Raw genomic sequence first — 50,173 nt, 5'->3', positions numbered from 1 at the left:
GAGGTGGCCACCAGCGCACCGGCCACGACCACGAAACCGGCAGCCACCGCCACCGGCGTGCGCCAGGCGCGGCGCCCGCCGCCCGCGGCCGCGACGGCAGCCGGAGCCAGCGGCAGTTCGACCGGCGCAGGCAACTCGGCCGGCGCCAGCACCACCGGCTCATCGGCCAGGCGCTCGCGCAGCCGGGCGAGGAAAGCGCAGTCACGGTCAGCCGTCGAAGCGAGGTCTTCGGAGCGCATCACGTCGCCGATCAGCGCGTACGCGTGCCAGCCGGCGCGGGTCTGCGAATCCTCTCGCCACTGCGCGCAGGCGCGCGCACCCGCCTCGGATCCGAGTTCCCCATCGACCAGGGCCGACAGGTTCTCCATCGACGCACTGCCTTCAGACGACTGTGACATGTCCAGCTCCAGCATTCATGTTCAGCAAGTGGCTATCCCGCGCATCACCAGCGGTCGCCTTCCCGGGTGTCCAGCAACGGACGCAGTTTCAGCGCGATCGCCTCGCGCGCGCGGAAAATGCGCGACCTGACGGTCCCGATCGGGCAATTCATCACTTCGGCGATCTCTTCGTAGCTCAGGCCCTCGATTTCGCGCAGCGTGATCGCCTGGCGAAGATCTTCAGACAGCGCATCGATCGAAGCGTTCACTGTCGCCGCAATTTCTTTCGAGGCCAGCAATGCTTCGGGCGTTTCGCCGTCGCTTAGTTCATTTTCGACGCGGGAAGTTTCGTCGTCATCGTCCCGCGACGCCCGTGCGGATTCCGTCACGATCGGGTCGCGCTTCATCTCGACCAGCGCCTTCTTGGCGGCATTGACCGCTATCCGGTACAGCCAGGTGTAGAACGCGCTCTCGCCACGGAACTGCGGGATCGCCCGGTAGGCCCGGATGAAGGTTTCCTGCGCGATGTCCTGCACCAGGTCGGTGTCACGCACCATGCGGCCGATCAGGCGCTCGATGCGGCGCTGGTACTTGACGACCAGCATCTCGAACGCCTTCACGTCGCCCCGCTTGACGCGCTCGACCAGCGGGGCGTCGGCATCCGGCGTGGTCATGCTCATGCGCGGCGGCCCTCGCCCAGGGTCTCAGGCGCGGCCAGGGGGCGCGCGGTGAACAGCGTGCTGCGCAACAGGTGCCAGTCGCGCTCGAGCCCCGAGCGCTGCACCGGCAGCCACCGCGAAGCCGACGCGCCGGTGGCGGCCCGATCCGGAACGAAATGCAGCAGCAGCCAGCGGCCGCCGTCGATCGCCACCTGCAGCGAGCCGGCCGACGGTTCGCCAGCGGCCGGTGTCAGATGCCACTGGGCGCCATCCCAGCGCAGCAGAAAGGCGGAGATTCGAGCGAGGGAATGCAGCGATGCCGTGGCCGCCACGCAGGCCAGCAGCAGAAAGCCGGCCGCTGCCGACATCAACGGCCGTTCGCTGGTCGACCACCAGGCGAACGCACTGCCCCAGACCACCATCCCCGACACGGCGAGGCCGCCGCGCCAGGCGCCGAAGCGGGAGACGGTGAGCTGGAACTCGGCTGGCGCATGCATGCCGGGCGCTGATCGTGCCGGTCAGACGCGCTTGAGGACCAAGGTGCCGTTCGTGCCGCCGAAGCCGAAGTTGTTCTTCACCGCGTACTCCATCTTCAGGTCGCGCGCCGTGTTGGCGCAGTAGTCCAGGTCGCACTCGGGGTCCTGGTTGAAGATGTTGATCGTCGGCGGCACCACCTGGTGGTGCAGCGCCAGCGTCGTGAACACCGTCTCGATGCCGCCGGCGCCACCCAGCAGGTGGCCGGTCATCGACTTGGTCGAGCTGACGACCATCTTCTTCGCATGGTCGCCGTACGCCAGCTTGATGGCATTGCTCTCGTTCACGTCGCCGAGCGGCGTGGAAGTGYCGTGCGCGTTCAGGTACTGGATCTGGTCGGCGTTGAGCCCGGCATTGCGCAGCGCCGCCTTCATCGAGCGCTTGGGCCCGTCGACGTTCGGCGCCGTCATGTGGAAGGCATCCGCACCCATGCCGAAGCCGACCAGCTCCGCATAGATCTTCGCGCCGCGCTTCTTCGCGTGCTCGTATTCCTCGAGCACCACGACGCCGGCGCCTTCGCCGAGCACGAAACCGTCACGGTCCCTGTCCCACGGACGCGAGGCCGTGGCCGGGTCGTCGTTGCGCGTGGACAGCGCACGCGCCGCCGCGAACCCGCCGATGCCCAGCGGCGACACCGTCGATTCGGCGCCACCGGCAACCATCACGTCGGCATCGCCGTACTCGATCAGGCGACCGGCTTCGCCGATGCAGTGCAGGCCCGTGGTGCAGGCCGTCACGATCGCGAGGTTGGGCCCCTGGAAGCCGAACTTGATCGAGACATGGCCCGAGATCATGTTGATGATCGAGGCCGGCACGAAGAACGGCGACACGCGGCGCGGACCGCGGTCGACCAGCTCGGCATGGGTCTCCTCGATCATCGGCAGGCCGCCGATGCCCGAGCCCACGAGGCAGCCGATGCGCTCGGCCTGGTCCTCGCTCAGCGCATCGCCGGAGGGCAGGCCGGCATCCCGCACCGCCTGCATCGACGCGGCCAGGCCGTAGTGGATGAAGGTGTCCATGTGCCGGGCTTCCTTGGCGGGGAAGTAATCCTCCACCTTGAAGCCCTTCACTTCACCTGCGAAATGACAGGCGAAGGGCGACGCATCGAACTTGGTGATGGTCGCGATGCCGGAACGCCCGGCCACGATGTTGGCCCACCCCTCGGCCACCGTGTTGCCCACGGGACTGATGAGGCCGAGCCCGGTGATGACGACGCGGCGACGGCTCATGCGATGCTGCTCAGTTGGGAACGAAGGCTCAGGCCTTCTGGTGCTTGACGGCGTAGTCGATCGCCAGCTGCACGGTGGTGATCTTCTCGGCTTCCTCGTCGGGGATCTCGATGCCGAACTCGTCTTCGAGGGCCATCACCAGTTCAACGGTGTCGAGCGAATCAGCGCCCAGGTCTGCCACGAAAGCCTTCTCGTTGGACACATCGGCTTCCGGAACGCCCAGTTGTTCCGCGATGATTTTCTTCACACGTGCTTCGATATCGCTCATGACTCCTCCAGGAGGGTTTGCTGAAACAGCCCGAGATTCTAAGGCTTGCAGGGTGTCGACTCTAAGTCAGGTCAACACGCTGAAAACCAGGTTCCGGTCGGGCCCTTCCGGTCTGTGGGGTGACACGTTCGACGCAGTTCGGCGTCGTTGGCGTCAATTCATGAACATGCCGCCATTGACGTGCAACTCCGTGCCGGTGATGTAGCCGGCCTGGGCCGACGCCAGGAAGGCCACCGCATGCGCGATGTCGCTTGCCTGGCCGAGCCGGCCCAGCGGGATCTGTGCCATCAGCGCGGCGGTCTGCTGCTCGGAGAGCTCGCTCGTCATGTCGGTCTGGATGAAGCCCGGCGCGACGCAGTTGACGGTGATGCCGCGGCTGCCGAGCTCGCGGGCCAGCGCGCGCGTCATGCCGGCGACGCCGGCCTTCGAGGCCGCGTAGTTGGCCTGGCCGGCATTGCCGCTCGCACCGACGACCGACGTGATGTTGATGATGCGCCCGAAGCGCTGCTTCATCATCGGGCGGATGACGGCGCGGCTGACGCGGAACACCGCCTTCAGGTTGGTGTCGATCACCGCATCCCAGTCGTCGTCCTTCATGCGCATCGACAAGGTGTCGCGCGTGATGCCGGCGTTGTTGACGAGGATCTGCAGGCCGCCGTGTTCCTTGACGATGGCGTCGATCGCCGTCTCGATGCCGGGGCCGTCGTTGACGTTCAGGCACAGGCCGCGGCTGCCGGCGAAGGCCGACAGCGCCTCGCCGATCGCGTCGGCACCGGCCGGCGTGGTCGCGGTGCCGATCACCTTGGCACCCTGCGCCGCCAGCGCCAGCGCGATGGCGCGGCCGATGCCGCGCGAGGCGCCGGTCACCAGCGCCACCTGGCCCGCCAGCGAGGACTCATTCTTGGGATCACTCATGCCAGCAGGCCTTTCGCTTCCAGCAGCGTGGCCGGATCATGGATCGCGGCCGTGACCGCATCGGCATCGATGCGGCGGATCGTGCTGGCCAGCACCTTGCCGGGCCCGCACTCGAAGATGTGGCGGATGCCGCGGGCGCGGATCGCCTGCACCACCTCGACCCAGCGCACCGGCCCGAAGGCCTGGCGCACCAGCGCATCGCGGATGGCGGCCGGGTCGTCCTGCACCGCGACATCGATGTTGTTGACGAGCGGGATGCGCGGCGCGTTCAGCGTGACGCCGGCCAGCTTCGCCTTCAATTGCTCGGCGGCCGGGCGCATCAGGCTCGAATGGAACGGCGCCGACACCGACAGCTGCAACGCGCGCTTGGCGCCCTTGTCCTTCAGCAGGCTGCACGCGAATTCGACACCGGCCTTGGTGCCGGCGATCACGGTCTGCTTCGGGTCGTTGAAATTGGCCGCCTCGACGACCTCGCCGGACGCCGCCGCGGCCTCGGCGCAACCGGCGCGCACGACATCGGCATCGAGCCCGAGGATGGCGGCCATGCCGCCCGCACCGACCGGCACCGCCTGCTGCATGGCCTGCGCCCGAAAGCGCACCAGCGGCAACGCTTCGGACAGGCTGATGACGCCGGCCGCGACCAGCGCCGCGTACTCGCCGAGCGAGTGACCGGCCACGGCCGCGGGCTGCAGCCCGGTTTCGGCGAGCCACGCACGCAGGCAGGCGACGCCGGCGGTCAGCATCACCGGCTGGGTGTTCTCGGTCAGGTCGAGCGCTTCCTTCGGGCCGGTGTGGATCAGCCGACCCACGTCGATGCCGAGCGCGGCCGAGGCTTCGGCCAGCGTGTCGCGCACGGCCGCGTGGCTGCCCCAGGCGTCCAGCATGCCGACGGCTTGCGAGCCCTGGCCGGGAAAGACGAATGCGAACGGAGTCATGTCAGCGCCTTGTAGTCGCGGCAACGCAGATGAAGAGAGGGATCTCGCGGAGGGGCTACCGAGCGCGTGCTCAGTAGTCGAACAGCACCGCGCCCCAGGTGAAACCGCCGCCGACGCCCTCGAGCATCACGGTGTCGCCGCGCTTCACCGTGCCGGCGCGCACCGCGACATCGAGTGCCAGCGGAATCGAGGCGGCGGACGTGTTGCCGTGTTCGTCCACCGTCGCGATCAGCTTGTCCAGCGGCAGCTTCAGCTTCTTGGCCGTGCCCTGCATGATGCGGATGTTGGCCTGGTGCGGGATCAGCCAGTCGATGTCGGCCTCGGTGCGGCCGGCCTTCGCGAGCACCGAGCGCGCGACGTCCTCGAGCACGCCGACGGCGAGCTTGAAGACCGCTGGCCCATCCATCTTCAGCAGCGGGTCGCCGGTGATCTTGCCGCCGGACACCGAGCCGGGCGTGCAGAGGATGTCGACATGGCGGCCATCCGCATGCAGTTCGCTCGCGAGGATGCCGGGCGTGTCGCTCGCCTCCAGCACCACGGCGCCGGCACCGTCGCCGAACAGCACGCAGGTGGTGCGGTCGTTGAAGTCGAGCAGGCGCGAGAAGATCTCGGCCCCGACCACCAGCGCCTTGCTGGCCGCGCCGGTGCGGATCATCGAATCGGCCACCGTCAGCGCATAGACGAAGCCGGAGCACACCGCCTGCACGTCGAAGGCGGGGCAGCCGGCAATGCCGAGCTTGCGCTGCAGGATGGTGGCGGTCGACGGGAAGACCATGTCGGGCGTCGAGGTCGCGACGATGATCAGGTCGATCTGCGATGCGGCGACGCCGGCCGCCTCGAGCGCACGCTGCGCGGCCGGCAGGGCCAGGTCGCTGCACGGCACATCGGCTTCGGCGAAATGGCGGGCGCGGATGCCGGTGCGCGCGACGATCCACTCATCGGAAGTCTCGACTCCCTTGGCGGCCAGTTCGGCGGCCAGGGCTTCGTTGGTCAGGCGCTTCGGCGGCAGGTAGCTGCCGGTGCCGGTGATGCGCGAATAGCGGGTCGCAGAGGGTTGGGTCATGCAGCGAGGGCGGCACCGTCGGACGATGCGCCGCTTGCACTTGCAGGGGTGGGCAAGGCATGCAGCGAATCGCGAATCCGGTCGTGCACCCGATCCAGCAAGTGATTGCGGGCCGCATCATAAGCCCGATTCAAGGCCTGCTCGAACGCATAGGCATCGGACGAGCCGTGCGCCTTGAACACCAGGCCACGCAGACCGAGCAGCGCGCCGCCGCTGTAGCGGCGGTGGTCGACCCGGTGCTTGAAGTGGTTCAGCACCGGCAATGCCACCAGCGCCGCCATCTTCGTGAAGATGTTGCGGGTGAACTCCTGCTTGATGAAGCTCGACAGCATCGACGCGAGGCCTTCGGCGGTCTTCAGCGCGACATTGCCGACGAAGCCATCGCAGACGACGATGTCGGTCGTGCCCTTGAAGATGTCGTTGCCTTCGACGTTGCCGTGGAAGTTGACGTGGCCGCCTTCGGCTGCGGCGCGCAGCAGCTCGCCGGCGCGCTTGATCGTCTCGTTGCCCTTGATGACTTCCTCGCCGATGTTCAGCAGGCCGACGCTCGGGTTCTCCTTGCCGTCGACCGCCGCGACCAGCGCACTGCCCATCACGGCGAACTGCAGCAGGTGTTCGGCGCTGCAGTCCACGTTCGCGCCGAGATCGAGCACGGTCGTGTAGCCATCCTTCTGGTTGGGCATCACCGCGGCGATGGCCGGGCGATCGATGCCCTCGAGCGTCTTCAGCAGGTAGCGCGCGACGGCCATCAACGCGCCGGTGTTGCCGGCGGACACGCAGGCGTGTGCACGCGGCGGCTGGCCGTCGGTACCGGACTTCAGCTGCATCAACGCCACGCGCAGCGAAGAATCCTTCTTGCGGCGCAGCGCCACCTCGACCGCGTCGTCCATCTCGACGACCTCGGTGGCCGCGACCACGTGGCAGCGGTCCCAGCCGGCCGCCGGCGCAAGCGCCTCGGCGCGGCCGACGAGCACCACCTCGGCCAGCGGGTGGGCAGCCAGGAAAGCGCGGCAGGCCGGCAGCGTGACGGAGGGACCGTGATCGCCGCCCATGCAGTCGACGGACAGGCGAATGACATCGGTCGCGGCGGGCGGCGACATCGGGTTCATGGGTGCAGGAGAAGCAGCGAACTCAGGCAGCGAACGCCGGAGCGATCGCCACCCAAAAGACAAACACCCGGCACTGCGACGGTCCGCAGGCCGGGTCGATGCAAGGTCTCGCAGGGTTCACGCATCATGCCTTGGCCGCGGCAATGCGCGGGTCCGGCGGAAGTGCGCGACAACCGACTCAGGCGTCAGCCTTGGTCTTCAGGACCTTGCGCCCGCGGTAGAAACCGTTGGGGCTGATGTGGTGACGCAGGTGCGATTCGCCCGTGGTCGGCTCGATCGCGGTGCCCGGGGTGACCAGGGCATTGTGCGCACGATGCATGCCGCGCTTGGAAGGCGACTTCTTGTTTTGCTGAACGGCCATGAAAATTCTCCTTGAGCCTCCTGACACTCGCAGGAGCCAGGCGGGGTGCGCTGAAATCCCCAGGGCTCCGGGGACGCAATCAACGCTTTGACGAAAAAGCCTGCGATTCTAGCATGGCCTCCCAGGCCCGGATCAATTGGGGAGGTGGCCGCGCTTCAGGGCGGCCAGGGCCGCAAACGGATGAGCTTCCTTCCCGGCCTCTTCCTCTTCCGGCGAGACCGGCACGGCCAGCGGCTGCGGGCACTGCTCGTGACGCGGCACGATGGGCAGCGCCAGCAGCAGTTCGTCTTCCACGAGCGTCAGCAGGTCCAGGTCGCGGCTCAGCGCCAGCACGTCGTGTTCGCTGTCGGCGTCCAGCGCCGCGGCCGCATCTTCACCGGCCACGAACTGCAGCGAACTGTCGATCGACAACGGCACGGTCATCGGCGACAGGCAGCGCTGGCATTGCAGGGGCACCCGGGTCTCGGCTGTCAGATGCAGCCAGGTCTCGGCGCTGCCGGCGCGCCCTTCGCGGCGCTCGCCTTCGGCTGTCCAGGCGACTTCGGCATCACTTTCAGGCAGGGTGCTTTGCTTCAGGCGCAGCAGGTCGTCTTGCGACCAGCGGCCTTCGAGCCGGACGGATTCCTGGGCAAACGCCTCGGCATCCAGGTGGCGGGGATCGGTGACTCGGGACTTCATCCTTCCAGTGTACGGGCGCGCGCGCGATGGGAGTGCGATGGGAGAATGCGCCGCATGACCCCACGCCCCTTGCTGATCCTCGGCTCGACCTCGCGCTACCGGCGAGAACTCCTCGAGCGCCTGCGCCTGCCGTTCGAGGTTCGCTCGCCCGAGGTCGATGAAACACCGCTGGCGGGTGAAGCACCCGCCGCACTGGCACTGCGGCTGGCCCTGGCCAAGGCCCGCGCCGTCGCAACCCACGCACCGGACGCGGTGGTGATCGGCTCCGACCAGGTGGCCGACCTGGCGGGCACGCCGGTCGGCAAGCCCGGAGACCACGCGCGCGCCGTCGCGCAGCTGCGCTCGATGCGCGGCAAGTCCATCGTGTTCCAGACCGCCGTCGCCGTGGTGCACCGGCAGGCCGGCTTCGAAGCCTCGGCGCTGGTGGCGGTGCGGGTGCGCTTTCGCGACCTGTCCGACGACGAGATCGAACGCTACCTGCGCGCCGAGCAGCCGTACGACTGCGCCGGCAGCGCCAAATCGGAAGGCTTGGGGATCACCCTGCTGACCGCGATCGAATCCGATGACCCGACCGCGCTGATCGGCCTGCCGCTGATCCGCACCGCCGAACTGCTGCGCCAGGCCGGCATCGACCCGCTCGCCGCCTGATCGATGACGACCTCCGGCCAACTCTTCCTGGTGCCGAACACGCTGGATTTCGGCGTCTCGGCCGACAGCGACCTGCGCGAGGTGCTGCCCGCCGGCGTCTTGCGCACCGCCGCAGGCCTGGGCCACTGGGTCGCCGAGAACGCGAAGACGACGCGCGCATTCCTGAAGCGGGTCGACGCCATCCAGCCGCTTGCGCGGCCGCTGCAGGAGATCTCGATCGTCGAGCTGCCCCGGCCGCCGAAGGGCCGCGATGCCGGCGCGCCGCCCGACCTCAAACCCCTGCTGGCGCCGGCATCGGCCGGGCACGACATCGGGTTGATCTCCGAAGCCGGGCTGCCGGCGATTGCGGATCCGGGCTCGGAGCTGGTGCGCGCCGCGCATGCGATGTCGATCCGCGTCGTGCCGCTGTCCGGCCCCAGTTCGCTGTTGATGGCGCTGGGCGCCAGCGGCCTGAACGGGCAGAGCTTCGCGTTCGTCGGCTACGTGCCGGTCGATGCGGCGCAGCGCGCGGGCCGCCTGCGCGAACTGGAATCGCTGTCGCGCAAGCTCCGGCAAACCCAGCTGATGATCGAGACGCCGTACCGGAATGCGTCGCTGCTGGCGGCCCTGCTTGCCACGCTGAACCCGGACACCCGCCTGTCGGTGAGTTGCGGGCTGACGCTGGCGGGCGCCTGGACCCGCTGCGACACGGTGGCCCGCTGGCGCAGCCAGCCGGTCGAGCTGCCGAACGACGTGCCGGCCGTGTTCTCGCTGCTGGCGGGCTGAGGGGCCGTCAGCCCTGCCGAGCCATCAAGCCTGCGGCGGCGTGACCTTGGCGCCGAACAGCGCCGCGACCTTCTTCTTCGGCTTGATGTTGGGCGACAGGCGGCTCGTCGACGGAGCGGCTGCGGCCTTGCTTTCCCAGGCCGCCTCGGTGGCGGTGGTGCTCGGCTCGTAGGGCTTGTCGAAGAACGGATCGGCCGGCGGCCGCGGCGGGGCGTAGCTGCGTTGCGGGCGGGACTCGCCGGGTTCGCGTGGCTCGCGGGGTTCGCGCGCCTCGCGGGATTCGGCCGGCGCATCGTCCCAGCTGCGGCGCGGCCGCTCGGTGCGGTCCGACATGCGCGGGCGCGCCTCGTCCAGTTCGAGCGGCTCGAGTTCGATCTTCTTCTTGATCAGCTTCTCGATGTCGGACACCAGCCGGGCGTCGTCGCGGGTGACCAGCGTGACCGCCAGGCCCGAGGCCCCGGCGCGCCCGGTGCGGCCGATGCGGTGGACATAGTCCTCGGCATTGAACGGCACGTCGAAATTGAAGACCGCCGGCAGGTCGGCGATGTCCAGGCCGCGCGCGGCCACGTCGGTGCAGACCAGCACGTCGACCTCGCCGCGCTTGAACGCTTCGAGGGCCTTCAGCCGCTCGTCCTGCGACTTGTCGCCGTGCAGCGCGTTGGTCTTGAGGCCTTCGCGCTCGAGCGAACGCGCGAGGCGGGCGCAACCGAGCTTGGAGTTGACGAACACGATCGCCTGCTTCAGCGCGCGCTCGACCAGGATCTTGCGGATTGCGGCGCGCTTGTCGTCGGACGACACGCTGTAGAAGCGCTGCTCCACGTTCGTCGCCGTCGCGTTCGGCCGGGCCACTTCGACAAGGATCGGATCCTGCAGGTAGCTCTCGGCCAGCTTCTTGATCTCGGTCGAGAAGGTGGCCGAGAACAGCAGCGTCTGGCGCTGCTTCGGCAGGTAGCTCAGGATGCGCTGCAGGTCGGGGAGGAAGCCGATGTCCAGCATGCGGTCGGCCTCGTCGAGCACGACGTACTCGACCTGGTTCAGCACCGCGTTCTTCGCCTCGATGTGGTCGAGCAGGCGGCCGGGGGTGGCGATCAGCACCTCGACGCCAGCCTTCAGCTCGAGCGTCTGCGGCTTCATGTCGATGCCGCCGAAGACGACCGCCGCGCGCAGCTTGGTGTGCTTGGAATAGGTCTTGATGTTCTTCGCGACCTGGTCGGCCAGTTCGCGCGTGGGAGCCAGCACCAGTGCCCGCACCGGGTGGCGAGCCGGCGACATGCTGGCGTTCTCGTGGCGCAGCATCTTGTGCAGCAGCGGCAGCGAGAAGGCGGCCGTCTTGCCGGTGCCGGTCTGCGCGGCACCCATCACGTCACGGCCGGCCAGCACGATCGGGATCGCCTTGGCCTGGATCGGCGTGCACTGGGTGTAGCCGGACTCGGCGACGGCTTTTTGCAGCACGGGCGCCAGGCCAAGGGAAGCGAATTCCACCACGGGCGGGGGGACCGAAGCGTCGGTAGAGCCAGGGGAGGATTCGGTGACGGACGTATCCGTGGGGGAAGAGATCATCCTTGGATTATCCTCCGGGCCGTCCAGACCGCCTGCATCCAAAGGTTTTGGTGCCGGATCAGGGCGATTTCAAGGCCGATCAGAGGTTCCCGACGGCCGACTCCCCGCCGCATCCAACCGTCACCCAGGCTGCTTCGTCCGGGGCAGCCGGGGGGAGCGTTGCTCGTAGACTGTCTGGCCCATCCACGTCCCGCAGCCCCACACGGCTACCCGATGCCTGTTGTCCACCTCTCCAGCGGCAAGACCTTCGAAACGCATGGCGGCGAGTCCCTGCTCGATGCCGCCCTGCGTGCAGGCATCACGCTGCCCTACAGTTGCCGCACCGGACGCTGCGGCAGCTGCAAGGCCGGCCTCGTGTCGGGCGACACCTCGCTGCTGCATGCCGAGCTGGAGTTGGACGATGAAGAGCGCGCTGCCGGAAGCATCCTCACCTGCGTGCGCACCGCCACCAGCGACATCGCATTGGCGGTCGAGGACCTGGGCGATGCCCATCTCGCGGCAGCCCGCACCTGGCCGTGCCGGCTGCAGTCGATCGAGCGCGTGTCGCCCGACGTGGTGCGGGCGACACTGCGCCTGCCTCCTGCCAGCACCTTCACGTTCGCCGCCGGCCAGTACATCGACGTGATCGGCCACGGCGGCGTACGGCGCAGCTACTCGCTCGCCTCGGCCCGGGCCGAGGCCATGCCGCTCGAACTGCACGTCCGCCAGGTCCCCGGTGGCGTGATGAGCGACTACTGGTTCGAGCAGGCCCGCACCAACGACCTGCTGCGCCTGCATGGCCCGCTGGGCACCTTCTTCGTCCGCGAGACCGAGGGGGTGCACCTGGTCTTCCTGGCCACCGGCACAGGCATCGCGCCGGTCAAGGCCATGCTCGAGGAGCTCGCCCGCCGCGCAGACCAACCGCTCTCCGTGACGGTGTACTGGGGAGGCCGCGTCCCGTCCGACCTGTACTGGCAGCCGCCGCCCGCCGGACCGGGGCATCGGTTCGTGCCGGTGCTGTCGCGCGCGGGGATCGACTGGCTCGGAGAACGCGGCCACGTGCAGGAGGCCCTGCTGCGCGACGGATGCCACTGGCAGCGCACCGTGGTCTATGCCTGCGGCTCCGACGCCATGATCCACGCTGCCCGCGCCCGGTTGCTGGACGCCGGCCTGCCAGCTCGGCATTTCCACTCCGATGCCTTCGTCAGCTCGGCGCCGGCCTGAGCCCCTCCAACGCGAAAGGAACACCATGAAAGCCGTCATCCTGGCCGGGGGGCTGGGCACCCGCATCAGCGAGGAAACTGCCATCCGGCCCAAGCCCATGGTCGAGATCGGCGGCAAGCCGATCCTGTGGCACATCATGAAGATGTACTCGCACCACGGCATCCACGATTTCGTGATCTGCTGCGGCTACAAGGGCTACGTGATCAAGGAGTACTTCGCCAACTACTTCCTGCACATGTCGGACGTCACCTTCGACATGAAGCACAACCGCATGGAGGTGCACCACGAGCGCGCCGAACCGTGGACCGTGACGCTGGTCGACACCGGCGACGACTCGATGACCGGTGGGCGGCTGCTGCGCGTCGCGAAGTACGTGCAGGATGAAGAAGCCTTCTGCTTCACCTATGGCGATGGCGTCGGCGACATCGACATCGGCGCATCGATCGCGTTCCACCAGGCTCACGGCAAGGCCGCAACGCTCACCGCGACCTTCCCGCCCGGTCGCTTCGGCGCGCTCGACATCCAGCACCAGCAGGTGAAGAGCTTCAAGGAAAAGCCCAAGGGCGACGGCGGGATGATCAACGGCGGCTTCTTCGTGCTCTCGCCGAAGGTGCTGTCGTACCTGAAGGATGACGCCACGGTCTGGGAGCAGGGTCCGCTGATGCGGCTGGCCGAAGACGAGCAGCTGATGGCCTTCGAGCACGACGGCTTCTGGCAGCCGATGGACACGCTGCGCGACAAGCACCTGCTCGAGGACCTGTGGACCAGCGGCAAGGCGCCGTGGAAGAAGTGGGACTGAGCATGTCGGTGAACGCTGAATTCTGGCGCGGCAAGCGCGTCTTCCTGACTGGCCACACCGGCTTCAAGGGCAGCTGGCTGTCGCTGTGGCTGCAATCGCTGGGCGCCGAGCTGGGAGGCCTGGCCCTGGCCGCCTCCACCGAGCCCAGCCTGTTCCAGGTGGCCCGGGTGGGCGACGCCATGCAGTCGACCCTCGGCGACATCCGCGACCTCGACACCGTGGTGCAGGCCATGCAGGCGTTCCGGCCGGAGATCGTGATCCACATGGCGGCGCAGCCGCTGGTGCGCCTGTCTTACAGCGAACCGGTCGAGACGTATGCCACCAACGTGATGGGCACGGTGCACGTGCTGGAGGCGGTGCGCCGCTGCAGCACGGTGCGCTGCGTCGTCGCCGTGACGACCGACAAGTGCTACGAGAACCGTGAATGGGAATGGGGCTATCGCGAGAACGAGCCGATGGGCGGCCACGATCCGTACAGCAACAGCAAGGGGTGTGCGGAGCTGGTGACCTCGGCCTACCGCCGCTCGTTCCTGCAGAAGGCCGGCGTGGCGCTGGCCTCGGCGCGCGCCGGCAACGTGATCGGCGGTGGCGACTGGGCCAGCGACCGGCTGGTGCCCGACATCCTGCGCGCCTTCGAGCGTGGCGAGCCGGTGGTGATCCGCAATCCGAATTCGACGCGGCCGTGGCAGCACGTGCTGGAGCCCCTGTCAGGCTACCTGACACTGGCCCAGCAGCTGTGGAGCGGCGAACCCGAATTCGCCGACGGGTGGAACTTCGGCCCACGCGACGAGGACGCGCAGCCGGTGATGTGGATCGTCGAGCGCCTGGCGAAGGCTTGGGGCGAAGGCGCCGGCTGGCAGCTCGACCTGGGTGAGCACCCGCACGAGGCCCACTACCTGAAGCTCGACATCTCCAAGGCCCGGCACCGCCTGGGCTGGCAACCGCGCTGGAACCTGGACACCGCGCTCTCGAAGATCACGCAGTGGCACCGCGCCTGGCGCGCCCAGCAGGACATGAAATCGGTCTGCCTGGCGCAGATCACGCAGTACACGAACTCGATCGGCAAGGAAACCGCATGAGCAGCATCCCCATCATCGCGGCCGCACCGGCCGCACCCGGCGCCGAGTTGCGCGCGCAGATCGCTGCACTCGTCCAGCAGTACGCCGACCAGCAGCTGGCACCCAAGCCCTTCGTGCCCGGCCAGTCGGTGGTGCCGGTGTCGGGCAAGGTGATCGGCGCCAGGGAGCTGCAGCTGATGGTCGAGGCCTCGCTCGACGGCTGGCTGACCACGGGCCGCTTCAACACCGCCTTCGAAGAGCGCCTGGCCAGGTACCTGGGCGTGAAGTACCTGATCACCGTCAACTCCGGCTCGTCGGCCAACCTGGTGGCCTTCTCGGCGCTGACCTCGCCGCGCCTGGGCGAGCGCGCGATCCAGCCGGGCGACGAGGTGATCGGCGTGGCCGCGGGCTTCCCGACGACCGTCAACCCGATCCTGCAGTTCGGCGCCGTGCCGGTGTTCGTCGACATCGACCTCGCCACGCACAACATCGACCCGACGCTGATCGAGGCCGCCATCGGCCCGAAGACCAAGGCCATCATGCTGGCCCACTCGCTGGGCAACCCGTTCAACCTCGACGTGGTCACCGCGCTGTGCAGGAAGCACAAGCTCTGGCTGGTGGAAGACTGCTGCGACGCGCTCGGCTCCACCTACGACGGCAAGATGGTCGGCAGCTTCGGCGACATCGGCACGCTGAGCTTCTACCCGGCGCACCACATCACCATGGGCGAAGGCGGCGCGGTGTTCACCAACAACGCCGAGCTGAAGCTGATCGCCGAATCCTTCCGCGACTGGGGCCGCGACTGCTACTGCCCGCCCGGCAAGGACAACACCTGCAACAAGCGCTTCTGCTGGACGAACAAGGAACTCGGGGGCGACCTGCCCGATGGCTACGACCACAAGTACACCTACTCGCACCTCGGCTACAACCTGAAGATCAGCGACATGCAGGCCGCCTGCGCGCTGGCGCAGATGGACCGCGTGGAAGAGTTCGTCGAAGCCCGCAAGCGCAACTTCGACTACCTGAAGGAGCGCCTGAAGTCGTGCGCCGACTTCCTGGAGCTGCCCGAAGCGACGCCGAAGTCCGATCCGTCGTGGTTCGGCTTCCTCGCGCTGCTGAAGCCCGAGTCGGGCGTCAAGCGTGTCGACCTGCTGTCGTACCTCGACCAGAACAAGATCGGCACGCGGCTGCTGTTCGCCGGCAACCTGGCGCGCCAGCCCTACATGATCGGGCGCAACTTCCGCGTCAGCGGCAGCCTGGCCAACACCGACGTGGTCATGAACCAGGCCTTCTGGCTGGGCGTGTACCCGGGCCTCACCACCGAACACCTCGACTTCATCGTCGGCAAGCTCGAAGAATTCTTCGGCCTGAATTTCTGAACCGCACCATGACAGCTCCCGCCAAGATCAGCGATCAGATCGCGCAACTGCTCGAAGAGCTCGACATCCGTCATGCCTTCGGCATCATCGGTGCCGGCAACGTCCACCTGTTCGAGGCGATCACGCGCCGCGGTTTCACCGAGATCGTCTGCGTGCACCACGAGCAGGCCGCCACGATGGCGATGCAGACCTACTACCGGACCAGCGGGCGGCTCGCGGTCGCGCTGCTGACGACGGGCGCCGGCGCCACCAACGGCGTGACCGGCGTGGTGTCGGCCTGGGCCGATTCCATCCCCGGGCTGGTGATCGCCGGCAACGAGCACTCGAAGCACACGCGGCTGGACAACCCGCTGCGCATGTGGGGCGTGCAGGGCTACGACTCGGTCGGCATGATCGAGAAGGTCGCCAAGTACGCGAGCCGCGTGACGCAACCCGCCCAGACCCTGGCCGAATTGCGCAAGGCCGCCGGCATCGCGCTGGCCGGCCGGCCGGGACCGGCCTGGGTCGAGATTCCGATGGACATCCAGTCGACCCGCCTGGCGCCGTCGGAGATGGAAGTCTTCACGCCGGAAACCGGCACGCCGAAGGCGCCCGACGCCGACCAGATCGCGGGCGTGATCGCAGCGCTGAAGCGCGCAGAGCGTCCGCTGCTGTGGCTGGGCAACGGCATCCGCCTGGCGGGTGCGGTGGACGAACTGCCCGCCCTGCTCGACGCGCTGGACATCCCGGCCCTGGTGTCGTGGGCCGGCATCGACATGGTCGACTCGTCGCATCCCCGGGTGATCGGCCGTGCCGGCGTCTACGGGCAGCGCGCCGCCAACTTCGCGCTGCAGAACAGCGACTACATCCTCGCGATCGGCACGCGCCTGGCCGTCCCGCAGGTCGGCTACGACCTGAACGAGCTGGCACGCGCGGCCACCATCGACATGGTCGACATCGACGAGACCGAGGGCGGCAAGCTGGGCTCGCGCCTGAACAGCTTCATCCACGCCGATGCCGGCGCCTTCGTGCGGGCACTGGCTGCCGGGGCGAATGGCGGCGTGGGCAGCAAGGCCGCCTGGCTGGAGCGCTGTGCCGGCTACCTGCGCGACTTCCCCTGGATCGGCCCCGAGCATGCCGACCCGGCAGGCTTCATGAATTCCTACCGGTTCATGGAGCGGTTGAACGGCGTGTTGAAGCCCGACCAGGTGATCGTCACCGACATGGGCACCGCCTTGCTGTGCGGCCACCAGGTGCTGAAGCTGGGCGACGGCCAGCGCCTGATGACCTCGACCGGCCTGGGCGAGATGGGCTACGGCCTGCCGGGAGCCATCGGTGCCTCGTTCGCGCGCGACCGGGGCGAGGTGATGTGCCTGAACTGCGACGGCGGGATGATGATGAACCTGCAGGAACTGCAGACCATGGTCCACCACCAGCTGCCGATCAAGCTGTTCATCTTCAACAATGACGGCTACCTGATGATCAAGCACACGCAGAACTCGCTGTTCAAGAGCGGCTACGTGGGCACCGACGCGAAGTCGGGCGTGTCCTGCCCCGATTTCAGCAAGCTCGCCGCGGCCTTCGACATCCCGGCCTTCCAGATTCGCGGCTGGGAGGAATGCGACGACGTGCTGGCCCAGGTCCAGGCCATCGAGGGCCCGGTGGTCTGCGAGGTGTTCATGCACCCCGAGCAGTTGTTCGTGCCCAAGCTCTCGGTGGCGGCCAGGCCGACCGGCGAGCTGGTGTCGCCGCCGCTGGAAGACCTGTCGCCCCTGCTGCCGCTGGACGTGCTGTCGAAAGCCATGCTGGTCGACGTGCACCCGAAGTCGACCTCGCTGCGCTGAGCTTGCTCGCAACGCCATGAAGCAGATCGCCATCGTCGGCGCCAGCAGCCAGATCGCCAAGGACCTGATCCTGTCCTTGACGTCCGGCAGCGACACGCCGCCGCTGCTCTATGTGCGGGACGTGGAGGCCATGCGCAGCTGGGTGCTGGCCCGAGGACTGGCTGAGACCTGTCCGATCCACCGCTACGAGGACTACGGGCGCGTCCCGCACGACGCCGTCATCAACTTCGTGGGTGTCGGCGACCCGCGCCGCGCCGCGGCGATGGGCGCCGGCATCTTCGAAGTGACGCAGCGCTTCGACGACATGGTGCTGGCCGAGCTTCAGAAGAACCCGCAGCGCCATTACCTCTTCCTGTCCAGCGGCGCCGTCTACGGCAACGCCTATGCAGAGCCGGTGACGGCCGCCACCGAAGCGCGCATCGCCATCAATGCCATCGCACCGCAGGACTACTACGCCACCGCCAAGCTGCATGCCGAGGTGCGGCACCGCTCGCGGCCGGACCTGGCGATCACCGACATCCGCGTCTTCAACTATTTCAGCCGCACCCAGGACATCGAGGCGCGGTTCTTCATCACCGATATCGTTCGTGCCGTGCGCGACGGGCAGGTGCTGCGCACCTCGCCCGAGTACATGGTGCGCGACTTCCTGCACCCGCACGACTTCGCCCAGCTCGTGCGCTGCCTGCTCGATGCACCGCCGCACAATGGCCCGGTCGATGGCTACTCGCGTGGCGCCGTGGACAAGCCGACCCTGCTGAAGGCGATGCAAGAGCACTTCGGCCTGCGCTACGACATCGCCGAGCCGGACAGCGGGGTGGCGGTCAACGCCACCGGCGCCAAGCCTCACTACTACTCGCTGAACCACCAGGCCGGGCGGTTCGGCTACCGGCCCCGGTATTCGTCGCTGGAGGGCGTGCTGGAAGAGACTCGCGCCATCCTGGGCCGCCAGGCGGCCCCAGAAAAATCCCATTGAGAAGCTGTGATGACCTCCAAGAAACTCCGCGTCGCGATCCTCGGCACCGGCAACATCGGCACCGACCTGCTCATCAAGGTGATGCGCTCCGAGAGCCTGCAGTGCGCGCTGTTCGTCGGCCGCAACTTTCGCTCCGACGGGATGCAGAAGGCCAGCAACCTGGGCGTGAACATCTCTGACCGCGGGTTGGACGCCATCGTGCAGCAGGCCGACGACATCGACCTGGTGTTCGATGCCACCTCGGCGATCTCGCACCTCGAGCACTGGTCGGTGCTGGAGAAGCTGGGCAAGAAGGTGATCGACATGACGCCGGCCAAGGTCGGCAAGCTGTGCGTGCCGGCGATCAACTCGGACGAGATCATCGATTCTCGCTCGGCCAACATCAACATGGTGACCTGCGGCGGCCAGGCCTCGGTGCCGATCGCCAACGCGATCGCCGCGGTGCAGAGCGACATCGAGTACATCGAGGTCGCCTCCAGCATCTCGTCGCGCAGCGCCGGCCCCGCCACCCGCGCCAACCTGGACGAATACATCGAGACCACCGAGCAGGCGCTGATCAAGTTCACGGGAGCGCGCCAGGCCAAGGCGATCCTGATCCTGAACCCCGCCCGCCCGCCGATCGACATGCAGACGACGATCTACGCGAAGGTGGCCAACCCGAACCTCGGCGCGATCCGCGACTCGGTGAACGAGATGATGAAGCGAATCATGGCCTACGTGCCCGGCTACCAGCTGATCGTGCCGCCGACCATCGAGGACGGCAAGATCACCACCACCGTGAAGGTGCTGGGCAACGGCGACTACCTGCCGCGCTATGCCGGCAACCTCGACATCATCAACTGCGCGGCCATCGGCATCGCGGAGACCATCGCCCGCCAGGGCAAGGAGTGACGACATGGGCAAGCACGTACTGATCAGCGACCCGACGCTGCGCGACGGCAACCACGCGGTGCGCCACAAGATCTCGCAGGAGAACTTCGCCGCCTATTGCGCCGCCGCGGAACGCGCCGGCGTCCCCATCGTCGAGGTGGGCCACGGCAACGGGCTGGGCGCCTCGTCGATGCTGATCGGCGAATGCGCGCTGACCGATGAGGTGATCCTGCGCACGGCACGCGAGAACCTCGGCAAGTCGAAGCTGTCTGTCCACGCCATCCCCGGTTTCTGCACCATCCAGCGCCACCTGACGATGGCGATCGAGCTCGGCGTCGACGTGTTCCGCATCGCCTCGCATTGCACCGAAGCCGACATCACGCAACGCCACATCGACTACGTGCGCACCCAGGGCAAGGAGGTCTATGGCGTGCTGATGATGAGCCACATGGCCTCCCCGGACGTGCTGGCAGACGAGGCGCGCAAGATGCAGGCCTATGGCGCCGAGGCGCTGGTCATCATGGACTCGGCCGGCACCTACCTGCCCTCCGACGTGACCCGGCGCATCTCGACGCTGGTGGACGCGCTGAGCATCCCCGTGGGCTTCCATGCGCACAACAACCTCGGCATGGGCATTGCCAATTCGGTGGCCGCGGTCGAGGCGGGAGCGTCCATCATCGATGGCAGCGCGCGCGGCTTCGGCGCCGGCGCGGGCAATGCGCAGCTCGAGGTGCTCGTCGCCGTCTTCCAGCAGATGGGCTACGAGACCGGCATCGATCTCTACAAGATGCTCGACGCGGCCGACCTGGCCGAGAAGACGATGATTCCTTCGCTGCCCTACATCTCGTCGACCAGCATCGTCAGCGGCATGTCGGGCGTGTTCTCCGGTTTCGTCAAACAGGTGAACAGCATCGGTGCCGAGCACGGCGTCGACCCGCGCGACATCTTCTTCGAGCTGGGGCGCCGCAACGCGGTGGCGGGGCAGGAAAGCCTGATCCTCGAGGTGGCACTGCAGCTGGCCGAAGCGAAGGCCGCAACGAAGGCGGCCCATGCTTGACGCCATGCAACGCCAATTGCGCGACGATTGCCTGGCTTCGGCGGCGGCGTTGCCGGATCTCGCCGGCCGACTGAGGGGCCACCGCATCGCCGTGGTCGGTGGCACCGGCTTCACCGGCACCTGGCTGGCCGAGATGATCTCGGCACTCAACGACGAGGCGGGCGGCAACACCCGCCTGCACCTGGTCGGCCGGGCGCCTGCGAAGTGGGTTGCACAGAACTCGCACCTGAAGCGCGACGACATCTCCCTGCAGGCCACCGACGTGCGTTCGCCGTTCGAGCTGCCACACGACACGACGCTGGTGCTGTTCGCCGCCGGCATCGCCGATCCGCGGGTCCATGCCAGCGAGCCGCAGCGCGTGTTCCAGACCACGGTCTACGGCCTGGACAACACCCTCGCGGCGGCAAGCCGGCTGGAGGATATCCGGCGCCTCGTGAACCTGAGCTCCGGGCTGGTGGCTGGCAGCGGGCTGCCCGCGCGGGCACTGGCCGAAGGCGACATCGGCCCGCTCGACTTCACCCGCTTCCACAACCTGTACGCGGAAGCCCGGCGAGCCGCCGAAAGCCTGGCCTGCGGCCATGCAGGCCAGCATCGCCTGCCGGTCAGCACGGTGCGTGCCTTCACCTTCCTCGGGCCGTACCAGGCGCTGGATGCGCCGTGGGCCATGAACAATTTCATCCGCGACGCGCTGTCGGGCCGCGAGATCCGCGTCCACGGCGAAGGCACCAGCCGACGCAGCTACCTGTACGGCAGCGACGTCGCGGCCTGGCTGCTCCAGGCCTGCCTGGCGGGCCAGGACGGGGCCGCCTACAACCTGGGCGGCGACCAGCCCCTCAGCCATGCCGACGCCGCAGCCCGGGTCGGTGCCCGCACCACCCCCTCGCCGCAGATCCTGGTGCAAAGCCGCCAGAAGGACGACGGCCGCAGCCACGACTTCTTCCCCGACCTCGGCCACACGACGAAGGCGCTCGGCACCCGGGTGGTCATCGATGTGGAGACGGCGATCGAGCGGACCATGCGATGGCACGCTGAACGGCTGGCGGCCGCGCGGCGCCTGCGAGCGCCGGCGTGAACCGCCACAGCGAACGAACGGACCCACCGGAAAGTTGCAACAAATCGCTGTAGAATTTCGCGTTCAACAGATGAACGACGAAACCACATCAGCCGCCGGCCACCTGGATCTGCTGCGACTGCTGGAGCAGCACCCCGAGTATTCGCAGCGCCAATTGTCCGTCGAGCTCGGGGTCAGCCTGGGCAAGACCCACTACCTGCTCAAGGCGCTGTTGGCCAAAGGCTGGGTGAAGGCGAAGAACTTCCAGCGCAGCGACCGAAAGCTTGGCTACCTCTATGTGCTGACTCCCTCCGGCGTCAAGCGGCGCATCGAACTGACCAAGTCCTTCCTTGATTTCAAGGAACGCGAGTACGAGACGTTGAAGCGCCAGATTCAGCAACTCCGCCAGGAAGTGGCCGCCAATGGCCATGGGATTTCGCCCGACAACTGAAACGAACCGACACCCATGGAACAGAACGCAAAGATCCACGTTGCCGGGCGTCGATGGCCCGGCCCACGCGATGACCGTCGCTGATACGCGTCCTCCCGCTCCTGAACCCCCCCTTCGCAAGCCCCCTCATGCTCAACGACAAGTCCATCCTCATCACAGGCGGCACCGGCTCCTTCGGCAAGGCGTTCGTCAAGACCGTCCTGGAGAAGCATCCCGACATCAAGCGACTGGTCGTCTATTCGCGCGACGAGCTGAAGCAGTTCGAGATGCAGCAGCATTTCTCGAGCAAGAAGTACGAAGGCTTGCGCTACTTCATCGGCGACATCCGTGACGAGAGCCGCCTGCGCCGCGCGCTCGAGGGCATCGACGTCGTCGTGCACGCGGCCGCGCTCAAGCAGGTGGTTGCTGCGGAATACAACCCCTTCGAATGCATCAAGACCAACGTGCTCGGAGCCCAGAACCTGATCGAGGCCTGCCTGGATGCCGGCGTGTCGCGGGTCGTTGCGCTCTCGACCGACAAGGCGGCTGCACCGATCAACCTCTATGGCGCCACCAAGCTCTGCTCGGACAAGCTGTTCGTCGCCGCCAACAACATCCGCGGCAAGCGCGACATCCGCTTCAGCGTCGTGCGCTACGGCAACGTGATGGGCAGCCGCGGTTCGGTGATTCCGTTCTTCCTCGAGAAGCAGCGCACCGGCGTGCTGCCGATCACCGACGACCGCATGACGCGCTTCAACATCTCCCTGCAGGAGGGCGTCGACATGGTGTTGTGGTCGATCGAGAACGCATGGGGCGGCGAGGTGCTCGTGCCGAAGATCCCGTCCTACCGCATCGTCGACGTCGCGACGGCCATCGACCCCGAATGCAAGCAGCAGATCGTCGGGATCCGTCCCGGCGAGAAGATCCACGAGGAGATGATCACGGCGAGCGACAGTTTCAATACCGTCGACCTGGGTGGCTACTATGCGATCCTGCCGAGCGGAGGCCCCTTCTCCATCGAGGAGTACTGCGAGAAGAACGGAGCAAAGCCGGTTCCGCAAGGCTTCGCCTATGACAGCGGGACCAACACCGACTTTCTCACCGTCGATCAGCTGCGCGCGTTGATCCGCAAGCACGTCGGAACGCAGCTTGACTGATTGAAGGGCTGACCATGAAACAGATCCCCTACGGACGGCAGAGCATCAGCGAGGAAGACATCGCCGCTGTCGTGTCGGTCCTGAAGTCCGACTTCCTGACGCAGGGACCTGCGGTGCCTGCTTTCGAAGCGGCACTTTGCGCCTACACGGGAGCAGCCCACGCACTGGCGGTCAACAGCGCGACGTCGGCGCTTCATATCGCCTGCCTGGCCCTCGGCGTCGGCCCGGGGGATACGGTCTGGACCACCCCGAATACGTTTCTTGCCACTGCGAACAGCGCACGCTACTGCGGTGCCTCGGTCGATTTCGTCGACATCGACCCCATCTCGCACAACCTGTGCGCCCAGGCCCTCGCCACCAGGCTGGCCGCCGCCCAGCGCAGCAATACCTTGCCCAAGGTGGTGATCCCCGTTCATTTCGCAGGGCAGCCGGCAGACATGGCAGCGATCCACGAGCTGTCGAAACAGTATGGGTTCGGCATCATCGAAGATGCTTCCCACGCCATCGGTGGCTCGTATCGCGGCGAACCTGTCGGCCGTGGCAGCTACAGCGACGTGACGGTGTTCAGCTTCCACCCGGTCAAGCTGGTCACGACGGCTGAAGGCGGCGCGGCCCTGACGCAGAGGGCCGATCTTGCCGCGAAGATGGCCCTGTTCCGGTCGCACGGCATGACGCGCGACCCGGGCCTGCTGCAGGACCAGTCCCAGGGCCCCTGGTACTACGAGCAACACGCCCTGGGGTTCAACTACCGGTTGACGGACATGCAAGCCGCCCTCGGCGTGTCGCAGATGCGGCGCCTGGACGAGTGGGTGGCCCGCCGGCACGAGATCGCCGACCGCTACGACGCGGCGTTGGCGAACCTTCCGGTGATCACGCCTCGGCGCGTGCCGGGATCCCGGTCCGCACTCCATCTTTATGTGATCAATCTCGTGGAAGGCGCCACGCCGGGCCGCCGCAAGGTGTTCGAATCCATGCGGGCCCAGGGCATCGGCGTCAACGTGCACTACATCCCGGTCCACCTGCAGCCGGACTTCCGGCAGTTCGGCCGTGGGAAGGGTGACTACCCCGTCGCCGAACACTACTACGAGTCGGCGATCTCCCTGCCGATGTACGCCAGCCTCGGCGACGACGATCAGGATCACGTGATCGCATGCCTGCGGAGAGCATTGACGTGAAGCACGCCTCCACGCGGACACCCCGGCTGGCGCTGGGCACGGTGCAGTTCGGCCTCGCCTACGGTGTTGCCGGACGAGCCGAGCCGATCCCGGAAGCCGAGGTGACCACGCTGCTTCGCCGTGCCTGGGATCTCGGAATCGACACCCTCGACACCGCGGCGGCCTACGGATCCATCGAGGGGCGGCTCGCCCGGCTGATGGGAGACCTCGAGTTCCGGGTGATCTCCAAGCTGCCGGCGATGCACGGCGACCTCAGCCCCGCCGATGCGGCGTCCGCAGCGGTCGAGGCGTTTGAAACGTCGCGCCGGCACCTGGGGCCGCGATTGAAGGCCCTGATGTTCCACAACGCAGACGACCTGCAGTCCCCGCAAGGGCGTGCAGCGTGGAACGCGCTGGTTCCGCGTGCTCGAGACGCCGGCATGGTTCTCGGAGCCTCCGGCTACGACCCACAGGCCGTCGCGCGCTTGGCAGCAGATCTGGAGATCGGCATCGCCCAGTTGCCGGGCAACGCGCTCGACCAGCGCCTGGCGGCGGTCGCCTGGCCGGCGGCGGTGGAGTTGCACGTGCGTTCAGCCTTCCTCCAGGGCCTGCTGCTGATGCCTGTCGCCGACGCGCAGAGACGCGTGCCGGCTGCGGCCCCTGCCATCGCCCAATGGCAGGATTGGTGCCGCACCCATGACATGCCGCCCATCCGTGCGGCGCTGTCGGTCATCAAGGGCTGGCCTGTGGTCGGCCGATGCGTCGTCGGCGTGGACAACCTCGAGCAGCTGGAGGAGATCGCCATGCAATGGGAACTCGCCGAGGCGATCCAGGCGCCCGAACTTGCCGTGAATCAGCCACAGGCCGTCGATCCGCGACTGTGGCCCCCGAAGAGGCTCGACTGACATGAAGACCGTCGCCATCATCCAGGCTCGAACGTCAAGTTCGAGATTCCCCGGCAAGGTCCTGCGCCCGTTGTGCGGAATGCCGATGATCGCCTTCATGCTGGCACGCGTGAGCCGCGTCAAGCGCGTCGACCAGGTCGTCRTCGCCACCAGCGACGATGCATCCGACGACGCCCTCGCCGCCTGTGTCCGTGAGCATGGCCACGCTTGCCACCGAGGCAGCCTCGACGACGTCCTCTCGCGCTTCCATGGCGCCGCAGTCGCAGGCGGGGCCGACATCGTGGTGCGCCTCACCGGAGACTGCCCGCTGATGGACCCCGAGCTCGTGGACTCCGTGCTCGAACGACTGGTGGCAGAAGCCGGCTTGTCCTACGCGTCGAATGTGGCTCCGCCCACGTTCCCGGACGGATTGGATGTGGAGGCCTTCACCTTCGACGCCCTGGACGCGGCGCACCGGGAAGCCCGCCTGGGATCCGACCGGGAGCACGTCACGCCCTTCCTTCGAAACCACGGCGACCGATTCCGCTCGGCCAACGTCCGCGGCCTCGGCGACATGTCGCACCTGCGGTGGACGATTGACTACGAAGACGACCTGAAGTTCGTGAGCTCGCTGCTGGCCACGGCTGGCATCGACGACCCCTCTCGTGGCGACCGATTCGATTTCTATCGCGTGCTGGAAGCTCATCCGCGCCTGCTGGCGATCAATCAGCACGGTCGCAATGAAGGGCTCGTGAAGAGCCTGTTGGCTGACAAGATGGGGACGCCATGACCACTCCGATCCAGAAACAGGCATTCCTCGAAGGCGGAGAAGCCGATGCTTGGTTCACCCGCAACAGAGCCAGCCTCGAAGTGGCCTCCCCCTGGCGGATCGAGCTCGCCAAGCGCATCGCAGCACACGTCCGCCCGAACGATCGCGTGCTGGAGATCGGATGCGGGGAGGGCGTGAATCTCGAGGAACTGCGACGCCTCGTCCCGGTACTGGCTCACGGCATCGATCCCTCCATGCAAGCCGTTCGGGCCGGGCTTCAGCGCCTGCCTGACGTCGATCTTCAGTGCGGCACCTCGGATCGGCTGCCATGGCCGGACGCGCACTTCAACATGGTCTGGTTCGGCTTCTGCCTGTACCTTGTCGACCGGTCACTGCTGTTTCGCAGCATCGCCGAAGCCGATCGCGTGCTGGCCGACGGCGGCACGCTGGCGATCCTCGACTTCGACCCCGACGTACCATGCAAGCGCCCCTATCACCACCGACCGGGGTTGTGGTCGTACAAGATGGACTACTCGCGTCTGTTGCTCGCCAACCCCGACTACCGTCTCGTCGAGAAATTCAGCCTGTCGCATGGCGGCGACGGCTGGGTGGCAGACCCGCAAGAACGGCTGGGCCTGTCCATCCTGCGCAAGGACGCCGAACATGCTTATCGCAAGGACTGACCGATGAAAAGCTTCACGAAATCCGAGGCCGCGCTGGCGCGTGCAGAGAAAACCATTCCGCTGGGCAGCCAGACCTTCAGCAAGAGCCGCACGCAGTACCCGCACGGCGTCTCGCCCTACTTCATCACGCATGCGAAGGGCTCCCGCGTCTGGGATGTCGACGGCAACGAATACATCGACTTCGTCAGCAGCCTCGCGTCCATCACGCTCGGCTACCAGGATCCTGATGTCACGAATGCGGTGCGCACCCAGCTCGACTCGGGCGTGATCTTCTCGCTGCCGCATCCGCTGGAAGCCGAGGTCGCCGAACTCATCTGCGAGATGGTTCCCTGCGCCGAGATGGTCCGCTTCGGCAAGAACGGCTCCGATGCCACTTCGGGGGCGATCCGCGTCGCGCGCGCATTCACCGGCCGCGACCATGTCGCCGTGTGCGGCTATCACGGCTGGCAGGATTGGTACATCGGCAGTACGGCCCGCAACCGCGGCGTGCCGGAGGCAACCCGCGCGCTCACGCACACCTTCGCCTACAACGACCTCGAATCCCTGCGCAAGGTGCTGGCGCAGCAGCCCGGTGGCTTTGCAGCGGTGATTCTCGAGCCGATGAACGTCGCCCATCCGCAGCCAGGATTTCTCGAAGGCGTGAAGGCCCTGGCTCACGAACATGGCGCGCTGCTGGTCTTCGACGAAACCATCACCGGCTTCCGCTATGCGAACGGAGGTGCACAGGCATTCTTCGGCGTCACGCCCGACCTCGCCACCTTCGGCAAAGGGCTCGCCAACGGCTACCCCGTGTCGGCTGTGGCCGGCCGGCGCGACGTGATGAAGCTCATGGAAGAAATCTTCTTCTCGTTCACGTTCGGCGGAGAAACGCTGTCGCTGGCGGCCGCCAAGGCCACGCTGCTGAAGCTGAAGCGCGAACCGGTGGCCGAGACGCTGGCCGCACGCGGGAACGCAATCCTCGCCGGCGCGGGCGAGGTGATCAAGACCCATCGGCTGGACGATGTGTTCTCGCTCAGCGGCCACCCGTCCTGGACGTTTCTCAATCTGAAGGAGGCCCGTGGCCACAGCGTCTTCGAGATCAAGACGCTGCTGATGCAGGAGATGCACCAGCGCGGATTCCTGACGGTCGGCACGCACAACGTGAACTACGCGCACAGCGAGGCCGACATCGCGGCGCTGGTCTTGGCCTATGGCGAGGTGCTGCCGATGATCGGCCATGCGCTCGACCAGGGCCGGTTGCGCTCCCTGCTGCGCTGCGAACCGCTGGTGCCGCTGTTCAAGCTGCGCTGACACATGCGGATCTGCATACGCGTCGATGCTTCGCCGCGCCTCGGGCTCGGGCACATCAGACGCTGCCTGTCGCTCGCACACGCGCTGCACGAAGCCGGCGCGGAGCTGGTGTTCGTCAGCCGGCGCCTCGGCGTCGACGTGGCCGCGCAGCTCGAGGCGACGCCGTTCACGCTGCACCTGCTCGGCGATCAGGGCGGGCCCGAGGTCGTTCCGCCGCTGCAGGACGCCGCCGAGACGCTCGCCGCGCTGCGAACGACTGCCGCAGTCGACTGGGTGATCGTCGACCACTATGCGCTCGATGAAGCATGGCACCAGCACGTGGCACACGTGCTCACGACCCGTGTGGCCGTGATCGACGATCTGGCCGACCGGCCGCTCGCCGCGACATTGCTGATCGATCACAACCTGTCGGCAGATCACCGCGGCAAGTATTCCGGCCGCATCGATGTCGGCACGGCCGTGCTCGGTGGCCCGCGCTTCGCGCTGCTCGGACCGCAATACGCACGAGCCGAACGCCAGCCTTTCAACGAGCAGGTGCGCAGCATCGGCATCTTCCTGGGCGGAACCGACCCGGACAACGTCTCGGTTGCCGCGCTGCAGGCCTGCCGCGAGGTGGCTGGCTTCACCGGACCGATCGAAGTCGTCAGCACCCGCGCCAACCCGAATCTGCCGGCGTTGATGCAGGCGTGCGGCCGCTGGCCGCAGACCACGCTGACGCTTGACCTGCCCGATCTGGCCACCTTCTTCGCACACCATGACCTGCAGATCGGTGCCGGCGGCGGTGCGATGTGGGAGCGCTGCTGCATCGGTGCGCCGACGCTCGGCCTGGTCTGCGCCGAGAACCAGCGCATGGTGCTGCCGCAGTTGGCGGACATCGGCGCCGTCGCGCTGGCGCCCGATCTGCAACCTGCCACGCTCGGCCGCGCGGTCGCCGTGCTGGCCGACGATCCGGCGCGGCGCCTGTCGCTCGCGCGCCAGTCGATGACGCTGGTCGACGGCCGCGGCGCGCAGCGCGTCGCGCTGCACATGCTGGCACCGATGCTTGCAGTGCGACCCGCCACCGCCGAAGACGCGTCGCGCCTGTACGCCTGGCGCAGCGACCCGAGCACACGCCGCGCCTCGCACGACAGCCGCGAGATCGCCTACGACAGCCACTGCCGCTGGCTCGACGGCGTACTGGCCGACCCCGACCGCTCGTTGTGGATCGGCTTCGTCGGTCGCATCCCGGTGGGCTCGATCCGCTTCGACCGCACGGGGCCCGGCCGCTTCAAGGTGTCGCTCTACCTCGACCCCGCGCTGCACGGCCTGGGTCTCGGGGCCGGCCTGCTGGGTGCCGGCGAACAGGCGCTCGGGCACCTGGTGCAGGGCCCCTTCGCCATCGATGCCGATGTGCGGGAGCACAACGCGGCGTCGCGTCGCCTTTTCCTCTCTGCGCACTATACGGGCGAGGGAACGGCGTTTTCAAAGCAGTTCCGCGGCAGCGAAATGCCGTACCAGCCCCAACCGAAAGTTCGGTCATGGTCGTAAGCGACGATTTCATTGCTGCTCTCCAAGGTTCCACCGTGGAGCTGTTCCAGCTGCGGCAATCCGACGTGTCCGCCCCGTACCTCAGCTGGCTGTCGAACAGCGACGTGACCCAGTATCTGGAGGTCCGGTTCGCGACACCGCAGGTCGACGAGCTGCTCAGCTACGTCGAGCACTGCCTGGCATCGCCGAACATCCTGCTACTGGGCATTCGCGAACGGGTGAACGGCCAGCACGTGGGCAACATCAAGGTCGCCTGGAGCCCCAATCACCTGGTGGGCGACGTCGGCATCATGCTCGGTGACCCGGCCAACTGGGGACGCGGTTACGGCTCGCAGGCGGTGCGGCTGCTGAGCCGCTTCGCGCTCGATTCGCTGCGCCTGCGCAAGCTGGTGGCCGGCATCTATCGTTCCAACACGGCAAGCATCCACACCTTCCGCAACGCAGGCTTCGAGCAGGAGGCCGTGCTGCGCGGCCACGCGCTGCTCGACCAACGTCCGGAGGACGTCCTGTTGTTCTCGATCTTCAGCTCCTGACGGCCTCGCCGTCTCCAGAGGCTCCTCAAGGCATTCACATGCAAACATCATTCGACATCGCCGGCCGCCCGATCGGATCCGCCAGCCGCCCGTACCTCATCGCCGAGATGTCGGGAAACCACAACCAATCGCTGAGCCGCGCCCTGGAGATCGTCGACGCCGCGGCGCGCGCCGGCGCCGATGCGATCAAGCTGCAGACATACACCGCCGAGACGATGACGCTCAACGTGCAGGCGGCCGGCTTCGTGATCGAAGATCCCAACAGCCTGTGGGCGGGCCGCCAGTTGTTCGACCTGTACAAGGAGGCTCACACGCCCTGGGACTGGCACAAGCCCATCATGGACCGCGCGGCGCAACACGGGCTGCATTGCTTCAGTACGCCGTTCGACGACTCCGCGGTCGACTTCCTCGAATCGCTCGGCGTGCCGGCCTACAAGATCGCCTCGTTCGAGAACACCGATCTGCCGTTGATCCGCAAGGTGGCCTCCACCGGCAAGCCGATGATCATCTCGACCGGCATGGCCACGCTGGGCGAGATCCACGAGGCCGTGCAGACGGCGCGCGACGCCGGCTGCAGCAAGCTTGTGCTGCTGAAGTGCACCAGCACCTACCCTGCCACGCCGGACAACACCCACATCCGCACCATTCCCAACATGCGCGAAGCGTTCGGCTGCGAAGTGGGCCTGTCGGATCACACGATGGGCTGCGGCGTCGCGGTGGCTTCGGTAGCGCTGGGCGCCAGCGTCATCGAAAAGCACTTCACATTGCGCCGTGCGGACGGTGGGGTCGACTCGTCGTTCTCGCTCGAGCCCGACGAATTCGCGCAGCTTCGCATCGAATCCGAGCGGGCCTGGCAGGGCATGGGCGAGGTGCGCTATGGCGGCTCCAAGGCCGAGGAAAAATCGCGAGCGTTTCGTCGTACGCTGTACGTCGCCCAGCCGTTGAAGGCGGGCGACACGCTGACGGCAGAGAACGTGCGCATCGTGCGCCCGGGTTTCGGTTTGCCGCCGAAGTACTACGACATTGTGCTGGGCAAGAAGATCGGCCGCGACGCCGCCCCTGGCACGCCGCTCACATGGGATCTGATTGCATGAGCAGCACCCGCATCTTCGTCTTCTGCCGGCCCTACCTGATCCCCGACTTCCGCGAGAACGTCGCGGCGTTGGGCAACGGGTTCGAGTTCCGCTTCCTGACCGACGGTCAGAGCGAAGGCACGACTGACACGCGGGCCCGCTTCTACGCCCGCCTGAGCCAGGCGCCGCAACCGGCGGGCTTCGATGCCGCCGCCGAACAGGAAGTCATCGACCGCTGCCGCTTCCTGCGCAACCTGGCGCCGGACCAGGCCTTGCGGATGCTGCGTGCGATGGCCTCGGTGCTGAGCGAAGAGCTCGACCAGCATGCGCCGGTCGCCGTGCTGTCGCACATGGTCGACGACTACGTCACGCACCTGCTCGCCGAACTGGCGCGCCGGCGCGGCCTGGTGTACGTCGGCTTCGCGTACTCGTACTTCCCGGGCAAGGTGCAGGTCACCGAGTACGGCTACGGACTGCCGTTCAACTTCCGCGAGCCGGACGACGCCGAGACCACCGAGGTGCAGGGGCAGATCTCCGACCGCACCTTCCGGCAGAACTACCTGCAGAAGGACACCTACACGCGGGTGCGGCACCTGAAGGCCATGCTGCGCTACCGCGTGAAGCAGGTGGTTTTCGCGGCCAGGGCGCGGCTGCAGCGCGACCCGCTGCATATGCACTACGCCTGCCTGCCCTTTGTGGTGGAGCGCCGCCGCTGGAGCGACTTCCCGTCGCCGAACGACTTCCATGGCGACTGGCGTGCTCGGCTGGAAGCGACCCGCCAGGGCGCGGCCAAGCCGGTGCTGTACTTCCCGCTCGGCTACTTTCCCGAGGCCACGATCGATTACTGGATCGGCAACCGGCGAGCGCTGCAGTACGAGCGCACGGTGCTCGACATCTGCCGCACGCTGGCACCGCATTTCACCGTGGTGGTGAAGGAGCACCTGCACATGCTGGGGGCCCGCAGCACGGCCTTCTACCGGCAGATCCGTGACCTGCCGCAGGTCATCAGCGTGCCGCCGCTCGAGTACAGCAATGATGTGCTGGCTGCCGCCGACACGGTGCTGATGGGGGCCGGCAGCATCGGCGTCGAGGCGTACATCCGCGGCAAGGCCATCGTGTCGTTCTGCGACACCAGCTATTGGTTCCCGTACGCCAATGCACTGCACGTAGACCTGGACGACCTGGGCCAGTGGCCGCAGCGCATCGCGCAGAAGATCGCCGGCCACGTCGAACCGACGCCGCAGCAGCGGCTGGAGTTCATCCGCCAATGCCTGCGCAGCACCATGCGCCAGCTGCGCCCCGGCAAGCGCTGGCCGATCTGCAACCCGCAGGACCTGGCGCAGGCGCTGGCCACGGCGGCAGCACGGCGCACGGCGCCAGCGGCCCCCGCCCGTCCGGCCGAGCAAACGGCCATCGCGAGCCGGGAAGCCGCATGAGACTCGACCTGCTGGTGCGGCCGTCGCTGTGGTCCTTTGCGGTGCAGCGGGTGTGCACCTGGGCGCCGCTGCGTCGCGTGCTTGCCTCGGGCGTCGCCGCGCTGCGGCCGGCCTGGCGGCCCACGCAGCCGGCGGGAGCCCCTGATCGCACGGCCCGCCTGCGCGCCGAACTGCAGCGCGACGGCGTCGCGTTCCTACCGGCGTTCCTGTCGCCCGACACGGTCGGACGCATCAAGGCGCACCTCGAAGGCCAGCCGCTGAAGGAGCGCTTCGCGCCGGGCCGCAGCGGCTTCACGGTGGATGACGTGCCTGCCAACGTGCACGTGGCCGAGTACGCGACTGCGCACCTGCTGCGCAGCCCGGACATCGTCGCGATCGCGAACCATCCCGAGCTGCTGGCCGCGGCCGCGGCCTACCTGGGTTGCAAGCCGACCATCTCGAGCCTGAGCGTGTGGTGGTCGCTGCCAGCCGACGGCAGCGCGCAGGAGGCGGAGAACTATCATCGCGACGTCGATGAATGGCGCTTCGTGAAGCTCTTCGTCTACCTGAGCGACGTCGACGAAGACGCAGGGCCGCACTGCTTCGTGCGGGGCTCGCACCGGCACCCGGGGTTCCTGCGGATTCGGCGCATTCCCGACCCAGAGGTCGAGGCGGCGTTCAAGCCCGAGGACCAACTGAAGATCCAGGGCCGCACCGGCGACGCCTTCCTGGAAGACACCTTTGGGCTGCATAAGGGGCAGCCGCCGCGCAAGCGCCGCAGGCTGCTGCTGCAAGTGCAGTACTCGATCAATCCGATTGCGGTGTACCGGTATGCGCCGATCCCACCGTCGACGACGGATCAGCAGATCGACCCGTACGTCAACAGGCTCTACCTTCAATCGCAGTGAAACCGCCGCCGCAACCATCAGGAATGCACAGCAGGGCGCTGTACTCCCGCGCCTATGCGTGGGGGTGGGCACCGGTGCTGGTGCTGCTGGCGCTTCCGATAGCTTCGTTCACGGCGCTCTCTGCCTTGCAGATCGCGGGCGTGCTGGTGCTGATCGCAGCCGGCCATGCCGTCCTGCTTCATGGCGAGCACCGGCGCCGCCTGGCGACGCCGGTGCTCGCGGCCCCACCGCAGGCTTATTGGCGGGCCGTGTGGTGCTTTTCCATCTTGTCAATCGTGGGATGCTGGCTGGTTGCGAGGGAGCAGGCTTCGATCCTCGGCGACAGCTCATTCGAGAATCTCCAGGAACGCTATGTGGCGATGGTGCAGGCATCGCTCGAAGGCAATTCCAGTTCGTCGATCCTGTCGAGCATCGGCAACCTGGTCCGCTCATTCTTCTTCGTCGCCCTGGTGGCTTTCGTCGCCTACACGCGAACCAGCGCTGCGCGCTGGAAGAAGTTGATCGCCGCCGCGCTGATCGGCCTGGCCTTGGCAGAGAACTTCCAGTTGAACGTCAGCCGCCTGCAGTTCATCTTCTACATCATCTGCCTTGCCATTGCTGCACACATCGTCGCGCATCCCTGGCTGAAGAAGAAGTGGCCGATCGTGACCGTGGCCGGCCTGCTGTCGATCTTCATGGTCATCACGACCAACCAGCGATTCACGGCATCTTTCGGCGACGACTCCGTCGCGGCCGACTACATCGCGCGGCTGTTCGGCGTCCAGATACTTCCACTCGGCAGCCATGTAATCGACCAGCTCGGCGTGGCGGTCTTCACCTTGTCGATCTACCTGTCGCAAAGCGTTGCGGAACTGATCCGCCTGATCGCGGACAACCCAAGCCCATACGCTCTGGGCAGGCATTCCCTCTTTCTCGTGATATCGCCCGTTCTGCGACTCATCGGATTTCCGCTGACTCCGGGCGCCGACGCGCCCCTGACCAATCAGGGCTTGTGGTGGGGCTTCATGGGTGACCTCTACATCGACTTCGGGATCCTGTTCCCTGTCGCGTTCCTGCTGGTCATGTGGCTGATGGCCAGGACGGCGATCCGCTTCGGCACCGGCCCCGTGTACGGGTTGACCTTGAGGTGCCTGACTGCCGGCATGCTGTTCGTGGTGCCCTACACCGGCATCTTCAACACCTACGCAGTGAGCTATTTCGGAATTCTTGCCCTGGCGGCATGGGAGCGGAAATGCCGCCGCAAGCCGCGGGTGAGCACCATCATTGGATCCCATGCAGCGCACAGCCCCCGTTAGAGTCGTCGGGCTCGACCTGCTGCGCGGCGCGTGCGCCGTGCTTGTCCTGCTCTACCACGTCACGCTGTGGAAAGGGCTGGGAGAGCACCACACATGGGGCCTCTTCGGCGTCTACATCTTCTTCGTGCTGAGCGGGGCCAGCCTGACCATCGCATACCGCGACAAGTTCGATGAGGGGTATCCGCTCACTGCCTTCATCCTGTTGCGCTTCGCGCGCCTGATGCCGCTCTTCCTGCTGGCCAGCGTCGTCATGCTGGTCCACAAGGTTCACGCCGAAGGACCGACCTCGCAGGCCTGGTGGGAAGGCCTCCTGTCGACGTCGCTGCTGTTCGGTCTGGGCAATCCAGGTGTCAACTCGATGGTCCTGGGGGGATGGTCGCTCGGCATCGAGTTCGTCTTCTATCTCGCCTTCCCGGTGCTGATGGCATTTGCCTTCTCACGCTCCCGATGGATCCTGGGAGCCGTCCTCTTTGCGCTGCAGGTCGCCTTCATCGAATTGACGCTGGCCCGAACGCCGGATTTCCGGTCGGCTTGGGCGTCGTACATCCAGCCGCAGGCCTTCGTCGCGTACTTCTTCGCGGGTTGCCTGATCGGGAGATTCGTGCTGGTGGGGGGCAGCATGCCACCGTGGCTGCGGTTCGCACTCGTCGCGGTCTGTGCACCGGCCATCGTCTCGCTCAGCGGCGAAACGGCAACCGCAACGCTGACGGGACCCAGGGGCGTCGTGCTGGCTCTCATGTCCATCGCGCTTGTCTTCGCTGCATCGCAGTTCCGGCCGACCGGGCCATGGACCCACAAGGTCTGCAACTGGTTCGGCGACATCAGCTACGGCACCTACCTTCTGCACCCGCTGGCGTTCATTGCGGTGTCGAAGCTGCTGCCGAACGCCAGCGCCGCAGTCACCATGGCGATCGTCCTTTTCATTGCGACCTTCTCTGCCTGGGGGTTGGAGCACTACTTCGAACGCCCCCTCAGGAATCGCGCAAGAACATTGATTGAACCAGCCAGAGTCCGTCCCATCTCATGATCACCCTTCTCTCCCCCCTCGCCTCCGCGAGTGAGCGCACGGCGCTGGCTCAGACGTTCTCGGCGGCAACGCCCTTCCAGCACGTCGTGATCGACAACGTGTTCCCGGAGAGCGTGCTCGACTCCGTGATCGAAGACTTCTCCCGCGTGCGTCACAACACGATCTACAACGAAGCGACGACCTTGCGCAAGCACACGTGCGATGAATGGAGCCGCTTTCCGCCAGCCACGTTCGAGATGATCTCGTACCTCAATTGCGGCGACTTCGTATCGTTCCTCAGCGACGTGACCGGCATCAAGGGGCTTGTCAGCGATCCATTCCTGATGGGCGGGGGCTTGCATGAAACGATGCCGGGCGGGTTCCTCAAGATGCACATCGACTTCAACTACCACCGCAGGCTGGAGCTCGACAGGCGAATCAACGTCATCCTGTTCCTGAACCGGGAGTGGCAGCCCGCCTGGGGCGGCGAACTGGTGCTGGCCGATCCGCAGATGAAGACCCAGGTGCCCGTTGCGCCCATCTTCAACCGCATGGTGATCTTCAACACCAACGACTTCTCCTTTCACGGCCAGCCCGATCCCCACGGTTTTCCGGAAGGCAACTCGCGCAAGAGCATTGCGATGTACTACTACTCGAACGGCCGGCCGGCGCACGAGACCACGTCGGCCAAGATCGGTACTACGTACAAGGCGCGCCACACCGGAGACTTGCCGCTGCGCGAGCGGCTCAAGGAAGCCGCTCGCCTGCTGGCGGGTTCGAAGCGCGCGCGGTGATGGTTGTGCTGGCTTGACGGGTCAAATGAAGAAGATCCTGATCTTCGCGTGCCGGCGCGGCCGGACCCGCGACCTGCCGCTGCTGCGCGCCGGCGCGCGCGCCGCGGGTTTCCGCTTCGTGCTGGTGCTGGTGCCGTTCGCCTGGCCGGTCCTGCTGCTGGCCGCCATCGCCCGCTGGATGGGTGTCGAGGTGTCCGTGGTGATCAGCGACCGGTTCGCCGGTGACCCCTGGCTCGCGCGCCTGCTCGGGCCGGATGCCGCGCGCATGCTGTGGAACTACGCGGATGAATTCCCGCGCGCATTGCAGATGGCCCCGCAGAAGCGCGTGTGCTTCTTCGAGGACACGCAGCACCCGGTGCAGTTGTTTCGCTTCGCGCCGCAGCTTCACCTTCGATCGCCAAACCCCCAGGCACGCCGGCAGGTGCTGTTCATCGGCGACGTCACCAACAGCAGCTCGCTGCCCGGTGGAGCTGACTGGTGGGAGGAGCGCTTCGCGGCCCTGCGCGCCAAGCACGGCCACGGCTTCTACCTGACGCAGGACTACCGCGACCTGCTGGCCGCCCACACCGGCTCGGCCGGCGAGCGGCGGCTGGCCCACGTGCTCTGCAAGAACCTGCTGCGGCTGTGGATCGCCCAATCGGTCAGCCTCGCCTTCGGCGACCGGCTGCAGCTGGTCGGCCCGAACTGGGGACGCTTCGGCCTCGCTTCGCAACCGGCGGCGTACTCGCTGCAGGCCCGCCTCGACCTGTACGAATCAGCGGCCGTGAATCTCGATTGCGGTTCGAAATCCGGCGACGCCGCGCTCTACCCGCGTTCCAGCGAAATCATCAGCTATGCCGGCGCGCCGGTGCAGGTGGTGTGCGCCGACAGCGCGCTGGTGTTCGGCGCGCGGATCGACGAGTTCGTCTTCGCGGACGAGCACACGCTGCACACCCTGCTGGAACAGCGCCTGGCCGAGCCCGAGGCACAGCGGCTTGAGCGCGCCGAATGGCTGGCGCAGCACCTGGAGCGCCATCAGCTGACGATGGCTGATTCATTCCGGCATCTGTGGGCTCCTTCGCCATCGCGCCCCGTCCCGGCGCCCGACGCGCCGACGCATCGTCGCTAGCCGTTCCATGCTGCGCATCTTTGCATCCGGCCTCGCCGCCAACGGGGTGTTCGTCGCCTCGGGACTGCTCAAGCAGTACTTCGTCGCCAGCTCGCTGTCGGTGGCCAACTTCGGCCTCTACGGATCGCTCGTTGCGCTGGCCTCGCTGCTGCTGGTGCTGGTGCCGTTTCCCGCGTACCTGAGCGTGATGATCAAAGGCTTCTCGGCGCCGGCCTCTGCTTTCGGCACGCGCAAGCGACTGATCGCTTCCTCGCGGACCGAGTTGCTGGTGTTGTCGATCGTCGCCGGGGCCGTGTGCTTGCTCTTGGCGCTGTATGCCTTGCTGGTCGACACGCCGGATCCCCGCCTGTGGATGCTGTTGCCACTCTTCGTCGTGCAGTACGCGACCGCCTGCCTGGACCTGCTGCTGCGGATGCAGCGGGCGCACAGTCGGCTGGCGGTCTTCATGATGGTCCGCAACCTGCCTTCGGTGCTGATGCTGATGCTGCTGCACCCGGCAGCGCCGCTGCAGGTGGTCGGGATCGATTTCGCGGCCGCGGTGCTCGTCACGGGATTCTTCCTGCACTCCAGGGAACTGCGCATCCGCCACGTCCTGCGGCTGCGCTGGCCGCGCAAGCGCCTGGACACGGAGCAGCTCACGCTCTGGCTCGCCCGCCTCGTCCAGTTCGGCAATTCGTCGCTTCTTCGGCTGCTCGTGCCGCTCGCGTACGGCCTGCACGACACCGGCTTGTTCTTCTTCGCGCTGATCGCCCAGCTCCCCTGCTCACTGTTCCTGTCGGTGACCACGCAACTGTTCGGGCATGCGCTCGCGCGCGTGAAACCGGGCGAGTGGCGCCTGCTGCTCCAGACACAGGCGTGGTTCGCACTGCCGAACATCGGCTATGCGCTGGCCGCGGTGCTGCTGCTGCCCTACTGGGACCTGGCCATTTCGTTCGTGCCGTCGCTCGCGAAGTACGCCGATGCGGCGCCGCTGGTGCTAGCGGTCGTCGTCTACAGTACGGTCCTTGCCAGCGATTGCCAGGAATATCTTCTGAGGGCGCGGGGCCTTTCCCGCATCCTCCTGGCCTTTTCCGGCACTTCGCTGCTCCTGCAAGGGGCCGTCGTAGGACTGGCATCCTGGCTGTCCATGAGCCTGGTGAGCACCTTGTACACCTGCGCCGCAGTACAGGCACTCACGCTGGCAGCCTTCAGCACGTATTCATTCCACCGAGTCATCGGTCGCATTGCATGGGAGTCGGGTTCTTGAAAGTCGTCATCACCGGTGGGTTGGGTTTCATTGGCCAGAAACTGGCGCGGCGGCTCATCGCCGAAGGCCACGGGGTCACGTTGATCGATGCGATCACGCCGCAGATCCACGGCGATCTGCCGCAGGTCGGCGCGCCCGACGGCGCGCTCGTGGTACGCGCCGACGTGCGCGAGCTCGCCCACCGCAGCGACCTGTTCGACGGCAGCGATGCCGTCTACCACCTGGCCGCCGAGACAGGCACCGCGCAGTCGATGTACCAGATCCAGCAGTACGTGAGCGTCAACGACCTCGGCACTGCAGCCGTGCTGGAAGCGATCTCACGCTGCGCCCGGCGGCCGCGCCAGATGGTGCTGGCCTCCAGCCGCAGCGTCTATGGCGAAGGCGCCTACGAAGACGCGTCGCGCCCCGGCGAGCGGGTGCTGCCCGCGGCCCGCACCGCGGCCCAGCTGGCCGGCGGCCAATGGAACCCGACCGCCTCGGGCGGTGGCTTGTTGACCGCAATCGCCACCCCCGAGTCGTCACCGTTCTCGCCCGGCTCGGTGTACGCCGCCACCAAGGCCGCGCAGGAACTGCTGGTGAGCTCGGCCGCGGCCAGCCTGGGCGTGCGCAGCACCATCCTGCGCTTCCAGAACGTCTTCGGCGAAGGTCAGTCGCTGCGCAATCCGTACACCGGCATCATCTCGATCTTCTTCAACCGCGCCCGGCAGAACCTTGAGATCCCCATCTACGAGGACGGCGAGGAATCGCGCGACTTCGTCCACGTGGACGACGTGATCGAGGCGCTGTGTCGCGTGCTGCAGGCCGAGCTGCCGGCCGGCACCACGCTCAACGTGGGCAGCGGCGTGGCCACCTCGGTGAGCACGCTGGCCCGCACGCTGCTCGAGGTGTCCAGGCTCGCAGTGCCGGTGCGCGTGACGGGGCAATACCGGGTGGGCGACATCCGGCATTGCTTCGCCGACCTGTCGCGCGCACGGGCGCTGCTCGGCTTCGAACCACGGCTGTCGCTGAGCGACGGCCTGCAGCGTTTCGTCGACTGGGCGCGCACGCAACCCGTCTACGAAGACCAGTCGGCCCGCGCCACCGACGAACTGAAGAAGATGGGCCTGACGAACGCGTCGCGCTGATCCATGGACCCGATCGACACCTCCCGCCTGTCGGGGTTGCTGCAAAGCGACCTCGAACGCTACTTCTTCTACAACGGGCAAGCCGGCAGGATCCCGCGCAAGCGCGACCTCTGGCGCAATTTCCTGATCCCGCGCTGCGCGCCGGTGGCGATCTACCGGCTGTCGAGCGCGTGCCAGAAGAAAAACTGGAACGGCAGCGCCAAGCTGTTGACCTGGCTCAACTTCTACCTGCACGGCGTCGAGATCAGCTCGCGCTGCGACATCGGTCCCTACTTCTACATGCCGCACGCGAACGGCGCCGTCATCGGCGCCACGTCGATCGGCAGCCATGCCGTGATCTACCACCAGGCCACCCTCGGCGCCAAGACCATCGAGTACGCCGACGACGGTCGCCCGCGCGTGGGAGACCGCGTGCTCATCGGCTCCGGCGCCAAGGTGCTGGGCGGCATCACCATCGAAAACGACTGCCGCATCGGCGCCAACAGCATCGTCATGACCAACCTGCCGCAGGGTTCGCTCGCCGTCAGCCCGCAGGCCCAGATCATCCGTACAGGAGCACTCTGATGTTTTCCATCTCCACGCCATCAGGCGACAAGATCAGCATCCCGGCCTCCGCCGGGGAAGACAATCCGTACTTCCGGCCCGACCAGCTGGCCGAGGCCGCGAGCTACTTCCATGACCAGGGCTACGTCGTCATCCGCGGCGGCGCCCCGGCCGAATTGTGCGACCAAGCCCGCGCGGCCTTCGCGGGCCAGATCAAGAAGTACCCGGATTTCCTCTACCGCCAGACCGGCGGCAACCCCGAGCGGAACCGCTTCAACGACCGCTCGTTCGTGATGAACCCGATCCTGAACGTGCAGGACGTTCCCACCGCGACGCTCGGCGACTTCCGCAAGAAGGCTCTCAAGACCATCTGCAACGACCAGGTCAAGGCCTTCCTGCGCACGCTGTTCGGCGAAGACCCGAAGCTCGTGCAGTCGATGTATTTCGAAGGCAACTCGCAGACCTGGCCGCACCAGGACACCTACTACCTCGACAGCGAGAAGATCGGCACCATGGTGGCCGCCTGGTATGCCGTCGAGGACATCCAGCCCGGTGCCGGCCGCTTCTTCGTCTACCCGAAGAGCCACCTGATCGATCTCGCCAAGAACGGCGGCGACTTCGACGTCGCGTTCAACCATGACCGCTACAAGAAGCTGATCGTCGAGATCATCCGCGACCATCGGCTCGAATGTCGCGCGCCCGCGCTGCAGAAAGGCGACGTGCTGTTCTGGCATGCGCGCACCATCCACGGCAGCCTGGAGACGCTGCAGCCCGATTTCAGCCGCTCGTCGCTGACGGCGCACTTCATCCCGTCCTCGCACCGCTTCCTTCAGTTCCAGTCGCGCATCAAGCCGTTGAAGAACACCGATTTCGAAGGCTGGTCGGTGCACCACCCGAAGTCGCTCGACAGGCTGCGCAACCGCGCCATCCTGTTCTTCGAAACCAGCTTCCCGAAGTCGTTCCAGCGCGCCAAGTGGCTGACGGTCAAGCTGCTGGTCACCAAGTGATCAGGCAGGGAGAGGGGGCATGAAGCGCCTCGACGGCCAGCGCGTCCTCCTGGTCGCGCCGCGCTTCTTCGGCTACGACAAGGACATCGGCGGCGAGATCTCGCGGCGTGGCGCGCAGGTCGACCTGCTGCCCGATCGGCCCTTCGATACACCGCTGATGACGGCACTGACGCGCCTGAGCCCGGCCCGCGTGCTGCCCGCCGCCGACCGGCTGTACGAGCGCCTGCTCGCCGGCTTCGGTGCGCGCCACTACGACACGATCCTGGTCGTCAACGGGCAGACGCTGTCACCAGTGACGCTGCGCCTGCTCCGCAGCCGCTTCCCGACGGCACGCCGCGTGCTGTACATGTGGGATTCAGTCGACAACCGCCGCGGCGTCATCGACAACCTGCGGTTCTACGACGACACCTTCAGCTTCGATCCGGCCAGTGCCCGGCAATACGGCATGCGCCTGCGGCCGCTCTTCTTCTCGAGCGGCTTCGAGCGCCCGCCGGCCGGCGGCTTCGAACACCACATCAGCTTCGTCGGCACGGCGCACACCGACCGTTTCGCCGTCATCGACCGCCTGCGCCAGACCCTGCCGGCCGGCCTGAACGCGTACTGGTACCTCTACCTGCAGGCCCCGTGGGTCTACCATGCCTACCGGCTGTCGAAGCCGGCCATGCGCCGCTCGAAGCGCGACGACTTCCGCTTCGCCCCGCTGGACAAGGCCACGCTGCAGTCGGTGTTCTCGCGCTCGCTGTCGGTGCTCGACATCGAGCACCCGCGCCAGCGCGGGCTGACCATGCGCACCTTCGAGACCATGGGATCGCACAAGAAGCTCATCACCACCAACGCGCAGGTGCGCGACTACGACTTCTACCGCCCCGAGAACATCTGCGTGATCGACCGTGCGGCACCACGCGTGCCTGCCGGCTTCTTCGAGTCGCCGTTCGTGCCGGTGGGCGAAGCCTTGTACCGCCGCTACAGCCTCGCTGGATGGGTCGACGAGGTGCTCGGCGACACGGCGCCAGCCGCCTCGGAGCAGGCCGCATGATCCGCCGCGCCCTCGTCACCGGAGCCAGCGGCTTCATCGGCACCCGCCTCGTCGACCGCCTGCTGCGCGACGGCATTCCGGTCGTCGCGCTGTCGCGGCGCGGCAGCCGCCGCCCGGGCCTGGCCGCGGACATCCGCGTGGCCGACTATGCCGATGCCGGCGCGCTGCAGGCGGCCTTCGCCGGTGCGCAGGTCGTCTTCCACCTCGCGGCGCGTGCGCACCAACTCGGCGAAGACACCGCGGCACCCTGCATCGACGAGCGCTACCGTGCCGCCAACGTCGACAGCGCCGTCGCCGTCGCGCAGGCAGCACGCGCGGCAGGCTTGCAGCGTGTCGTGCTGGTCAGCTCGATCGGCGTCAACGGCAACGCGACCAGCGGCCGACCGTTCAGCGCCGACGACCGGCCGAACCCGATCGAGCCGTACGCGAAGAGCAAGTGGCTGGCCGAGCAATCGGTGGCGCAGGCGCTGGCCGAAGGCCCGACCGACTACGTCATCCTGCGTCCCCCGCTGGTCTATGGTCCGGGCTGCCCGGGCAACTTCCTGAAGCTGATGAACCTGGCCGCGCGCGCTCCGCTGCTGCCGCTGGGCGGGTTGCATGCGCCCCGCACCCTGATCGGCGTCGACAACCTGGTGGACGCCCTGCTCGTGGCGGGCGCACACCCGCAGGCATCGCGGCGCACCTTCCTGGTCGGCGACGCCCGCGACACCGACGTCGGCGAGATCCTGCGGACGCTGGTGCGAGGCTGCGGACGTTCGTCGCGCGCCGTGGTCGACGTCCCGGTGTCCTGGCTCGCTGCGCTCGCCCGCATCGCCGGCAAGGCCGACACCTGGAACAAGCTGGCTGCCAGCCTGCAGGTGGACGGCAGCGAGTTCCAGCGGGCGACCGGCTGGCAGGCCCCGCAAGACCCCGTCGACGGCCTGCTGGAAGCCGCCCGCCACCACCGGACGAACCATCGCGACTCCTCCTCTCCATGAACGCCACKATCCTCCTCTGTTTCGCGCTGGCCGGCGGCCTGGTCGCCTGGGGGCTCACTGCGGCCGTCAGGCGCTATGCGCTGGCGTCGCAGCTGCTTGACCTGCCCAATGAGCGCAGCTCGCACCAGGTGGCCACGCCACGCGGCGGCGGCGTCGCGATCGTGACGTCGTTCCTGGCCCTCACCGTCATCGCCTGGCTGCTCGGCATGATCGACGCGCGCTTCTTCGCGGCGATCGTCGGCGCCGGCACGCTGGTGTCGGTGCTGGGCTTCGTCGACGACCGCTCGCACCTGCCGGCCCGCTGGCGCTTCCTCGGGCATGCCGCGGCAGCCGCCTGGATCCTCGCGTGGATGGGCGGCATCCCGCCGGTGCCGGTGTTCGGTACCCGCATCGACCTCGGCATCGCCGGGCTGGTCGTCGCCGGGGCCTACTTGGTCTGGTCGACCAACCTGTTCAACTTCATGGACGGCATCGACGGCATCGCCAGCATCGAAGCCATCACCGTGATGGTGGCCGCAGGTGTCCTGTGGATGCTGTACGCCCCGGGTTCCGGTGGACCGGTGCCAATCCTGCTCGCAGCCTGCGTCGGCGGCTTCCTGGTCTGGAACTACCCGCCCGCCCGCATCTTCATGGGAGATGCCGGCAGCGGCTTCCTCGGCATCATGGTCGGGCTGCTGTCGCTGTGGTGCGGCCACATCCTGCCGCACCTCTTCTGGAGCTGGTTCATCCTGTACGGCGTGTTCATGGTCGATGCGACGGTGACGCTGGTTCGCCGTGTCAACCGGCGTCAGCCCTTCTACCAGGCGCACCGCAGCCACGCCTACCAGTACGCGTCACGCCGCCTGCGGTCGCACCGCAACGTGTCGCTGGCGATCGGGGCTATCAACTTGGCATGGTTGCTGCCGCTGGCCTGGCTGGTCGCCGAAGGGCGGCTGGACGGCGTAGCCGGCGTGGTCATCGCCTATGCCCCCCTTGCCTGGCTGGCCTTCAAGTTCAAGGCCGGCGACGCCGCGGCGCAGGATGGCGCCGCAACCCCGCACCGGAGCTGAGCCCATGTTGCGATCCGCCCTCGGGCATTACCTGTCCCAGCTGCCGCCACGCGCCAAGCTGGCGCTGATGATCGGCGGCGACGCCTTGTTCCTGCCACTGTGCGTGATGGCATCGGTGGCGTTCCGGCTCGGCTCGCTCGGCAATGCACTGCAGACCTCGCTCGACATCCAAGTCATCCTGGGCCTGCTGACCCTGCCGGTGCTCGGCGTGGCAGGCCTGTACCGAACCGTGGTGCGCTACATCGACGTGCGCGTGGTCGCCGCCGCCAGCGGATCGCTCGCGATCGTCGTGCTGATGGTGTTCCTGCTGGCGCTCGCGCTGAACGTCCACGTGCTGCCGCGTTCGTCGCTGCTGATCTACTGGTTCGTCGCGTTCACGTACGTGATCACCTCGCGCTTCATCGCGCGCCAGCTGCTGCGCCAGGGCCTGAAGCGGGCCGGGCTGCCGCGCCTGCACACCGCGATCTACGGGGCTGGCGACGCCGGAGCGCAGCTCGCGCAGGCCATGCAGTTCAGCACCGAGTACAAGGCAGTGTGCTTTCTGGACGACCGGCCCGATCTGCACCGCAAGACGGTTGCCGGGTTGAAGGTCTACGCGCCGGAAGACCTCGCACGGGCGATCGAGCGGCACGACGTCGCGCAGATCGTGCTGGCCATCCCGTCGGCGACGATGCAGCGCAAGCGCGAGATCATCGAAAGCCTCGAGAAGGCCGGCCTGCCCATCAAGCTGCTGCCCGGCCTGGTCGACATGGTCAACGGCCGCGCCGACGTCTCTGACATCCGCGAGGTCGACGTCGCCGACCTGCTCGGGCGCGATCCGGTGCCGCCGCAGGCGGCGCTGTTCGCCCGCAACATCTCAGGCAAGGTGGTGCTGGTCACCGGGGCCGGCGGCTCGATCGGCGGCGAGCTGTGCCGCCAGATCGCGTCGCAGAACCCGAGCCGCCTGCTGCTGCTGGACCATTCCGAATTTGCGCTCTACTCGATCGACCAGGAACTTCGGCAGCTGCATCCTTCGATCGACATCGTCGCGTGCCTGGGCTCGGTCCTCGACGAAACGCTGTTGTCCCGGCTGCTGCGCGAGCACGGGGTGCAGACGATCTACCACGCGGCCGCCTACAAGCACGTGCCGCTGGTCGAAAGCAACATCCAGCAGGGCCTGCGCAACAACATCGTCGGCGCGCAGGTGCTGTCGCGCGCCGCGCTGTCGTCGCACGTCGAGACCTGCGTGCTGGTCTCGACTGACAAGGCCGTGCGTCCAACCAACGTAATGGGGGCGTCGAAGCGCGCGGCGGAACTGATCTTCCAGGCCGCGGCCCACCGCAGCGGCAGCACGACCTTCTCGATGGTCCGCTTCGGCAACGTGCTGGGCTCGTCCGGCTCGGTGGTGCCGCTGTTCAAGCGACAGATCCGCTCGGGCGGGCCCATCACCATCACCCATCCAGACATCATCCGCTACTTCATGCTGATCCCCGAGGCCGCGCAGCTGGTCATCCAGGCCGGGGCGATGGCGCGCGGCGGCGAGGTGTTCGTGCTCGACATGGGCGAGCCGGTGCGCATCGCCGACCTGGCCCGCTCGATGATCCGGCTGTCGGGCCTGACCGAACGCACCGAGACCCAGCCCGATGGCGACATCGAGGTCCGGTTCGTGGGCCTGCGCCCCGGCGAAAAGCTGTTCGAGGAGCTGCTCATCGGCAACGAGGTCGTCCCGAGCGGGCATCCGCGCATCATGTGCGCCCGCGAGCGCTACATCGATCCGATACTGCTCGACAAGATGATCGAATCGCTGAAGGTAGCCTGCGACAGCAACGACATCGACGGCATGCTGCGCCAGGTCCGCAACCTGGTGCCCGAGTACCGCTCGGCCGACGAAGTCAACCGCGAAGCGGCGGCCTCGCTTCAGGCACGCTGACCGCCGTCGCCATCCGGCGCGGGTTGCAGCGCACTGTGGCCGGGCACGGTGAGCACAGGCAGGCCCGTCTGCTTCGCCAGCGCAATGGCATGCTCGCGCTGCCCCTCGGTGGCACCCGGCATGGCCACGATGACATGGGTGGCGCCCGAGCAGATGTGCGGGCGCGTCACTTCCGACAACGAACCGAGGACGGGGATGCCGGCAATGCGCTGGCCCCGGTTGGCCGGATCGTCATCGAGCAACGCGAGGACGTACCACCCGTCGCGCAGGTGGATGCCGGCGATCAGACGGCGCGCGGCATCCCCCGCCCCCATCACGACGGCGCGGCGCTGCTCGGTGCCGGCGCCGTTCACGCGCGCCCGCGCGTGTTCGCCGATCCCCCGATAGCTCATGCGCACCAAGCTGAGCGCCACCACGGTGAACAGCGGATGCAGCAGCAAGACCGCCCGCGCGACGGCACTCAGTTGCGCCATCAACACGACCACGGCGCTGCCCATGCCCGCCAGCATGCAGGCGGCCAGGATCCGCTTGAAGTCATCGAAGCCGAAGAATCGCCACAGGCCGCGGCGCGCACCTGTCAGGCCCAGGCAGGCCAGGTAGGCCAGCACGACGCCAAAGGAGACATAGTCGTCGTACCAGGGCCGCCCGGGCTGCCAGCGCTCGAAGCCCAGCCGGAACAGATAAGTCGCATGCCAGCACGCCAGGATGACGACCGCGTCGACCGCAGTGGCCACCCAGGCGCGCCTGGGATCGAGGGTCGACATCGCTTCATCGAGCCACACCCACAGTTTGCTGTCGTTCATGGGAAGAAATCTCCTCGTTGAGGACAAGGGGGGCAGGAACACCGTGCTCAGCGTGAGCCCCAGCACGCGCAGGTCATGGCCGACGTTGGCGTTGTCCACGTACTCCAGCGCATATTGCAGCTTCGACGGCAGGATCACCTCCAGGTACTGCCGTTCCGGGTCGCGCGCCTGCGTCAGCAGGTCGTTCTCGTTGCGGTAGTGCAGCGAGGCCATGTCGGTGATGCCCGGGCGCACGCTCAGCACGCGTTCGCGCGTGGCGGGCGGGTAGTGCTCGACGTAGCGCGGCACCTCGGGTCGGGGCCCCACCAGGCTCATCGTGCCGCGCAGCACGTCGATCAGCTGCGGCAGCTCGTCCAGCTTGTACTGGCGCAGGAACCCGCCCGTCCGGGTGATGCGGGCATCGCCGGCAACCGTCAGCTGCGGCCCGACGGGATGTTCGGCATGCGTCATGGTCCGGAACTTGAAGATCCGGAAGTGGCGGCCGTACCGACCCACCCGCACCTGGCGGAAGAACACTGGGCCGGGCGAGTCGAGCTTGATGCAGGCCGCCGCCAGCAGCAGCAGCGGCGAGAGGAGCAGCAGGCCCAGCGCCGCCGCGACGATGTCCAGCCCCCGCTTCAGCACAGGGCTCAGCCGAGCGCGTCGGCCACCGCCGCGATCACACGCTGGGTGTCCGATCCGGTCATCTTCGGATAGATCGGCAGGCTGACCAGGCGCTCGTAGGCGTGCTGGCTTCTCGGGAACTGTTCCGGCCGCAGGCCGTAGCGGTCGCGCCAGTAGGGTTGCAGGTGCAGCGGGATGTAGTGCACGCTGCAGCCGATGCCGGCCGCGAACATGCGCTCGATGAAGGTATCGCGCTGCAGCGGCGCCGCATCGGTGAGACGCACCACGTAGAGGTGCCAGGCGTGAATTTCACCGGCAGCCGCCGCCGGGGGCAGCAGCAGCGGCAAGCCGGCGAGGCCCGTGTTGTAGTGCTCGGCAATGGCGGCGCGGCGCTGCTGGAATTCATGCGCCCGCTTCAGCTGCTGCAAGCCGAGCGCCGCCGCCAGGTCGGTCAGGTTGTACTTGAAGCCGGGCGCGACGATCTCGTAGTACCAGCTCGGCACGCTCGCGGTGAAGCGGTCGTAGGCGTCGCGGCTCATGCCGTGCAGGCGCATCACCTGGATGCGCTTGGCCAGGGCGGCATCGCGCGTCACCACCATCCCGCCCTCGCCGGTCGTGATGGTCTTGTTGGCGTAGAAGCTGAAGACGGTCAGGTCGGAGTCGAGCGTTCCGACCAAACGGCCCGCCGACGTCGTCGGCAGCGCATGCGCCGCGTCCTCCACCACCTTGAGCCCGTGCCGCCGCGCCAGCGCCAGCAGTGCGGGCATGTCGGCCGCCAGCCCGCCGTAGTGGACTGGGATCACGGCCTTGGTCCTGGGCGTGATGGCCCGTTCGACCGCTTCGACATCGATGCACATCGTGGTCGGGTCGAGGTCGACGAGGATGACGTCGGCGCCGAGGTAGCGCACGACCTCGGCCGTCGCGGTGAAGGTGTGGGTGGTGGTGATGACTTCGTCGCCCGGGCCGATGCCCAGGGCCTCGAGCGCCAGGTGCAGACCGGCTGTCGCCGAATTCACCGCCATCGCATGCAGGCCGGGGTCACCGAGAAAGTCGCGGAAGGCCTCCTCGAAGCGCTTCGTCTTCGGTCCGGTGGTCACCCAGCCCGAGCGCAGCGTGTCAACGACCTCGGCGATCTCCGCCTCCCCGATCTCGGGCAGCGCGAAGGGCAGGAAAGGCAAGGGGCTGGAGGACTTCATGTCAAGCGGTTCAGCAAGGGGCGTGGAGAGGCGCGGCACGGCAGTTTAGGGCCAGCGGGTCCCCGGCAGGCTCACATGACCTGGGGGCAGGTGACTGAACGCTTCAATGCGACAGTCGTGATCGATCACGACGCCGACGTCGACGATCACGCCCCGCCCCAGATGCGAGCCGCTTTCGACCACCGCCCCCGCGGCAACGAGCACCCCCGGTTCCAGGACTGCATCAGGTGCCACGCAGGCGCGGGGATGCACGATGGCCGGAAACTGCCAGCCGCACGACTGGTAGCGGTCCATCAGGCGTTGCCGGGCCTCGGCGCGGCCGACACCGATGAAGAGATTACCGGGCGGATGTCGCTCGAGATCGCTGCCGGCGATCACCGGAATCCCGGGAACCGGACTTGCGGCATGTGGCGCATCGTCGGCAAAGGTCCAGACATCGCCTCCGCCGGACCGCCAGCAATGGAATACCTTGCGGGCATGCGCGCCCGTGCCAAAGATCACCAGCAGCGCAGAATGGTTCATGGCGCAGGGCCTTGCTTGGCGATCCAGGCGAGCAGGTGGGTCCGCAGCGCCGGAACGGCATTGAAAAACGTGTAGAGCGCGGGGTGCAGCGGCGCGACCGCGCGAGCCAGCGGCGGTGCCAGCGTGACGCGTCGCGCCAGCAGATGGCCCTCTGGAAACAATGCCCGCACGCGCCGCAGAGGAACGCCGCGAACGTCGGCATTGCGCGGGTTGTCGACGGTGAAGTCATACCAGAGGACCGCGCCCCCCGGCTTGACCCAGCGCCACATCGCATCGGCCAGCCGCTGCTGGAACGCGTCGTCCAGCAGCGAAGAGAATACCGTGGCCACGAACACCACGTCCTGCGACGCGTCAGCGATCGGTGCCTGCAGCGCGTCCCCTTCGTACAGCGCCAGCGCCGCCGGCAGGCAGTGGCGTGCCTGCGCCACTCGCTCGGGCAGCAGTTCGATGCCGCTCAGGTGTTCGGGCGAGAAACCCAGCCGCAGCAGCTCCAGCAGGTTGCCGCCCTGCCCGCAGCCGACCTCCAGCAGCCGCAGCGCCGACAGGTCGGTGATGCCGTGCCGCGCGAACAGCCCCAGCATCGCGCGCTGCCGCTCGTGCACCATCTGCCACACCTCGGGCCGCAGCAGGCTGTAGCGGTCGCCGACCTGGCGGCGCGCGTAGCGCTGCGCGACCTTGTCAGGTTCATGGGTCATGCAGGCCTCCCCGCCAGCGCCTCGATGAAACGTTGCGCCAGCACCGGGTAGCTGTGGTTCGCCATGACGAACTGCCGCCCGCGCTCGCCCATCGCGCGCCGCGCCGCGCGGCCCGCCGACACC

General features: G+C 67.3%; 51 protein-coding genes and 1 pseudogene. 35 read left to right on the top strand and 17 right to left on the bottom strand.

Features of this window, described 5'->3' with window-relative positions:
• From AC1DXV_RS04240 to AC1DXV_RS04190, 11 genes are all read right to left on the bottom strand, one after another.
• Positions 1-398, bottom strand: a 398-nt coding sequence (locus AC1DXV_RS04240) for a sigma-E factor negative regulatory protein (protein ID WP_477932613.1), incomplete at its 3' end; no start/stop codon positions are given.
• A 44-nt stretch (positions 399-442) separates the two neighbouring features.
• Positions 443-1,051 carry an RNA polymerase sigma factor RpoE gene (gene rpoE / locus AC1DXV_RS04235; protein WP_477865350.1) on the bottom strand — a complete coding sequence of 203 codons (609 nt, stop codon included), beginning with the start codon at positions 1,049-1,051 and terminating at the stop codon, positions 443-445.
• Between the two features lie 2 nt (positions 1,052-1,053).
• A complete protein-coding gene (locus AC1DXV_RS04230; RefSeq protein ID WP_477865342.1) occupies positions 1,054-1,533 on the bottom strand; it encodes a hypothetical protein in 480 nt (159 codons plus the stop codon).
• A gap of 21 nt (positions 1,534-1,554) precedes the next feature.
• Positions 1,555-2,799, bottom strand: coding sequence for a beta-ketoacyl-ACP synthase II (fabF, locus tag AC1DXV_RS04225; protein ID WP_477932612.1), 1,245 nt, complete (start codon positions 2,797-2,799; stop codon positions 1,555-1,557).
• Positions 2,800-2,827: 28 nt separating this feature from the next.
• A complete protein-coding gene (gene acpP, locus AC1DXV_RS04220) occupies positions 2,828-3,067 on the bottom strand; it encodes an acyl carrier protein (protein WP_009552529.1) in 240 nt (79 codons plus the stop codon).
• 153 nt (positions 3,068-3,220) lie between these two features.
• Positions 3,221-3,982: a 3-oxoacyl-ACP reductase FabG gene (gene fabG, locus AC1DXV_RS04215; RefSeq protein ID WP_477932610.1), complete on the bottom strand. Its 762-nt coding sequence runs from the start codon at positions 3,980-3,982 to the stop codon at positions 3,221-3,223.
• Positions 3,979-4,917 carry an ACP S-malonyltransferase gene (gene fabD / locus AC1DXV_RS04210; RefSeq protein WP_477865339.1) on the bottom strand — a complete coding sequence of 313 codons (939 nt, stop codon included), beginning with the start codon at positions 4,915-4,917 and terminating at the stop codon, positions 3,979-3,981. The genes fabG and fabD overlap by 4 nt, the downstream gene beginning before the upstream one ends.
• Before the next feature lie 70 nt (positions 4,918-4,987).
• The gene (locus AC1DXV_RS04205) at positions 4,988-5,980 is read right to left on the bottom strand and encodes a beta-ketoacyl-ACP synthase III (RefSeq protein ID WP_477932608.1); all 993 of its coding nucleotides are present in this window, start codon (positions 5,978-5,980) and stop codon (positions 4,988-4,990) included.
• Positions 5,977-7,080, bottom strand: coding sequence for a phosphate acyltransferase PlsX (plsX, locus tag AC1DXV_RS04200; protein ID WP_477932617.1), 1,104 nt, complete (start codon positions 7,078-7,080; stop codon positions 5,977-5,979). The genes AC1DXV_RS04205 and plsX overlap by 4 nt, the downstream gene beginning before the upstream one ends.
• Positions 7,081-7,267: 187 nt before the next feature.
• A complete protein-coding gene (gene rpmF, locus AC1DXV_RS04195; protein ID WP_477869985.1) occupies positions 7,268-7,450 on the bottom strand; it encodes a 50S ribosomal protein L32 in 183 nt (60 codons plus the stop codon).
• Between the two features lie 132 nt (positions 7,451-7,582).
• The gene (locus AC1DXV_RS04190) at positions 7,583-8,128 is read right to left on the bottom strand and encodes a YceD family protein (RefSeq protein ID WP_477869983.1); all 546 of its coding nucleotides are present in this window, start codon (positions 8,126-8,128) and stop codon (positions 7,583-7,585) included.
• Positions 8,129-8,182: 54 nt separating this feature from the next.
• Here AC1DXV_RS04190 and AC1DXV_RS04185 point away from each other — a divergent pair, with 54 nt between their 5' ends.
• A complete protein-coding gene (locus AC1DXV_RS04185) occupies positions 8,183-8,776 on the top strand; it encodes a Maf family nucleotide pyrophosphatase (protein WP_477869981.1) in 594 nt (197 codons plus the stop codon).
• A gap of 3 nt (positions 8,777-8,779) precedes the next feature.
• Positions 8,780-9,541 (top strand): SAM-dependent methyltransferase, encoded by a 762-nt coding sequence (locus AC1DXV_RS04180; RefSeq protein WP_477869979.1) that lies wholly within the window; start codon positions 8,780-8,782, stop codon positions 9,539-9,541.
• 24 nt (positions 9,542-9,565) lie between these two features.
• Here the strand turns inward: AC1DXV_RS04180 and AC1DXV_RS04175 are convergent, their stop codons facing one another.
• Complete coding sequence (locus AC1DXV_RS04175) at positions 9,566-11,101, bottom strand: DEAD/DEAH box helicase (RefSeq protein ID WP_477932606.1); 1,536 nt, start codon at positions 11,099-11,101, stop codon at positions 9,566-9,568.
• Positions 11,102-11,314: 213 nt separating this feature from the next.
• Here AC1DXV_RS04175 and AC1DXV_RS04170 point away from each other — a divergent pair, with 213 nt between their 5' ends.
• The 33 genes from AC1DXV_RS04170 (at position 11,315) to AC1DXV_RS04010 (ending at position 46,231) form a co-directional block, all read left to right on the top strand.
• Positions 11,315-12,304: an FAD-binding oxidoreductase gene (locus tag AC1DXV_RS04170; RefSeq protein ID WP_477932604.1), complete on the top strand. Its 990-nt coding sequence runs from the start codon at positions 11,315-11,317 to the stop codon at positions 12,302-12,304.
• A gap of 25 nt (positions 12,305-12,329) precedes the next feature.
• Positions 12,330-13,103 carry a glucose-1-phosphate cytidylyltransferase gene (gene rfbF / locus AC1DXV_RS04165; RefSeq protein ID WP_477866192.1) on the top strand — a complete coding sequence of 258 codons (774 nt, stop codon included), beginning with the start codon at positions 12,330-12,332 and terminating at the stop codon, positions 13,101-13,103.
• Between the two features lie 2 nt (positions 13,104-13,105).
• A complete protein-coding gene (gene rfbG / locus AC1DXV_RS04160; protein ID WP_477866194.1) occupies positions 13,106-14,182 on the top strand; it encodes a CDP-glucose 4,6-dehydratase in 1,077 nt (358 codons plus the stop codon).
• A complete protein-coding gene (gene rfbH, locus AC1DXV_RS04155) occupies positions 14,179-15,540 on the top strand; it encodes a lipopolysaccharide biosynthesis protein RfbH (RefSeq protein ID WP_477866196.1) in 1,362 nt (453 codons plus the stop codon). The genes rfbG and rfbH overlap by 4 nt, the downstream gene beginning before the upstream one ends.
• Before the next feature lie 8 nt (positions 15,541-15,548).
• Positions 15,549-17,363: a thiamine pyrophosphate-binding protein gene (locus AC1DXV_RS04150; RefSeq protein WP_477866198.1), complete on the top strand. Its 1,815-nt coding sequence runs from the start codon at positions 15,549-15,551 to the stop codon at positions 17,361-17,363.
• Positions 17,364-17,379: 16 nt separating this feature from the next.
• Positions 17,380-18,336, top strand: coding sequence for an NAD-dependent epimerase/dehydratase family protein (locus AC1DXV_RS04145; RefSeq protein WP_477866200.1), 957 nt, complete (start codon positions 17,380-17,382; stop codon positions 18,334-18,336).
• A 9-nt stretch (positions 18,337-18,345) separates the two neighbouring features.
• The gene (locus AC1DXV_RS04140) at positions 18,346-19,227 is read left to right on the top strand and encodes an acetaldehyde dehydrogenase (acetylating) (protein WP_477866202.1); all 882 of its coding nucleotides are present in this window, start codon (positions 18,346-18,348) and stop codon (positions 19,225-19,227) included.
• A 4-nt stretch (positions 19,228-19,231) separates the two neighbouring features.
• Entirely contained in the window at positions 19,232-20,263 is a 1,032-nt protein-coding gene (dmpG, locus tag AC1DXV_RS04135) for a 4-hydroxy-2-oxovalerate aldolase (protein WP_477866204.1), read from the top strand.
• 4 nt (positions 20,264-20,267) lie between these two features.
• Positions 20,268-21,335, top strand: coding sequence for an NAD-dependent epimerase/dehydratase family protein (locus AC1DXV_RS04130; protein ID WP_477932602.1), 1,068 nt, complete (start codon positions 20,268-20,270; stop codon positions 21,333-21,335).
• Between the two features lie 70 nt (positions 21,336-21,405).
• Positions 21,406-21,765, top strand: a complete 360-nt coding sequence (locus AC1DXV_RS04125) for a MarR family EPS-associated transcriptional regulator (protein WP_477932600.1) — start codon at positions 21,406-21,408, stop codon at positions 21,763-21,765.
• 128 nt (positions 21,766-21,893) lie between these two features.
• A complete protein-coding gene (pseB, locus tag AC1DXV_RS04120) occupies positions 21,894-22,901 on the top strand; it encodes a UDP-N-acetylglucosamine 4,6-dehydratase (inverting) (protein ID WP_477865230.1) in 1,008 nt (335 codons plus the stop codon).
• 14 nt (positions 22,902-22,915) lie between these two features.
• Positions 22,916-24,076: a UDP-4-amino-4,6-dideoxy-N-acetyl-beta-L-altrosamine transaminase gene (gene pseC / locus AC1DXV_RS04115; protein ID WP_477932598.1), complete on the top strand. Its 1,161-nt coding sequence runs from the start codon at positions 22,916-22,918 to the stop codon at positions 24,074-24,076.
• Complete coding sequence (locus AC1DXV_RS04110) at positions 24,073-24,960, top strand: aldo/keto reductase (protein ID WP_477865228.1); 888 nt, start codon at positions 24,073-24,075, stop codon at positions 24,958-24,960. Before pseC ends, AC1DXV_RS04110 begins: the two co-directional genes overlap by 4 nt.
• Before the next feature lies 1 nt (position 24,961).
• The gene (locus tag AC1DXV_RS04105; RefSeq protein ID WP_477932596.1) at positions 24,962-25,729 is read left to right on the top strand and encodes a cytidylyltransferase domain-containing protein; all 768 of its coding nucleotides are present in this window, start codon (positions 24,962-24,964) and stop codon (positions 25,727-25,729) included.
• On the top strand, positions 25,726-26,391 hold the full coding sequence (locus AC1DXV_RS04100) for a class I SAM-dependent methyltransferase (protein WP_477865226.1): 666 nt from the start codon (positions 25,726-25,728) through the stop codon (positions 26,389-26,391). The genes AC1DXV_RS04105 and AC1DXV_RS04100 overlap by 4 nt, the downstream gene beginning before the upstream one ends.
• Positions 26,392-26,394: 3 nt before the next feature.
• The gene (locus AC1DXV_RS04095) at positions 26,395-27,681 is read left to right on the top strand and encodes an aminotransferase class III-fold pyridoxal phosphate-dependent enzyme (RefSeq protein WP_477865225.1); all 1,287 of its coding nucleotides are present in this window, start codon (positions 26,395-26,397) and stop codon (positions 27,679-27,681) included.
• 3 nt (positions 27,682-27,684) lie between these two features.
• On the top strand, positions 27,685-29,208 hold the full coding sequence (gene pseG, locus AC1DXV_RS04090; protein WP_477865224.1) for a UDP-2,4-diacetamido-2,4,6-trideoxy-beta-L-altropyranose hydrolase: 1,524 nt from the start codon (positions 27,685-27,687) through the stop codon (positions 29,206-29,208).
• A 35-nt stretch (positions 29,209-29,243) separates the two neighbouring features.
• A complete protein-coding gene (locus AC1DXV_RS04085; protein ID WP_477865223.1) occupies positions 29,244-29,741 on the top strand; it encodes a GNAT family N-acetyltransferase in 498 nt (165 codons plus the stop codon).
• Between the two features lie 38 nt (positions 29,742-29,779).
• Positions 29,780-30,835: a pseudaminic acid synthase gene (gene pseI / locus AC1DXV_RS04080; protein ID WP_477932594.1), complete on the top strand. Its 1,056-nt coding sequence runs from the start codon at positions 29,780-29,782 to the stop codon at positions 30,833-30,835.
• On the top strand, positions 30,832-32,250 hold the full coding sequence (locus AC1DXV_RS04075) for a hypothetical protein (RefSeq protein ID WP_477865221.1): 1,419 nt from the start codon (positions 30,832-30,834) through the stop codon (positions 32,248-32,250). Before pseI ends, AC1DXV_RS04075 begins: the two co-directional genes overlap by 4 nt.
• Positions 32,247-33,137, top strand: a complete 891-nt coding sequence (locus AC1DXV_RS04070; protein WP_477865220.1) for a phytanoyl-CoA dioxygenase family protein — start codon at positions 32,247-32,249, stop codon at positions 33,135-33,137. Before AC1DXV_RS04075 ends, AC1DXV_RS04070 begins: the two co-directional genes overlap by 4 nt.
• Positions 33,138-33,211: 74 nt before the next feature.
• The gene (locus AC1DXV_RS04065; RefSeq protein ID WP_477865219.1) at positions 33,212-34,432 is read left to right on the top strand and encodes a hypothetical protein; all 1,221 of its coding nucleotides are present in this window, start codon (positions 33,212-33,214) and stop codon (positions 34,430-34,432) included.
• The gene (locus AC1DXV_RS04060; protein WP_477932592.1) at positions 34,410-35,459 is read left to right on the top strand and encodes an acyltransferase family protein; all 1,050 of its coding nucleotides are present in this window, start codon (positions 34,410-34,412) and stop codon (positions 35,457-35,459) included. Before AC1DXV_RS04065 ends, AC1DXV_RS04060 begins: the two co-directional genes overlap by 23 nt.
• The gene (locus AC1DXV_RS04055; RefSeq protein WP_477874467.1) at positions 35,456-36,232 is read left to right on the top strand and encodes a 2OG-Fe(II) oxygenase; all 777 of its coding nucleotides are present in this window, start codon (positions 35,456-35,458) and stop codon (positions 36,230-36,232) included. The genes AC1DXV_RS04060 and AC1DXV_RS04055 overlap by 4 nt, the downstream gene beginning before the upstream one ends.
• Positions 36,233-36,257: 25 nt before the next feature.
• Positions 36,258-37,340, top strand: coding sequence for a hypothetical protein (locus AC1DXV_RS04050; RefSeq protein WP_477932590.1), 1,083 nt, complete (start codon positions 36,258-36,260; stop codon positions 37,338-37,340).
• Between the two features lie 7 nt (positions 37,341-37,347).
• The gene (locus AC1DXV_RS04045) at positions 37,348-38,586 is read left to right on the top strand and encodes a hypothetical protein (protein WP_477872382.1); all 1,239 of its coding nucleotides are present in this window, start codon (positions 37,348-37,350) and stop codon (positions 38,584-38,586) included.
• Positions 38,583-39,710, top strand: a complete 1,128-nt coding sequence (locus AC1DXV_RS04040; RefSeq protein ID WP_477932588.1) for an NAD-dependent epimerase/dehydratase family protein — start codon at positions 38,583-38,585, stop codon at positions 39,708-39,710. Before AC1DXV_RS04045 ends, AC1DXV_RS04040 begins: the two co-directional genes overlap by 4 nt.
• A 3-nt stretch (positions 39,711-39,713) precedes the next feature.
• Positions 39,714-40,274 carry a serine O-acetyltransferase gene (locus AC1DXV_RS04035; RefSeq protein ID WP_477865948.1) on the top strand — a complete coding sequence of 187 codons (561 nt, stop codon included), beginning with the start codon at positions 39,714-39,716 and terminating at the stop codon, positions 40,272-40,274.
• Complete coding sequence (locus AC1DXV_RS04030; RefSeq protein ID WP_477865949.1) at positions 40,274-41,260, top strand: phytanoyl-CoA dioxygenase family protein; 987 nt, start codon at positions 40,274-40,276, stop codon at positions 41,258-41,260. Before AC1DXV_RS04035 ends, AC1DXV_RS04030 begins: the two co-directional genes overlap by 1 nt.
• Positions 41,261-41,279: 19 nt before the next feature.
• The gene (locus tag AC1DXV_RS04025; RefSeq protein ID WP_477865950.1) at positions 41,280-42,296 is read left to right on the top strand and encodes a WaaS/CpsH family glycosyltransferase; all 1,017 of its coding nucleotides are present in this window, start codon (positions 41,280-41,282) and stop codon (positions 42,294-42,296) included.
• Positions 42,293-43,273, top strand: coding sequence for an NAD-dependent epimerase/dehydratase family protein (locus tag AC1DXV_RS04020; RefSeq protein WP_477865951.1), 981 nt, complete (start codon positions 42,293-42,295; stop codon positions 43,271-43,273). The genes AC1DXV_RS04025 and AC1DXV_RS04020 overlap by 4 nt, the downstream gene beginning before the upstream one ends.
• Positions 43,270-44,322, top strand: coding sequence for an MraY family glycosyltransferase (locus AC1DXV_RS04015; protein WP_477865952.1), 1,053 nt, complete (start codon positions 43,270-43,272; stop codon positions 44,320-44,322). The genes AC1DXV_RS04020 and AC1DXV_RS04015 overlap by 4 nt, the downstream gene beginning before the upstream one ends.
• Before the next feature lie 4 nt (positions 44,323-44,326).
• Positions 44,327-46,231: a polysaccharide biosynthesis protein gene (locus AC1DXV_RS04010; RefSeq protein ID WP_477865953.1), complete on the top strand. Its 1,905-nt coding sequence runs from the start codon at positions 44,327-44,329 to the stop codon at positions 46,229-46,231.
• On the opposite strand, the gene AC1DXV_RS04005 is transcribed toward AC1DXV_RS04010, so the two are convergent.
• From AC1DXV_RS04005 to AC1DXV_RS03985, 5 genes and pseudogenes are all read right to left on the bottom strand, one after another.
• The gene (locus tag AC1DXV_RS04005; protein ID WP_477932615.1) at positions 46,219-46,995 is read right to left on the bottom strand and encodes a nucleoside-diphosphate sugar epimerase/dehydratase; all 777 of its coding nucleotides are present in this window, start codon (positions 46,993-46,995) and stop codon (positions 46,219-46,221) included. The two genes, AC1DXV_RS04010 and AC1DXV_RS04005, sit on opposite strands and share 13 nt — an antisense overlap.
• A gap of 78 nt (positions 46,996-47,073) precedes the next feature.
• Positions 47,074-47,658 (bottom strand): annotated as a pseudogene (locus AC1DXV_RS04000) (sugar transferase); the annotation flags it as partial.
• 5 nt (positions 47,659-47,663) lie between these two features.
• The gene (locus AC1DXV_RS03995) at positions 47,664-48,833 is read right to left on the bottom strand and encodes a DegT/DnrJ/EryC1/StrS family aminotransferase (RefSeq protein ID WP_477932586.1); all 1,170 of its coding nucleotides are present in this window, start codon (positions 48,831-48,833) and stop codon (positions 47,664-47,666) included.
• A 45-nt stretch (positions 48,834-48,878) separates the two neighbouring features.
• On the bottom strand, positions 48,879-49,355 hold the full coding sequence (locus AC1DXV_RS03990; protein WP_477932584.1) for a PglD-related sugar-binding protein: 477 nt from the start codon (positions 49,353-49,355) through the stop codon (positions 48,879-48,881).
• Entirely contained in the window at positions 49,352-50,050 is a 699-nt protein-coding gene (locus AC1DXV_RS03985) for a class I SAM-dependent methyltransferase (RefSeq protein ID WP_477874352.1), read from the bottom strand. Before AC1DXV_RS03985 ends, AC1DXV_RS03990 begins: the two co-directional genes overlap by 4 nt.
• Positions 50,051-50,173: the final 123 nt, after the last annotated feature.

The sequence above is a fragment of the Rhizobacter sp. P3_C12 genome (assembly GCF_056402735.1).
This window is presented reverse-complemented; position numbering and strand designations above follow the sequence as displayed.

Excerpts from the sequence above, each read along its gene's own strand:
- AC1DXV_RS04055 (WP_477874467.1), top strand. The coding sequence starts at position 35,456 with ATGATCACCCTTCTCTCCCCCCTCGCCTCCGCGAGTGAGCGCACGGCG.
- AC1DXV_RS03985 (WP_477874352.1), bottom strand. The coding sequence starts at position 50,050 with ATGACCCATGAACCTGACAAGGTCGCGCAGCGCTACGCGCGCCGCCAG.
- pseI (WP_477932594.1), top strand. The coding sequence starts at position 29,780 with ATGCAAACATCATTCGACATCGCCGGCCGCCCGATCGGATCCGCCAGC.
- AC1DXV_RS04060 (WP_477932592.1), top strand. The coding sequence starts at position 34,410 with ATGCAGCGCACAGCCCCCGTTAGAGTCGTCGGGCTCGACCTGCTGCGC.
- AC1DXV_RS04070 (WP_477865220.1), top strand. The coding sequence starts at position 32,247 with ATGAGACTCGACCTGCTGGTGCGGCCGTCGCTGTGGTCCTTTGCGGTG.
- AC1DXV_RS03995 (WP_477932586.1), bottom strand. The coding sequence starts at position 48,833 with ATGAAGTCCTCCAGCCCCTTGCCTTTCCTGCCCTTCGCGCTGCCCGAG.
- AC1DXV_RS04145 (WP_477866200.1), top strand. The coding sequence starts at position 17,380 with ATGAAGCAGATCGCCATCGTCGGCGCCAGCAGCCAGATCGCCAAGGAC.
- AC1DXV_RS04175 (WP_477932606.1), bottom strand. The coding sequence starts at position 11,101 with ATGATCTCTTCCCCCACGGATACGTCCGTCACCGAATCCTCCCCTGGC.
- pseG (WP_477865224.1), top strand. The coding sequence starts at position 27,685 with ATGCGGATCTGCATACGCGTCGATGCTTCGCCGCGCCTCGGGCTCGGG.
- AC1DXV_RS04050 (WP_477932590.1), top strand. The coding sequence starts at position 36,258 with ATGAAGAAGATCCTGATCTTCGCGTGCCGGCGCGGCCGGACCCGCGAC.
- rpmF (WP_477869985.1), bottom strand. The coding sequence starts at position 7,450 with ATGGCCGTTCAGCAAAACAAGAAGTCGCCTTCCAAGCGCGGCATGCAT.
- AC1DXV_RS04150 (WP_477866198.1), top strand. The coding sequence starts at position 15,549 with ATGACAGCTCCCGCCAAGATCAGCGATCAGATCGCGCAACTGCTCGAA.
- AC1DXV_RS04020 (WP_477865951.1), top strand. The coding sequence starts at position 42,293 with ATGATCCGCCGCGCCCTCGTCACCGGAGCCAGCGGCTTCATCGGCACC.
- rpoE (WP_477865350.1), bottom strand. The coding sequence starts at position 1,051 with ATGACCACGCCGGATGCCGACGCCCCGCTGGTCGAGCGCGTCAAGCGG.
- AC1DXV_RS04185 (WP_477869981.1), top strand. The coding sequence starts at position 8,183 with ATGACCCCACGCCCCTTGCTGATCCTCGGCTCGACCTCGCGCTACCGG.
- acpP (WP_009552529.1), bottom strand. The coding sequence starts at position 3,067 with ATGAGCGATATCGAAGCACGTGTGAAGAAAATCATCGCGGAACAACTG.
- AC1DXV_RS04230 (WP_477865342.1), bottom strand. The coding sequence starts at position 1,533 with ATGCATGCGCCAGCCGAGTTCCAGCTCACCGTCTCCCGCTTCGGCGCC.
- AC1DXV_RS04030 (WP_477865949.1), top strand. The coding sequence starts at position 40,274 with ATGTTTTCCATCTCCACGCCATCAGGCGACAAGATCAGCATCCCGGCC.
- AC1DXV_RS04045 (WP_477872382.1), top strand. The coding sequence starts at position 37,348 with ATGCTGCGCATCTTTGCATCCGGCCTCGCCGCCAACGGGGTGTTCGTC.
- AC1DXV_RS04010 (WP_477865953.1), top strand. The coding sequence starts at position 44,327 with ATGTTGCGATCCGCCCTCGGGCATTACCTGTCCCAGCTGCCGCCACGC.
- rfbF (WP_477866192.1), top strand. The coding sequence starts at position 12,330 with ATGAAAGCCGTCATCCTGGCCGGGGGGCTGGGCACCCGCATCAGCGAG.
- plsX (WP_477932617.1), bottom strand. The coding sequence starts at position 7,080 with ATGTCGCCGCCCGCCGCGACCGATGTCATTCGCCTGTCCGTCGACTGC.
- AC1DXV_RS04035 (WP_477865948.1), top strand. The coding sequence starts at position 39,714 with ATGGACCCGATCGACACCTCCCGCCTGTCGGGGTTGCTGCAAAGCGAC.
- rfbH (WP_477866196.1), top strand. The coding sequence starts at position 14,179 with ATGAGCAGCATCCCCATCATCGCGGCCGCACCGGCCGCACCCGGCGCC.
- AC1DXV_RS04075 (WP_477865221.1), top strand. The coding sequence starts at position 30,832 with ATGAGCAGCACCCGCATCTTCGTCTTCTGCCGGCCCTACCTGATCCCC.
- AC1DXV_RS04025 (WP_477865950.1), top strand. The coding sequence starts at position 41,280 with ATGAAGCGCCTCGACGGCCAGCGCGTCCTCCTGGTCGCGCCGCGCTTC.
- pseB (WP_477865230.1), top strand. The coding sequence starts at position 21,894 with ATGCTCAACGACAAGTCCATCCTCATCACAGGCGGCACCGGCTCCTTC.
- AC1DXV_RS04205 (WP_477932608.1), bottom strand. The coding sequence starts at position 5,980 with ATGACCCAACCCTCTGCGACCCGCTATTCGCGCATCACCGGCACCGGC.
- AC1DXV_RS04170 (WP_477932604.1), top strand. The coding sequence starts at position 11,315 with ATGCCTGTTGTCCACCTCTCCAGCGGCAAGACCTTCGAAACGCATGGC.
- AC1DXV_RS04125 (WP_477932600.1), top strand. The coding sequence starts at position 21,406 with ATGAACGACGAAACCACATCAGCCGCCGGCCACCTGGATCTGCTGCGA.
- AC1DXV_RS03990 (WP_477932584.1), bottom strand. The coding sequence starts at position 49,355 with ATGAACCATTCTGCGCTGCTGGTGATCTTTGGCACGGGCGCGCATGCC.
- AC1DXV_RS04130 (WP_477932602.1), top strand. The coding sequence starts at position 20,268 with ATGCAACGCCAATTGCGCGACGATTGCCTGGCTTCGGCGGCGGCGTTG.
- fabD (WP_477865339.1), bottom strand. The coding sequence starts at position 4,917 with ATGACTCCGTTCGCATTCGTCTTTCCCGGCCAGGGCTCGCAAGCCGTC.
- AC1DXV_RS04005 (WP_477932615.1), bottom strand. The coding sequence starts at position 46,995 with ATGTCGACCCTCGATCCCAGGCGCGCCTGGGTGGCCACTGCGGTCGAC.
- AC1DXV_RS04095 (WP_477865225.1), top strand. The coding sequence starts at position 26,395 with ATGAAAAGCTTCACGAAATCCGAGGCCGCGCTGGCGCGTGCAGAGAAA.
- fabG (WP_477932610.1), bottom strand. The coding sequence starts at position 3,982 with ATGAGTGATCCCAAGAATGAGTCCTCGCTGGCGGGCCAGGTGGCGCTG.
- AC1DXV_RS04180 (WP_477869979.1), top strand. The coding sequence starts at position 8,780 with ATGACGACCTCCGGCCAACTCTTCCTGGTGCCGAACACGCTGGATTTC.
- rfbG (WP_477866194.1), top strand. The coding sequence starts at position 13,106 with ATGTCGGTGAACGCTGAATTCTGGCGCGGCAAGCGCGTCTTCCTGACT.
- pseC (WP_477932598.1), top strand. The coding sequence starts at position 22,916 with ATGAAACAGATCCCCTACGGACGGCAGAGCATCAGCGAGGAAGACATC.
- AC1DXV_RS04100 (WP_477865226.1), top strand. The coding sequence starts at position 25,726 with ATGACCACTCCGATCCAGAAACAGGCATTCCTCGAAGGCGGAGAAGCC.
- AC1DXV_RS04140 (WP_477866202.1), top strand. The coding sequence starts at position 18,346 with ATGACCTCCAAGAAACTCCGCGTCGCGATCCTCGGCACCGGCAACATC.
- dmpG (WP_477866204.1), top strand. The coding sequence starts at position 19,232 with ATGGGCAAGCACGTACTGATCAGCGACCCGACGCTGCGCGACGGCAAC.
- AC1DXV_RS04190 (WP_477869983.1), bottom strand. The coding sequence starts at position 8,128 with ATGAAGTCCCGAGTCACCGATCCCCGCCACCTGGATGCCGAGGCGTTT.